55 protein-coding genes (1 of these 55 running past the window's edge) are annotated in these 57,671 nt (G+C 51.2%); 37 read left to right on the top strand and 18 right to left on the bottom strand.

The features are described from left to right. Positions 1-216: 216 nt before the first annotated feature. The gene (locus tag U9S71_RS00005; protein ID WP_326324251.1) at positions 217-819 is read left to right on the top strand and encodes a trimeric intracellular cation channel family protein; all 603 of its coding nucleotides are present in this window, start codon (positions 217-219) and stop codon (positions 817-819) included. A 10-nt stretch (positions 820-829) separates the two neighbouring features. Here the strand turns inward: U9S71_RS00005 and def are convergent, their stop codons facing one another. Next, positions 830-1,399, bottom strand: coding sequence for a peptide deformylase (def, locus tag U9S71_RS00010; RefSeq protein ID WP_326324253.1), 570 nt, complete (start codon positions 1,397-1,399; stop codon positions 830-832). A gap of 129 nt (positions 1,400-1,528) precedes the next feature. Between def and xseA the strand changes: the two genes are divergently transcribed. Then, positions 1,529-2,866, top strand: a complete 1,338-nt coding sequence (gene xseA, locus U9S71_RS00015) for an exodeoxyribonuclease VII large subunit (protein WP_326324255.1) — start codon at positions 1,529-1,531, stop codon at positions 2,864-2,866. Then, positions 2,859-3,086: an exodeoxyribonuclease VII small subunit gene (xseB, locus tag U9S71_RS00020; protein ID WP_326324256.1), complete on the top strand. Its 228-nt coding sequence runs from the start codon at positions 2,859-2,861 to the stop codon at positions 3,084-3,086. Before xseA ends, xseB begins: the two co-directional genes overlap by 8 nt. A gap of 1 nt (position 3,087) precedes the next feature. Here xseB and dctA read toward each other — a convergent pair whose 3' ends face one another. Both dctA and nagA read right to left on the bottom strand, forming a co-directional pair. Then, positions 3,088-4,335 carry a C4-dicarboxylate transporter DctA gene (dctA, locus tag U9S71_RS00025; protein ID WP_326324258.1) on the bottom strand — a complete coding sequence of 416 codons (1,248 nt, stop codon included), beginning with the start codon at positions 4,333-4,335 and terminating at the stop codon, positions 3,088-3,090. Continuing rightward, complete coding sequence (gene nagA, locus U9S71_RS00030) at positions 4,332-5,444, bottom strand: N-acetylglucosamine-6-phosphate deacetylase (RefSeq protein ID WP_326324259.1); 1,113 nt, start codon at positions 5,442-5,444, stop codon at positions 4,332-4,334. The genes dctA and nagA overlap by 4 nt, the downstream gene beginning before the upstream one ends. Positions 5,445-5,546: 102 nt before the next feature. Between nagA and U9S71_RS00035 the strand changes: the two genes are divergently transcribed. The 9 genes from U9S71_RS00035 to U9S71_RS00075 all read left to right on the top strand — a co-directional run bounded on the left by U9S71_RS00035 (position 5,547) and on the right by U9S71_RS00075 (position 12,392). Continuing rightward, positions 5,547-6,290: a DeoR/GlpR family DNA-binding transcription regulator gene (locus U9S71_RS00035; protein WP_326324261.1), complete on the top strand. Its 744-nt coding sequence runs from the start codon at positions 5,547-5,549 to the stop codon at positions 6,288-6,290. A 12-nt stretch (positions 6,291-6,302) separates the two neighbouring features. Continuing rightward, entirely contained in the window at positions 6,303-7,640 is a 1,338-nt protein-coding gene (locus U9S71_RS00040) for a flippase (RefSeq protein WP_326324262.1), read from the top strand. 13 nt (positions 7,641-7,653) lie between these two features. Then, positions 7,654-8,604: a polysaccharide pyruvyl transferase family protein gene (locus U9S71_RS00045; RefSeq protein ID WP_326324263.1), complete on the top strand. Its 951-nt coding sequence runs from the start codon at positions 7,654-7,656 to the stop codon at positions 8,602-8,604. A 9-nt stretch (positions 8,605-8,613) separates the two neighbouring features. Next, a complete protein-coding gene (locus U9S71_RS00050) occupies positions 8,614-9,354 on the top strand; it encodes a class I SAM-dependent methyltransferase (RefSeq protein WP_326324264.1) in 741 nt (246 codons plus the stop codon). A 6-nt stretch (positions 9,355-9,360) separates the two neighbouring features. Continuing rightward, positions 9,361-10,122, top strand: coding sequence for a glycosyltransferase family 2 protein (locus tag U9S71_RS00055; RefSeq protein ID WP_326324266.1), 762 nt, complete (start codon positions 9,361-9,363; stop codon positions 10,120-10,122). 6 nt (positions 10,123-10,128) lie between these two features. After that, positions 10,129-10,353, top strand: a complete 225-nt coding sequence (locus tag U9S71_RS00060) for a DUF3820 family protein (protein ID WP_326324267.1) — start codon at positions 10,129-10,131, stop codon at positions 10,351-10,353. A 13-nt stretch (positions 10,354-10,366) separates the two neighbouring features. Further along, a complete protein-coding gene (locus tag U9S71_RS00065) occupies positions 10,367-10,996 on the top strand; it encodes a hypothetical protein (protein ID WP_326324269.1) in 630 nt (209 codons plus the stop codon). Positions 10,997-11,093: 97 nt separating this feature from the next. Next, the gene (locus tag U9S71_RS00070; protein WP_326324270.1) at positions 11,094-11,504 is read left to right on the top strand and encodes a DUF983 domain-containing protein; all 411 of its coding nucleotides are present in this window, start codon (positions 11,094-11,096) and stop codon (positions 11,502-11,504) included. 21 nt (positions 11,505-11,525) lie between these two features. Then, the gene (locus tag U9S71_RS00075) at positions 11,526-12,392 is read left to right on the top strand and encodes an AraC family transcriptional regulator (protein WP_326324271.1); all 867 of its coding nucleotides are present in this window, start codon (positions 11,526-11,528) and stop codon (positions 12,390-12,392) included. Positions 12,393-12,399: 7 nt separating this feature from the next. Here the strand turns inward: U9S71_RS00075 and U9S71_RS00080 are convergent, their stop codons facing one another. After that, positions 12,400-12,759: a phage holin family protein gene (locus tag U9S71_RS00080; protein ID WP_326324273.1), complete on the bottom strand. Its 360-nt coding sequence runs from the start codon at positions 12,757-12,759 to the stop codon at positions 12,400-12,402. Positions 12,760-13,067: 308 nt separating this feature from the next. Between U9S71_RS00080 and U9S71_RS00085 the strand changes: the two genes are divergently transcribed. From U9S71_RS00085 to U9S71_RS00100, 4 genes are all read left to right on the top strand, one after another. Next, positions 13,068-15,539: a TonB-dependent receptor gene (locus tag U9S71_RS00085; protein WP_326324275.1), complete on the top strand. Its 2,472-nt coding sequence runs from the start codon at positions 13,068-13,070 to the stop codon at positions 15,537-15,539. 118 nt (positions 15,540-15,657) lie between these two features. Then, positions 15,658-16,899, top strand: coding sequence for a PQQ-dependent sugar dehydrogenase (locus tag U9S71_RS00090; protein ID WP_326324277.1), 1,242 nt, complete (start codon positions 15,658-15,660; stop codon positions 16,897-16,899). 5 nt (positions 16,900-16,904) lie between these two features. Continuing rightward, positions 16,905-17,363: a D-aminoacyl-tRNA deacylase gene (gene dtd, locus U9S71_RS00095; RefSeq protein WP_326324279.1), complete on the top strand. Its 459-nt coding sequence runs from the start codon at positions 16,905-16,907 to the stop codon at positions 17,361-17,363. A gap of 7 nt (positions 17,364-17,370) precedes the next feature. Next, positions 17,371-17,697, top strand: a complete 327-nt coding sequence (locus tag U9S71_RS00100; protein WP_326324280.1) for a nucleotide pyrophosphohydrolase — start codon at positions 17,371-17,373, stop codon at positions 17,695-17,697. A gap of 117 nt (positions 17,698-17,814) precedes the next feature. On the opposite strand, the gene groL is transcribed toward U9S71_RS00100, so the two are convergent. The 8 genes from groL to U9S71_RS00140 all read right to left on the bottom strand — a co-directional run bounded on the left by groL (position 17,815) and on the right by U9S71_RS00140 (position 25,837). Beyond that, on the bottom strand, positions 17,815-19,455 hold the full coding sequence (groL, locus tag U9S71_RS00105; protein ID WP_326324282.1) for a chaperonin GroEL: 1,641 nt from the start codon (positions 19,453-19,455) through the stop codon (positions 17,815-17,817). 97 nt (positions 19,456-19,552) lie between these two features. Continuing rightward, on the bottom strand, positions 19,553-19,828 hold the full coding sequence (gene groES / locus U9S71_RS00110) for a co-chaperone GroES (RefSeq protein WP_326324284.1): 276 nt from the start codon (positions 19,826-19,828) through the stop codon (positions 19,553-19,555). Between the two features lie 223 nt (positions 19,829-20,051). After that, complete coding sequence (gene secG / locus U9S71_RS00115) at positions 20,052-20,390, bottom strand: preprotein translocase subunit SecG (RefSeq protein ID WP_326324285.1); 339 nt, start codon at positions 20,388-20,390, stop codon at positions 20,052-20,054. Between the two features lie 13 nt (positions 20,391-20,403). Then, positions 20,404-21,384 (bottom strand): hypothetical protein, encoded by a 981-nt coding sequence (locus tag U9S71_RS00120; protein ID WP_326324287.1) that lies wholly within the window; start codon positions 21,382-21,384, stop codon positions 20,404-20,406. Positions 21,385-21,425: 41 nt separating this feature from the next. Beyond that, positions 21,426-21,947: an LptE family protein gene (locus U9S71_RS00125; protein ID WP_326324289.1), complete on the bottom strand. Its 522-nt coding sequence runs from the start codon at positions 21,945-21,947 to the stop codon at positions 21,426-21,428. 11 nt (positions 21,948-21,958) lie between these two features. Beyond that, positions 21,959-23,212: a sigma 54-interacting transcriptional regulator gene (locus tag U9S71_RS00130; RefSeq protein ID WP_326324291.1), complete on the bottom strand. Its 1,254-nt coding sequence runs from the start codon at positions 23,210-23,212 to the stop codon at positions 21,959-21,961. Between the two features lie 108 nt (positions 23,213-23,320). Further along, positions 23,321-24,757: a tRNA (N6-isopentenyl adenosine(37)-C2)-methylthiotransferase MiaB gene (gene miaB, locus U9S71_RS00135; protein WP_326324293.1), complete on the bottom strand. Its 1,437-nt coding sequence runs from the start codon at positions 24,755-24,757 to the stop codon at positions 23,321-23,323. Positions 24,758-24,832: 75 nt separating this feature from the next. Continuing rightward, entirely contained in the window at positions 24,833-25,837 is a 1,005-nt protein-coding gene (locus U9S71_RS00140) for a glycoside hydrolase family 43 protein (protein ID WP_326324295.1), read from the bottom strand. Between the two features lie 131 nt (positions 25,838-25,968). Here U9S71_RS00140 and U9S71_RS00145 point away from each other — a divergent pair, with 131 nt between their 5' ends. Next, positions 25,969-26,379 (top strand): hypothetical protein, encoded by a 411-nt coding sequence (locus tag U9S71_RS00145; protein ID WP_326324297.1) that lies wholly within the window; start codon positions 25,969-25,971, stop codon positions 26,377-26,379. 51 nt (positions 26,380-26,430) lie between these two features. Here U9S71_RS00145 and U9S71_RS00150 read toward each other — a convergent pair whose 3' ends face one another. The 4 genes from U9S71_RS00150 to gntA all read right to left on the bottom strand — a co-directional run bounded on the left by U9S71_RS00150 (position 26,431) and on the right by gntA (position 30,849). Next, on the bottom strand, positions 26,431-27,750 hold the full coding sequence (locus U9S71_RS00150) for a nucleotide sugar dehydrogenase (RefSeq protein ID WP_326324298.1): 1,320 nt from the start codon (positions 27,748-27,750) through the stop codon (positions 26,431-26,433). A 160-nt stretch (positions 27,751-27,910) separates the two neighbouring features. After that, positions 27,911-29,479, bottom strand: a complete 1,569-nt coding sequence (locus tag U9S71_RS00155) for a CotH kinase family protein (protein ID WP_326324299.1) — start codon at positions 29,477-29,479, stop codon at positions 27,911-27,913. Positions 29,480-29,549: 70 nt separating this feature from the next. Then, positions 29,550-30,131, bottom strand: coding sequence for an urea carboxylase-associated family protein (locus tag U9S71_RS00160; protein WP_326324301.1), 582 nt, complete (start codon positions 30,129-30,131; stop codon positions 29,550-29,552). A gap of 7 nt (positions 30,132-30,138) precedes the next feature. Beyond that, positions 30,139-30,849: a guanitoxin biosynthesis heme-dependent pre-guanitoxin N-hydroxylase GntA gene (gene gntA, locus U9S71_RS00165; protein WP_326324302.1), complete on the bottom strand. Its 711-nt coding sequence runs from the start codon at positions 30,847-30,849 to the stop codon at positions 30,139-30,141. Positions 30,850-31,007: 158 nt separating this feature from the next. Between gntA and U9S71_RS00170 the strand changes: the two genes are divergently transcribed. From U9S71_RS00170 to rfbB, 8 genes are all read left to right on the top strand, one after another. Next, a complete protein-coding gene (locus tag U9S71_RS00170) occupies positions 31,008-31,628 on the top strand; it encodes a YczE/YyaS/YitT family protein (protein WP_326324304.1) in 621 nt (206 codons plus the stop codon). 32 nt (positions 31,629-31,660) lie between these two features. Then, entirely contained in the window at positions 31,661-32,113 is a 453-nt protein-coding gene (locus tag U9S71_RS00175) for a WxcM-like domain-containing protein (RefSeq protein ID WP_326324305.1), read from the top strand. Then, entirely contained in the window at positions 32,106-34,802 is a 2,697-nt protein-coding gene (locus U9S71_RS00180; RefSeq protein ID WP_326324306.1) for a PQQ-dependent sugar dehydrogenase, read from the top strand. Before U9S71_RS00175 ends, U9S71_RS00180 begins: the two co-directional genes overlap by 8 nt. A gap of 7 nt (positions 34,803-34,809) precedes the next feature. Continuing rightward, positions 34,810-35,952 carry a radical SAM family heme chaperone HemW gene (gene hemW, locus U9S71_RS00185; RefSeq protein WP_326324307.1) on the top strand — a complete coding sequence of 381 codons (1,143 nt, stop codon included), beginning with the start codon at positions 34,810-34,812 and terminating at the stop codon, positions 35,950-35,952. A gap of 152 nt (positions 35,953-36,104) precedes the next feature. After that, complete coding sequence (locus tag U9S71_RS00190) at positions 36,105-37,088, top strand: UDP-glucuronic acid decarboxylase family protein (RefSeq protein ID WP_326324309.1); 984 nt, start codon at positions 36,105-36,107, stop codon at positions 37,086-37,088. Beyond that, positions 37,089-38,117 carry a UDP-glucose 4-epimerase GalE gene (gene galE / locus U9S71_RS00195; protein WP_326324310.1) on the top strand — a complete coding sequence of 343 codons (1,029 nt, stop codon included), beginning with the start codon at positions 37,089-37,091 and terminating at the stop codon, positions 38,115-38,117. It abuts the gene before it with no gap. 11 nt (positions 38,118-38,128) lie between these two features. Next, positions 38,129-38,710: a hypothetical protein gene (locus U9S71_RS00200; protein ID WP_326324312.1), complete on the top strand. Its 582-nt coding sequence runs from the start codon at positions 38,129-38,131 to the stop codon at positions 38,708-38,710. Between the two features lie 8 nt (positions 38,711-38,718). Further along, the gene (rfbB, locus tag U9S71_RS00205) at positions 38,719-39,771 is read left to right on the top strand and encodes a dTDP-glucose 4,6-dehydratase (RefSeq protein WP_326325275.1); all 1,053 of its coding nucleotides are present in this window, start codon (positions 38,719-38,721) and stop codon (positions 39,769-39,771) included. On the opposite strand, the gene U9S71_RS00210 is transcribed toward rfbB, so the two are convergent. After that, positions 39,768-40,391, bottom strand: a complete 624-nt coding sequence (locus tag U9S71_RS00210) for an LEA type 2 family protein (RefSeq protein WP_326324314.1) — start codon at positions 40,389-40,391, stop codon at positions 39,768-39,770. The genes rfbB and U9S71_RS00210 overlap by 4 nt on opposite strands. 130 nt (positions 40,392-40,521) lie before the next feature. After that, on the bottom strand, positions 40,522-40,896 hold the full coding sequence (locus U9S71_RS00215; RefSeq protein ID WP_326324315.1) for a hypothetical protein: 375 nt from the start codon (positions 40,894-40,896) through the stop codon (positions 40,522-40,524). 167 nt (positions 40,897-41,063) lie between these two features. On the opposite strand from U9S71_RS00215, the gene U9S71_RS00220 reads away from it, so the two are divergent. The 12 genes from U9S71_RS00220 to efp all read left to right on the top strand — a co-directional run. Beyond that, complete coding sequence (locus tag U9S71_RS00220) at positions 41,064-42,227, top strand: DNA polymerase III subunit (protein WP_326324317.1); 1,164 nt, start codon at positions 41,064-41,066, stop codon at positions 42,225-42,227. Then, on the top strand, positions 42,217-43,554 hold the full coding sequence (locus U9S71_RS00225) for a PSP1 domain-containing protein (RefSeq protein WP_326324319.1): 1,338 nt from the start codon (positions 42,217-42,219) through the stop codon (positions 43,552-43,554). The genes U9S71_RS00220 and U9S71_RS00225 overlap by 11 nt, the downstream gene beginning before the upstream one ends. A gap of 3 nt (positions 43,555-43,557) precedes the next feature. Continuing rightward, positions 43,558-44,034, top strand: a complete 477-nt coding sequence (locus tag U9S71_RS00230) for a gliding motility lipoprotein GldH (RefSeq protein WP_326324321.1) — start codon at positions 43,558-43,560, stop codon at positions 44,032-44,034. Positions 44,035-44,042: 8 nt separating this feature from the next. Beyond that, a complete protein-coding gene (locus tag U9S71_RS00235; protein ID WP_326324323.1) occupies positions 44,043-44,231 on the top strand; it encodes a hypothetical protein in 189 nt (62 codons plus the stop codon). Positions 44,232-44,374: 143 nt separating this feature from the next. Beyond that, on the top strand, positions 44,375-45,793 hold the full coding sequence (locus U9S71_RS00240) for a carboxypeptidase-like regulatory domain-containing protein (RefSeq protein WP_326324325.1): 1,419 nt from the start codon (positions 44,375-44,377) through the stop codon (positions 45,791-45,793). A gap of 33 nt (positions 45,794-45,826) precedes the next feature. Next, positions 45,827-47,383 (top strand): TonB-dependent receptor domain-containing protein, encoded by a 1,557-nt coding sequence (locus U9S71_RS00245; RefSeq protein WP_326324327.1) that lies wholly within the window; start codon positions 45,827-45,829, stop codon positions 47,381-47,383. An 11-nt stretch (positions 47,384-47,394) separates the two neighbouring features. Next, positions 47,395-48,945, top strand: coding sequence for a RagB/SusD family nutrient uptake outer membrane protein (locus tag U9S71_RS00250; protein WP_326324328.1), 1,551 nt, complete (start codon positions 47,395-47,397; stop codon positions 48,943-48,945). Positions 48,946-49,143: 198 nt separating this feature from the next. Continuing rightward, the gene (locus U9S71_RS00255; protein WP_326324329.1) at positions 49,144-49,524 is read left to right on the top strand and encodes a PadR family transcriptional regulator; all 381 of its coding nucleotides are present in this window, start codon (positions 49,144-49,146) and stop codon (positions 49,522-49,524) included. A 34-nt stretch (positions 49,525-49,558) separates the two neighbouring features. Further along, a complete protein-coding gene (locus U9S71_RS00260; RefSeq protein ID WP_326324330.1) occupies positions 49,559-51,193 on the top strand; it encodes a PspC domain-containing protein in 1,635 nt (544 codons plus the stop codon). A gap of 223 nt (positions 51,194-51,416) precedes the next feature. Further along, on the top strand, positions 51,417-53,846 hold the full coding sequence (locus U9S71_RS00265; RefSeq protein WP_326324331.1) for a TonB-dependent receptor domain-containing protein: 2,430 nt from the start codon (positions 51,417-51,419) through the stop codon (positions 53,844-53,846). Positions 53,847-54,162: 316 nt separating this feature from the next. Continuing rightward, complete coding sequence (locus tag U9S71_RS00270) at positions 54,163-57,051, top strand: triple tyrosine motif-containing protein (protein ID WP_326324333.1); 2,889 nt, start codon at positions 54,163-54,165, stop codon at positions 57,049-57,051. A gap of 112 nt (positions 57,052-57,163) precedes the next feature. Beyond that, positions 57,164-57,671, top strand: partial view of an elongation factor P gene (efp, locus tag U9S71_RS00275; protein ID WP_326324335.1) — the 5' portion only. The gene runs 53 nt beyond the window's last position; the window shows 508 of its 561 coding nt (coding positions 1-508); its start codon is at positions 57,164-57,166; its stop codon lies off the right edge, out of view.

Raw genomic sequence — 57,671 nt, forward strand, 5'->3', positions numbered from 1 at the left:
ACCCTCAACGAACAACCGCCTCCTCCGAAGCGGGATGCAAAGGTAAGCCAATATCTGTAAATTGCAACATCACGTATGAGATATTGTTTGTCAATGCTCGTGACATGCTATAAATCAATGAGAAAAAATCAAGAAGTATGCTTAATAGCATATGCCAATGCTGTTAAGTGATCGGGAATTATTGTACTTTTACACCAGGTACGTAAAAGAATAGCGTTGGAAATCATCTATTATATCGATCTTTTGGGAACCATGGTCTTCGCAATATCAGGGGCTATGGCAGCAACCCGGAATAATATTGATTTGTTTGGAGCTGCATTTACTGGTTTCGTTACCGCTATCGGAGGAGGAAGTCTCCGCGATATTTTCCTTAATTTACGACCAGTGTGGGTGGATGACGGAAATTACCTGTTAGCGATATTAGTAGGTGTACTCATCGCCGTCTGGTTGCGCAGCATCTTAGGCAAGTTCGCACGGACGTTATTTTTGTTTGACGCGTTGGGAATCGGTTTTTTCACGGTGGTGGGTGTGCAGAAATCGTTGGCTTACGACAGCAGCGGCATAGCCGCCGTGGTACTGGGTATGTTTTCTGCGGTAATGGGAGGTGTTATCCGCGATACACTGCTGAATGAAACTCCCTTGATTTTTCGCCGGGAGATCTATGCAACGGCATGTCTTCTGGGAGCGGCGTTGTTCTTTACGCTCGACTCCCTGGGGGTGGGTTATGTGATCAACGCCTCCCTAACCGTGGTTACTGTGGTTGTCGTCCGCGTGGTTGCCGTGAAATATCGACTAGCGTTACCCCTAGTGGGCGGTTGAACGGAGGCCGTTACCGTTTCCTTCTCGTTGCCGGGAACTTCATTTTGTAATCTACATCAACCTGGCCTCGCGAAATCGAGTCCAATTTACTCTTGATCATCGCTTTGCGGAGCGGACTCAGCTTATCGGTAAACAGCTTGCCCTCGGTGTGGTCGTATTCATGCTGGATAATCCGCGCGGCCAATCCATCTAGCTCGTCTTCGTGCTCCACCCAGTTTTCATCAACATAGCGAATACGGATAGTAGGGTACCTGCTCACATCTTCTCTGATGTCGGGAATGCTCAGGCACCCTTCGTTGAATACCCACTTGTCTCCCTCTTCGTCCAAGAGCTCCGCATTGATGAAGACTTTCTTGAAATCACCAAGCCCCGGCTCATCTTCTTCGTAAGGACTGGCGTCGATGACGAACAACCGTATAGAGCGTCCAATCTGAGGCGCAGCCAACCCGACACCGTTGGCGGCATACATGGTTTCGAACATATCGGCTATCAACTGTTGTAAGCCTGGATAGTCTTTTTCAATTGCTTCACCTTTTCGCTTCAAGATGGGGTCGCCGTATGATATGATGGGTAGTTTCATTCAATGATAATCTTTCTGTATGGTCTCGTAAAGCCTAAATCTTTCACCTGTCCAAAAAAGGAAGGTGCCTCCCTGGCACGTTCACGCGCACAAAGGTAGTGATTTTATAGAAAAAGCTTACCTTTGGTTATGCCTGAGAAATTTTCGGACAAGACGGTGTTTAGCCTCGTAGAGGTAGCTCGCAGTATTCAGAAAACGATTGCCGAACGCTATAAAAGCGTCTATTGGGTGAAAGCGGAGATGAATAAGCTCAATCACTACTCCCACTCGGGTCATTGTTATCCCGAACTGGTCGAGAAGCGCGAGGGGCGGGTCGTGGCTGAAATGCGATCGGTACTTTGGAAAGGCGACTACCAGCGCATCAATCAGCAGTTTATCGAAACCACTAAAGAACCTTTGAAAAATGGTATCACCATCTTGTTCCAAGCTGCTATATCCTATGATCCCGTTTACGGCTTAACCCTACGTATCTTGGATATCGATCCGGTGCATGCGCTGGGTGAACTGCAACGGGAAAAGTTAGCAAGTATCAATCGCCTTAAAGAAGAGGGGGTCTTTAAGGCGAATAAATCCCTCACCTTTCCGGTTGTGCCCAAGCGACTGGCCATCATATCGGTGGAAACCAGCAAGGGTTATGCCGATTTCCTGAAGATATTACAACATAACCCTTGGGGCTATCGCTTTGAGCAAACGCTTTTTCCCGCGTTGCTTCAAGGAGATAAATCTGTGCAGGACATCATCACCCAACTGGAAGGTATTGCAAAACAGCAGGATTTGTATGATGTGGTTGCCATTATACGTGGTGGCGGCGGTGATGTTGGCTTATCGAGTTATAACCATTATGCATTGGCTGTCGCCATCGCTCGGTTCCCAATTCCGGTCCTTACCGGCATCGGCCATTCCACTAACGAAACGGTTAGCGAAATGGTGGCGTACCGGAATGCAATAACGCCGAGCGAACTCGCTGATTTCCTTATCCAACGGTTTCATCGGTTTGCCGAACCGGTTAACCAAGCCCGAGAGATCATTACGCGGAAGGCCCAACAACAGTTGTCCCGGGAACGCAATACGCTGGATGACTTGATCCGGTACTTCCGGCTGCATAGCATCCACTTGGTTAATGGGCAACAGAAAGCGCTTGAATATGGTGCTGTACGGCTGGGTATGGTCAATATCGCTCGTTTGCGCCATGGTCAACAACAGCTGCAACACGCTACACAAACTCTGAAAACGGCAACCTCATCCCTTCTCAAAGATAAACGGTCTGATTTGCTGACCATTGAAAAGACAGTGTACCTATTGGATCCCCGCCACGTGCTCCGGCGCGGGTATAGCATCACCCGCCTCAACGGGAAGGCGTTGAAAAGCACCGAGCCCGTGCGTGAAGGCGACATTGTAGAGACTGTTTTGGCACAGGGGAGCATGACCAGTAAAATAGATAAATTAAAACCGTTGGATAATGGATAACCAATACACGTATACCGATGCATTCGAGGAGCTGCAGACCATCGTATCGGAAATCGAACAGGGGGAAATCTCGGTCGACGAGCTTTCGGAAAAGGTAAAACGGGCAACCCTGCTCATTCATGCCTGCAAGGCGAAACTCACGGCAACAGAAACCGAAGTGAATAATATATTAGCCGGGTTGTCCGACGATGATGCCGCCCCCACAAATGGGGACGGGTAAGCTAGTCTAGCTCTGATTTCAATTGGTCCATATCCAGTTCGTTTTCCCAACGCGCTACCACAAGCGTTGCCGCGGTGTTGCCAATGATATTGGTCAAGGCCCTGGCTTCGCTCATAAAGCGGTCGATACCGAAAATCAGCGCTACCGATTCAACGGGCATATGGCCCACGACAGGTAGCGTGGCGGCCAGGATGATAAAGCCACTTCCCGTTACGCCCGCAGCACCGTTGGAAGTGATGGTAAGCACAAACAGCAAAAATAGCTGATCCATCAGGTTCATGGGCATATCAAGGGCTTTCGACAGGAAAATGGCGGCCATCGTGAGGTAAATAGCGGTGCCATCCAGGTTGAATGAATAGCCCGTGGGTATCGTAAGGCCGACCACCGGCTTCGAACACCCCATCTTTTCGAGCTTCTGCATAATCGCAGGAAGCACCGATTCTGACGATGATGTGCCGAGCACAACCAGTAGTTCCTCCTTTATATAGCGTAGCACTTTGAATATGCTGATGCCATAATACCTCAAAAACGTGCCTGCGACCAAAAAAACATACAGCAGGCATGTGCCGTAAAAGCACAGCATCAACAGGCCTAAAGAAGAAAGCGAGCTGATACCGTATTTGCCGATGGTAAAGCCTATCGCACCCATAGCGCCAATAGGAGCGACCCTCATGATCATCCTGATCACGGCGAATAAGCCATCGAGAAAAGACTGCATTACGCGGATGGCGGGGTCAGCTTTGGCCCCGATCCTAGACAGCCCGTACCCGAATAGTACGGCGAAGAAAAGAACCTGCAGCAGGTTGCCCGAAGATAACGCCCCGAATACGTTTTCGGGGATGATATCCAGTAGAAAGTCCTTAACGCTGTTCTGGTGTTCGCTTTGGGTGATGTAGGATGATACTTCCGAAGTATCCAGGGTCTGTGGGTCTACGTGCATACCCTCGCCCGGTTTAACGATATTGATCACCATTACGCCGAGCAGCATGGCGGCGATGGTAGAGATCTGAAAGTACAGTAACGCTTTCACACCCACCTTGCCGATTTTCTTCACGTCTTCCATCCCCGCAATGCCTAATACAATGCTACAGAAAATCAACGGTGCTATCACCATCTTAATCAGCTTGATGAACCCGTCGCCGAGCGGCTTCAACTGAATACCTACCGATGGATAGAAATGGCCGATTAAAATGCCAATAATAATGGCGATGACGACCTGGAAATAGAGTAATTTGAATAGGTTTTTCATTGGGGTACCCCCCCGAGGAATACGTTTCTCACCGCATAGTCATCGTCAAAGATAACCAAATTGGCGGTCGCTCCGGCGGTAATTCTACCCAGGTTGTCGGCCCCGATAAGCGACGCCGGATATAAAGTAGCCATCCGTAGCGCCTCCTCCAATGGAATCTTTGCGTAGCGTACGCAATTGGCCACCGCCTGCATCATGGTCAATGCCGATCCGGACAGCGTGCCGTCAGGCAACGTATATCGGTCGCCCGTAAAAACATGCGTGTAGGTGCCGGTATCCACAGCTACCACAGCATCGGTAATCAAAAAGAGCCGGTCGCCCAACAACCGTTTGCTGATCGCCAGCGTTTGGTAATCCACGTGTATACCGTCAGCGATGATGCTTGCTTTCGCGGTGCCGTCCTGGAAAGTTGCTCCTGGCAACCCCGGGTTACGGTGATGGAATGGCGACATGGCATTGAAAAAATGGGTCACCGCTTGTATCCCTTTCCGGAATCCGTGTGTGGCCTCCTCAAACGTGGCATTGCTGTGTCCCGCCGACAAGAGGATGCCGTGGTGCAATAGCATCTCGATCACCTCGTCTTCAAACCGCTCTGGGGCGATGGTCATCATCCGTAAGCTCGTGCCAGCACGGTCCAACAGTGCACTAACCTCCGACTTTTCGGGTTTACGTATATAAGACGCTGGATGCGCGCCCCGTTTTTCAGGGTTAAGGTACGGCCCTTCCAGGTGCAAACCCAGAAGCGCCGCATGCTGGTAGTCCTGCATAACCCGCAGGGCTTCATCCACCAGTTCCATTGTGTTGGTTGCGATCGTAATCATGAAGCTCGTGGTTCCCGATTTCACCAGTGCTGCGGCGATTTCATCCGTTGCCGCCGCTGTAGGGTCGGCGGAAAATAGCCGGCTTCCCCCACCATATATTTGCAGATCCACAAACCCCGGTGCCACATACCCGCCCATGGCATCCACGATTTTGGCTTCCGATGGGGTTTCGGCAGCGGGGATGAGCCCAACCACTTTATTTCCTTCGATCAATACCGTTTTTCCACTGGTTAGTTCATCGCCCGTAAATACGGTTCCGTTGGTGATTGCAAGATATGATTCGGTCATGAATACTGTATACGCTATGGTTGTCTAAATGCTTTGCGGGGGTAATAATACAAATTTCTTTAAAATATTCTATCTTTACCCACTTAATAAACCGCTTATACCATGTTGAAGGAAGAACGGCAGGCTTTTATCATTCACCAGATCAACTTGCACAACAAGGTGCTATCGTCAGACCTCAGTGTGCAGCTCAGTGTCTCTGAAGATACCATCCGGCGCGATTTGAACGAATTGGCCGAAAATGGAAAAGTACTCAAAGTATATGGCGGTGCGTTGTCCAAGTCGTTCCAGTATCCCTTTAAGGAGAATAATGTATACGCCCGTGATTCCAAGAAACAAATTGCCAGCAAGGCGCTCAAACTGGTGCAAAATGGCATGACGGTACTCGCGGGCGGGGGCACAACGATGCTCGAACTGGCACGTATCATCCCCGAAAGTCTTCAATGTACATTTTTTACCATCAGTCCGCTGGTGGCCCTCGAACTGGCCGAGCGGACGAATGCCGATGTTATTCTTATTGGCGGTAAACTTTCGCGCAATACCAATATCAGTATTGGCTCGCAGGTCATCAATCAATTATCGGAAATCCGGGTCGACCTGTGTTTGCTGGGTACGAATAGCCTTTCCGTAGAAGATGGTGTTACCGACTCCGACTGGGAAGTGGTGCAGATCAAGAAAGCCATGATCCGTTGCTCCAGTAAAACCGCCATCCTCAGTATCGCCGAGAAACTAAATTCCGTGCAGAAAATGAAAGTCTGCAGCCTCAACGCCATTTCTTACTTAGTAACCGACCTGGATCCCACGCATGGGAGTTTGGCAGGTTTCGGAAAGGTAGTAGACGTGGTATAGCGAATCAGTTTGATGAACATCCCGTCATTACCCGGTTTCAATCCAGAAGCTTTCAACAAGTATCTTAAGAATGCCGGGTGGTTGATGGTGGCCCGTGTAGGTGCGATTTTCATCAAGATGGTCGTTACGGCCATCGTTATACCCAATTATTTGGGTAGCAGCCTGAATGGTGAGCTGAACTATCCGCTCGTGCTGGTTTCTTTTTTTGCCGCGGCCTGCGCACTGGGCATGGATAGCTTCGTTACGCGCCAGTTGTTGCAGCAACCTGAAAAGGAACACACCATATTGGGTACAGCGTTCCGGTTGCGGCTGGTTGCCTCAATTGTGGCACTTCCCTTGATTTATGCAACCTACTTGGCGATTGCTCATTACACGTCGGAGCCGCAGGCAGCACCTTTCCATTATATCCTGATCGTGTCGTTTGTCTGCCTGTTCCAGTCGGTCAATATCATCGATTGTTTTTTCCAAGCCAAGGTACAGGGCAAATACATCATGTACATCCAAGTAGGGGCCAACCTGCTTTCTGCCGCGGTAAAACTTGCCTTGGTTTTCGGGCAAGCCACGGTAGATTGGTTTGTTTGGGCGCTCCTGTTCGATGCAGTTTTTCTTGCAGTGGGATACTTGTATGGTTACGATCGGCGCGGCAATCGGCTGGTCAACTGGCGGTTCAGTTGGCGTATGGCCAAGCATTTACTCCATTACTCCTGGCCCCTTGCTTTTTCGTCGGTTGCCATCATTTTATATATGAAAATCGACCAATTGATGCTCGATGCCTATTTGGGTAAAGCGGTATTCGGGGTATATGATACGGTAGTGAAGCTCAGTGAAGGCTGGTACTTTGTCCCGATGGCCATTGTCACCGCGCTTTTTCCAGCCATCATGAATGCGCGCCGTGACGACCCCGTCCGCTATCGGCGACGGCTGCAGCACCTGTATGAATTGATGACGATGGTGAGCGTTGCCATTGCGGTGGTTATCACCCTAGCCGCACCGCTTATTTACCGCACGTTCTACTCGGCAGAATATGCCGCCGGCGCCCCCGTGCTCACGGTTCACATTTGGGCAGGGGTATTTATGTTTCTGTACGTCGCCACCGGCCAATACCTGCTTGCTGAAGGCTACACGCGTATTTCGCTGGCCCGGGCAGTGACTGGGGCTGTGATCAATATTGGATTGAATAGCTGGTGGATTCCGGAATATGGCATGATTGGTGCTGCTTATGCCACGTTAGCCACCTATGCCAGCACGGCACTATTTGTTATCTTCGTACCCAAAACGCGGGCGCAGGGATGGCTGATGCTCGAAGCGTTATTTTTCATACCGACCATCCGGCGGTTGGTCAAACGATAAGTGTAGCAAACACATGCCAAAAATTATTTTCGATACCTCAGTAGGTACCACCAATCTCGGCGACCACATCATCATGGACGCGGTCAATCGGATTTCCGATGAATTGTTCATGGACGATTTCGTCATCAACGTGCCGACCCACTTTTCCATCCATCCGAAAGACCTCCACAAGTTCCGAAAATACGATACGGGCATTGTGGGAGGCACCAACCTATTGAAAAATAATACCCTCCGGAAGAGCCAATGGAAGGTCGGCATTAAAGACCTGTTCGCTTTACGGCATAAAGCGGTACTGCTTGGGGTAGGGTGGTGGCAATACCAGGACAGGCCGGTATCCACCTATTCCAGGATGATGTACCGGTCTTTGTTGTCTAAACGATACCTGCACGCTGTTAGAGATAACTACACGTTGCAGAAGCTAGCCGAGATCGGCATCAAAAATGTTATCAATACCGGCTGTCCCACGGTGTGGGGGCTCGACGAACCGCATTGCTCACAGATTAACCCCAAAAAGCGCGATACCGTTATCACCACGATTACCGATTACATGCGCGATACTGACCGTGATCGGCGGATGTTCGAAATCCTGAAAAAGCATTACCAGAAGGTATATGTGTGGGTGCAAGGTTCGAAGGACCGGGCATACATCGAAAGTTTAACGTCCGATATTGGCTATGTGGCACCGAAACTATCCGCATTCGATTCTTTTCTGGAGCGGGAACCCTGCGAATACGTGGGAACACGCCTCCACGCCGGTATACGGGCATTGCAGAAAAAGAGGAAAGCCATTATCATCGGCATCGACAACCGAGCGCTCGAAATGCGAAATGACATCGCCTTGAACGTACTCGAACGCCAACGCATCGATCTGCTCGAAGAGAAAATACACGAAGAAATGAGCGTTAAACTGTATCTCGACAAAGATGCAATACATCGCTGGACAACACAATTCAAGTCAATATAACGATCCACTGTGGTAGCGAAGCTTAAAAAACTGTATAACAAATCCTTATTCCAGCCCACGCTTTTCGGACTGTTTTTCAACCCTTTCTTTATCATCCGCAGGGGGCTGTATAATGGGGTAGCCCAATTCAGCGGGCACCTGCACGGCAAACTGTTGGATTTCGGTTGTGGCAGCAAACCGTACAAAGCGCTGTTCGCCGTGTCCGAATATGTAGGTGCAGACATTGAGGTGAGCGGGCACGATCATCGCAGCGAGGAAATTGATGTCTACTACGATGGCAACACATTGCCTTTTGCCGACGAATCGTTCGACAGTATTTTTTCCAGTGAAGTCTTCGAGCACGTTTTCAACCTCCCCCAAATCCTCGATGAGCTGCATCGCGTACTCAAACCCGGCGGGAAAATGCTGATAACGGTGCCTTTCGTTTGGGATGAACACGAAATCCCATACGACTTCGCTCGTTACACCTCATTCGGACTGAAACACATCCTGCAAGAAAAGGGATTCGTGGTTGTTCAGGAAAAAAAGACGACCAATTACGTAAGCACGACGTGCCAGATGTGGGCCGCCTATGTTTATCAACACATCTTTCCGAAACATAAAGGAACGCGAATAGCGCTTACGCCGTTGTTTATTACGCCGATTACCCTTTGCGGACTGCTGCTGTCTGCTATACTGCCGAAAAACATGAATTTTTTCCACAACAACGTGATGGTTGTGCAAAAGCCGGCAGAGCGTTCCAATAGTTGATGGCCAATGGAAAGTACGTTTTTACCTACGCTCACTGTCATCACCGTTGTTTATAACAATGTGGCCGACATCGAACGGACGCTCCGTTCGGTCATCAACCAAACCTACCCGCATATTGAGTATGTGATTGTCGATGGTGGATCGACCGATGGTACGGTCGACGTCATCGGTAAGTATGCCGATCAGATCGCCCGGTTTATCAGCGAGCCCGATAACGGAATATACGATGCCATGAACAAAGGACTTGCGCTTGCCACGGGCGATTACGTCCTGTTCATGAATTCGGGTGACGAGATTTATACCGTCGACACCGTAGCCACGGTATTCGCTACCGCACCCAACGCCGATATCTACTACGGTGAGACGGAAATGTTCGATGCCCGTTGGCAATCGCTCGGTCTGCGGCGGCACGCTATCCCAGAACGGTTCCATTGGAAAAGCTTCCGTTACGGTATGAACATCAGCCACCAGGCCATTTACATCCGGCGTAGCATCGTCAGCCAATATGATTTACAATATCAGCTGAGTGCCGATATCGACTGGGTCATCCGGGCGGCAAAGGCCGCCCGGAAAATCATAAACACCAAACGTATCGTAGCCAAATACCTCGTAGGGGGGATGTCTAAAAAACGGCACTGGCAGAGCCTGAAGGAGCGTTTCCAGATTTTCAGCAAACATTATGGATGGTTGCCGAATGTATTCAACCACGTTGTTATCGCTATTCGTTTAACAATATACTACGTGAAGTATGGTAAAACTAATGACTGATTATTCATGACGCCCGAAGAAACCATGCAACGATTGGTGACGACCAAAATGCCTTTTGGCAAGTACAAGGACACGCTTATTTGTAACCTGCCTGAAGCCTACTTGGTTTGGTTCCACCAACAAGGATTTCCCAAAGGCGCCATCGGCATGTTGCTGGCAACGATGTACGAAATCAAACTCAATGGACTGGAATACCTGCTCGTCCCGCTTCGAAACAAAAGCAAAAAATAGTCGTTTATAACATATGAAACATCATGCGACTTTATTCCCAAACGGCTTGGCCGCTGCACTGATCGGTCTTACGCTCACCGCATGCGGCGGCCCCAGCGATACCGATCGTACCACACTCACGGATAGTTCGGCTACAGAAGTTTCCCAAGCCGCCACCGCGGAGCGCTTGGCGCTGGTACCCGGAACGTCTGTAGGCCCTTTCAAACTCGGCGACGCCGACAGTTTGGTTCACCAACAACTCGGTCGACCCGACCATAGCAATGCGGCTATGGGAAAGGCAGTGCTGATTTGGTATGCCGATACCGCCAGTGGGTACCCATTGTCCATATTCACCACCCGAGACATGGGCAATGACGAAACCGCCCGGATACAGCAAATCAGGGTGACGTCGCCAACCTTCGAGACCGCTGATTCGATCCATGTGGGCTCCACGCTTACCCAAATCCGCACCGCTTATCCGGTCACGGCCATTGAAACCTATAGTCAGGCCGGCGAGACCTATACGGTTTACGAAGCCGACGATGGCATCGCATTCGAAGTTGGGCCTGATGACCACTGTGTGGCCATCATCATTCATCAAACAGATGCGGGTATGTCCAGCTACCTTCCGCTACGACCCTCAATGACCTCGAACAGTCAGTAAAAAGTACCATAAGATACCCGTATCTTACCAGTGGAGCTTGTTTGATGTCGTTATCTTTGCAGCAAAAAGAACAGGCAGATTAAGCGTGGAGAATATCATGGAAAGAAATCACACCCCATCGGTTCTCAAAGCGGCGCTGCAAGCTAAATGCCCGCGGTGCCGCGAAGGGAATATGTTTACAGGCAAGACCTATGCACTCAAAGCCCAAAAAATGAACGAAACATGCCCCCACTGTGGGTTGCGTTATGAGCGCGAACCGGGCTACTTTTATGTAGCCATGTTTGTGAGCTACGCATTGGCGATGGCCGAGATGATTGTGGCCTGCATGGGCTTCTACCTCTTTACGGGCTATATGGAAGGCCCGTGGCCATATCTTATCGCTACCATCGGTACGGTCATTGTGTTTTCACCGCTCAACTACCGTTATTCGCGGGTCGTCTTACTTTATTGGCTCACGCCGGGCATTAGTTATCAGCCCCAAACCAAAAGCGTGCCCGAAAAGCGGTAAAAAATCAGTATACTTACAGCCATGACTCGTCAGGGCTATCCGGTATATGACATTACGGGGTTTGCGACCTACCAATCGGAATTCTTGGTCGGCCCCTTTGCCCCCTACATTGTGCGGCACCATAAGCTGCATGTGCCGCATGGCCATACCTTTTACCATTTGGTTTATTTTACCAAAGGTGCCGGGTACCATACCATCGACTTCGATCGTTTTGAAGTGCGTCCCTACCAATTGTATGCGATGGTGCCGGGCCAGGTTCACCGTTGGAATTTCGACGGGGAAGTAGATGGCTATGTGCTTAACTTTTCAACCCAGTTTTTCCAGTCTTTTCTGCTGCGCCCCGATTATATCGACGAATTTGCTTTCTTTCAAGGACAGGCTAAACAATCGGTGCTCGATATCCCCACAGATTTACGCCCACGGATTACCGCCCTCTTTGAAGAGATGGTGCCGCTAAGCGCCGCCGTAAGCATGCTTACAATCGATAAGCTGCGAGTGTTGATGCTGAAGTTATTCTTAGACCTAGCCGACCTGCAGAAGCCTGCGCAGCCTTCGCCGCAATCTTACAATGCGGTTTTATTGCGCAACTTCAAGAAACTTGTGGAAAAGCATTATGCCGAACTCCGGTTACCTAAGGATTATGCGGCCATGCTCTACATTACCCCCAACCACCTCAATGCCATTTGTTCAGACCTATTGGGCCAATCAGCGGGAACCGTGATACGCGATCGCGTTGTCTTGGAGGCCAAACGGCTCCTGGTAAACCCCGAGCTATCCATCGCCGCCATCGCCGACGTGCTCAACTTCAAAGACAACTCGTATTTCAGTAAATTTTTCAAGAAATATGCCGATACCACCCCTGAGACCTTCAGGCGGAATATGGGATGACTAGCTTCTAGTCCGCTTCCTTTGAACCAAAAACACTGTTCAATAGCATCTGTATCAGCGCCACGATAATCGCAAACACCGCTGCCCACCAGAAATTCGCCACCTCAAACTTGCTACCCATGAAATAGCTGGTGAGTTGAACCATCAACACGGTGATGATAAACGAAATGAGGCCCAATGTGAGCAGGTTGAGTGGAAAGGTGAATACGCGCAACACCGTGCCTAACGTTGCGTTCACAAAAGCGATGATGAATCCCGCAACAATCGCCCAACCGAACCCCGCGACACTCACCGCCGAGGCGGGGAGAATCAGGGCTGCCAAAAATACAGCCAGGCCGGTTAATAGTACATCAATGATAAACCGCATAACGATATTTTTTGATTTATACTTGCGTAATACGAATATCGGTTAAATTGTTTGGTTTCTTACAAAAAAGTCGTCGGCATTCATTACGCACCGCTTAATCATAATAAATTATGTACCTTTGCACCATCATATAGGGGTGCCTTGTTTTGTACAAGAAAACACAAATAAAGGCTGAGATCATACCCATTGGTGCTGCGGCGCCAAGCACCTGATCCGGATAATGCCGGCGGAGGGAGGTAAGTTAAATAATTACGCTGCTATGAACCCCTTATAGCAGTGGTGTTTAACTAAAATTTACAAGTTACAAAATGATTAAAAAGTCAATCGCAGGGATTGCGTTTTTCACGCACGTCGTCATGGCTGTCGCCGTGGCACAGCACAGCATCACCGTATCCGTAACCGAGGCAAGCAGCGGTAAACCGATGCCGGGCGCTTCCATTCACCTCGGAGGCACCATGTATCAAGGGAAGGCCAATACCGAGGGTTTGGCAACCATTCGCCACATCAAGGGAGGTAGCTACTCTATCGTGGTTAGCCACCTCGGCTACCAAACGGAAAAGCAACGCGTTACGGTAGCTGGAGACCAACGAGTTGATGTCGCGTTGCGACAGGCGGCGCTGTTAACCGATGAAGTGGTGGTCCAGGCTACGCGTGCCACGGAAAATACGGCGACGACCTACAAAAACATCAGCAAAGCGGATATCGCCAAGAATAACGTGGGGCAGGATATCCCTTTCCTTCTCGACCAGACACCCGGCGTGGTCATTTCGTCGGATGCTGGCGCAGGTATCGGATACACCAGCATGCGAATCCGCGGTAGCGATGCGCAGCGGACCAACGTTACGGTCAATGGCATCCCACTCAACGACGCGGAAAGCCTGGGTTCGTTTTTCGTCAATCTGCCCGACTTCGCCTCTTCCGTGGATAACATCCAGATCCAGCGTGGGGTAGGCACATCCACCAATGGGGCCGGTGCTTTTGGCGCCAGTCTCAATATCCAAACCAACACGCTTAATGAAGAAGCGTACGCTGAACTCGATCAGTCCATTGGCTCCTACCGTTCACTGAAAAATACCATCCGGCTCGGCACGGGTCTCATCGACGGCAATTTCAGCTTCGACGGACGCCTTTCACGCATCAGCAGCGACGGTTACATCGATCGGGGCACCTCCAACCTCCAGTCGTTCTTTCTGTCCGGAGCCTGGCACGGCCAGCATAGCCTGTTGCGGGGCAACGTGTTCGGCGGTAAAGAAAAAACCTACCAAGCCTGGTACGGTACGCCTGAATCGCGGCTCACGGGCGATGTGGCTGCCATGGAAGCGTATGCAGCAGATGATGGGCTAACGCCCGAAGAAACCGAGAACTTGCTGAACTCCGACCGGCGGTACAACAAGTACCTATACGACAATGAAACCGATAACTACCAACAAACGCATTACCAATTGCTGTTTTCCTCCACGCTCACGGACGAGCTTACGCTCAACACCGCATTGCATTACACCCGGGGGAAAGGTTACTATGAGCAGTTCCGTAACCAGGATGAATACGCCGATTACGGATTGTCGCCCATCACCGTGAATGATGGTACCATAACCGAAACGGACTTGGTGCGTCAGCGGTGGCTAAACAACCATTTCTATGGTGGCACCTACTCACTTGTGTACGAAAGCGGGAATGGCTTCGAATTCACGTTGGGTGGCGCCTACAATAGCTACGATGGTGGGCATTACGGCGATATCGTGTGGTCACAGTATCCGTTGGCTACTAACGGGGCTTACCCGCTTTCAAAGGACGACGGCTTCAGCACCGCCTATCGCTATTACGATGGTGACGCTACCAAGACAGACTTCAACACCTATTTTAAAGCTTCGTACCAACTGGACGAGCTGTCGTTGTTCGCAGATGCGCAGTACCGTCGTGTCGATTACGCCATTACCGGGATCGATAACGACCTGCGCGACCTAACGCAGGATGCATCGTTCGATTTTTTCAATCCGAAAATTGGGCTTACGTATCAATTGTCCACCGCAAGTAATGTGTATGCTTCTTATGCATTGGCGAATAAAGAGCCGGTGCGGAGCGATTTTACCGACTGGCCCATTGACCAAACGCCCAGACCCGAGCAGCTACACGACATCGAGGCTGGTTATCGCCTCAGGGCCCATCGGTTCAATATCGGCCTGAATGGTTATGCCATGTTGTATAAAAATCAACTGGTGCTAACGGGCCAGCTCAATGACGTGGGCAGCACCCTACGGCGCAATGTAGACGATAGCTACCGCATCGGTTTAGAGTTCGATGGGCGTTGGGCACCCAATACCTGGTTTGCGTGGGCGGCAACACTGGCCTACAGCCAGAATAAAATCAAGAACTTCACGGAAGTGGTGGGCGATGTGGAGAACTTTTACTCCACCACCGATATTTCGTTTTCGCCAAACTGGGTGGCCTCCAGCGAGCTGAGCTTTAAGCCCTGGCAACCGTTTGAAGTGGCGCTGCTCAGCAAGTACGTATCGCGCCAGTACCTGGATAATACCGGCAACGCAAGCCGGAGCATAGATGGCTTTTTCGTAAACCACGTCCGCGCAACTTATCATACGTCGTTCTGGAAGCTGAAGAATATCGGCATCACGTTATTGGTCAACAACGTATTCAATGAGAAATATGCATCAAGCGGATACACCTGGGGTTACTATTTGTCAGAAGCCGATCGGGTAGACTACAACTTCTATTATCCGCAAGCAACGGCCAATTTCCTGTTGGGGTTGAACCTCAAATTCTAGCGGGTATATGAAAAAGGGCAAGCGCCGATGTAAAATAATCGTGCGCTTGCCGTTTTAATGCACCATTGGCATTGATATTGTCGGAAAAATGTCGTTACCTTTAAGCAAAATTATCGTTATGCGACATACATCCAAATCAATTGCGGCTATTGCGGCATTATCGTTCGTGATTTCATCCTGCGATTCGTCCGCTTCCAAGGAAACCGTTGAAGAAACACCGGCCGATTCGACATACGCGCCCGTGGAAACCAAAGAAGCCAATACAGACTATGCGCCTGCTTTCGAAGGGCAAACACGGGTGGCTGGTGTGAAAACCACGACCCCCTTTGAGGCAAAAGTATTGACGGAAGGGCTTGATCGGCCTTGGGGCATTGCCAGTTTGCCCGACGGCAGGCTGTTGATTACTGAAAAGGAGGGGACACTCCGTATCGCCACGCAAACCGGTGAGCTTAGTGAGGCCATCACCGGCCTGCCGGCTGTTAACGCAAAGGGGCAGGGCGGATTGCTGGGCGTCACCATCGACCCCGATTTTGACAGCAACCGCATGGTCTATTGTGTGTTTTCCCAAGATACGCCCAACGGTACATTGACTGCCGTGGCTAAAGGGCGGTTGGCCGATGATGAAAAGACAGTCGAAAATGCACAGGTCATTTACCAAGCCACACCGGCTCATAAAAGCAACCTGCATTATGGCGGGCGCATCTTGTTTGATAAAACCGGGAACCTCTTTGTCAGCACCGGCGAGCGTTCAGATATCGAAACCCGACCGTTGGCCCAAGATTTGAATGCAGCGCTAGGAAAGGTACTACGCATCACGCCAAACGGTGACCCCGCTCCAGGCAACCCTTTTGAAGGGAGAAGCGATGCACGCCCCGAAATTTATTCGTACGGGCACCGCAATGTGCAGGGGCTCGCATTCCATCCCATTACGGGTGACCTTTGGGAGGGCGAATTCGGCCCCCGCGGCGGCGACGAGATAAACCGTGTCCAAGCTGGTAAAAACTACGGTTGGCCCACCATTACTTACGGCCTTGAGTACAACGGCAACAAGATCGGTGATGCCATCCAACAGCAAGAAGGCTTGGAGCAGCCGGTATACTATTGGGACCCCGTACTATCACCGAGTGGAATGACTTTTTTTGCGGGTAATTCCATTCCCGAGTGGGAGAACAATCTATTCATAGGAGGATTAAGCAGTGTACATATTGCCAGGTTGGTTATTAAAGACAACAAGGTTGTCGGCGAAGAGCGGCTGCTGGAAGACGAAGCCCAACGCTTCCGGGATGTGCATCAAGGGAAAGATGGCGCGCTGTATGCCATTACAGATGGTGGTAGACTATACCGCATCGGGAAAAAATAAGAATAGTGCGGGCGGTTATTCAACGGGTCTCCGAAGCCTCCTGCGAGGTTGAAGGACACATCGTGGGCTCAATCGGGCTAGGCTTTGTGGTGCTATTGGGTATTGAAGAAGCAGATGAGGAAGGCGACCTGCAGTGGCTAGCCCAGAAAATCGCCAATCTGCGGGTTTTTGGTGACGGGGAGGGGCTAATGAATAAATCTCTGCACGATATTCAGGGTGATGTCTTGTTGATTTCGCAGTTCACCCTATTTGCGCAGACCAAAAAAGGAAATCGCCCGTCATTTATACGTGCAGCGAAGCCCGATAAGGCCATACCGCTGTATGAAGCCATGATTGCCGAGCTTTTCACAAAGGTAGGTAGGGAGGTAGCTACGGGAGTATTTGGAGCTGACATGAAGGTCTCTCTCGTGAACGATGGGCCGGTCACCATCGTGATGGATACGAAAGACAAAGATAATCACTGATTGGAGTATGACGATAAAAGAAGCCCAGGAAGTAATCGACCAATGGATAAACACCACTGGAATCCGGTATTTCAACGAACTCACCAATACCGCTATTCTGATGGAAGAGGTGGGGGAGGTGGCCCGTATCATGGCGCGGAAATACGGTGAACAATCGTTCAAGAAATCGGACGAAGCGGTGGACCTAGCCGATGAGATGGCCGATGTACTTTTCGTGCTGATTTGCCTAGCCAATCAAACGGGGATCGATCTCACCGAGGCGTTGGCAAAGAACCTCGAAAAAAAGCAAATCCGCGATGGCGATCGGCACCGCAATAACGAAAAGCTCCGGTAAGAAGAACGGAGCGGACGGGCTAACGACAAAAAAGTATAAATACAAAGGCGGCACACCTTTTCGGGGATGTGCCGCCTTCTGCGTTTATGATGGACTCCCGCTAAGCGGGAGCAATGATTACATCATTCCGCCCATGCCGCCGCCCATCGGGGGAGCACCTGCACCTGCAGCTTTTTCATCTTCTGGCTCGTCTGCCAACACCACTTCGGTGGTCAACAGCATGGCCGCGATAGACGCCGCATTTTCCAAAGCGATGCGCGTAACCTTTGTGGGGTCGATAACGCCTGCACCGATCAGGTTTTCGTAAGCACCTGTACGCGCATTGTAGCCAAAGTCGTCCTTGCCTTCGCGCACTTTTTGTACCACAACCGCCCCTTCTACAGCAGCATTGTTGCAGATTTGACGCAAGGGCTCTTCAATGGCACGTTTGATGATTTCGATACCAATGCTTTCGTCTTCGTTGGCACCTTTGAGGTCCTTTAATGATTCGCTCGCACGGATAAATGCAACACCACCACCCGCTACGATACCTTCTTCAACCGCAGCGCGGGTAGCATGAAGCGCATCGTCTACGCGGTCTTTCTTCTCTTTCATTTCCACCTCGGTGGCAGCACCGACGTACAGCACCGCTACACCACCGGCCAATTTAGCCAAACGTTCCTGCAATTTCTCGCGATCGTAGTCTGATGTCGTGGATTCGATTTGTGCCTTGATTTGGCTTACACGACCCTTAATATCGTCCGAGTTGCCCGATCCATTGATAATCGTGGTATTGTCTTTATCGATAACCACTTTTTCAGCCTGACCCAAATATTCGAGCTCGGCATTTTCCAGTTTGAATCCTCTTTCTTCAGAGATGACGGTACCACCGGTAAGGATGGCGATATCTTCCAGCATCGCTTTACGGCGATCGCCAAAACCAGGTGCCTTAACAGCGGCCACTTTGAGCGATCCACGGATCTTGTTGACAACTAAGGTGGCCAATGCTTCGCCGTCGAGGTCTTCCGCGATAATCAGCAAGGGTTTGCCCGTTTGAACTTGTTTTTCCAAAATGGGAAGCAGTTCTTTCATATTGCTGATTTTCTTGTCGTAAATCAGAATATATGGATTTTCCAAGTCGGCTTCCATCTTATCCGTATTGGTTACGAAATAAGGCGACAGGTAGCCACGGTCAAACTGCATACCTTCAACCGTTTTCACTTCGGTTTCTGTACCCTTTGCTTCTTCCACGGTGATCACACCGTCTTTGCCCACCTTTTCCATGGCTTGGGCAATCAGCGCACCGATTACTTCGTCGTTATTCGCCGAAATGCTAGCTACTTGTTTGATTTTGTTGTTGTCTTCACCAACAGTCTTCGACTGGCTTTGGAGGCTTCCTACCACGGCGCTAACTGCTTTGTCAATACCGCGTTTCAGGTCCATCGGGTTGGCGCCAGCAGCAACGCTCTTCAAACCCGGTGCAATGATGGCTTGTGCCAGCACCGTAGCCGTCGTGGTTCCATCACCAGCCTGATCGGCGGTCTTAGAAGCTACTTCCTTCACCATTTGAGCACCCATGTTTTCCAGGGCGTCCTTCAGTTCGATTTCTTTTGCTACGGTAACCCCGTCTTTCGTAATAGACGGCGAACCGAATTTCTTTTCAATGATGACATTACGTCCTCGTGGACCCAATGTCACTTTCACCGCATTTGCCAACGTGTCTACACCTTTTTTGAGGATGTCACGTGCTTCGACATTATACTTAACTTGTTTTGCCATTTTTCAATTGATTTCAGATTCGCTGAACAAATTTTTAATAAACCATTATTAATTAAACATTAACGAGGAAAATATGAATTCCCGATAACCACCAACCCTAGACGATTGCGTAGATATCAGATTCTTTCATAATCAAATACTCTTTTCCTTCGTACGTGATTTCCGTACCGGCATACTTGCCGTACAACACTTGGTCTCCTACCTTCACGGTCAATGGTTCGTCCGTTTTCCCGGTACCCACGGCCACAACCGCTCCACGTTGGGGCTTTTCCTTGGCAGTATCTGGAATATAGATACCTGATGCGGTTTTCTCCTCTGCAGGGGCAGCCTCAACCACCACTCTGTCTCCGATAGGTTTAATACTTAACGCCATAATGATTTTAGTTAATATGTAATTTGTTAATATGTTTTGATTCTTCCTCGCCACTTACGTCATCAACTATGCCAAGTGCTTTTTTAAGAGCCTACCTTGCCATTTTTTCATTTTTAACGTTGGCAGTCGCGGAACGCGTGGGGAAGTTGTGTCAGGATGTCAGTGCGGATGGCAGTGACACAAAAAAAGAAAGGCCACTCGGTTATGAGTGGCCTTGAATATTTTATTGTGCGGTGTCTGCACCTGGAGTTGCCTCGGGCGCCGTGACCGGAGGAATCGGTGCCGTGGTTGGCGTCGTTGGCGTGATCTGATCGGTCAGTCCGCTGCCCCCACTGCTTGCCGAAGGGCTCATTACATTTACGATGAGTGCAAAAACCATAATGGCAATCACCAATCCCCACGTTCCTTTCTCTAAGAGATCGCCCGTACGTTTCACGCCCATCAGGTTAGTGCCACCTGAAAATCCGGAGGCTAACCCACCGCCTTTAGGTTCCTGGATGAGCACCAAGAAAGACAGCAACACGCTGGCCAGTATAATCAATATAATCAATAATGTTTGCATTGTTTTTATTCCACTAGGGTAATTTATCCGTCAATTCCGTAATTCGAGCGGCAAAGTACGTACTTTTTTCGGGATATTTCAAACTTAATTTTTTATAGATGGCTATGGCCTTCGGGTACAGTCCCTGCTCAACGTATATATTCGCCAACGTTTCGGTTACCAATGTCAATTGGTCTTCAGCACTCTTCCTTGCTTTATTTTCCAAGTTAATTTTATCGGCCTGGGGCGGTTTAATCTGCGGTTCCTCCCGTATAAACCGTTCAATGAGCGGATCGGTTTTCTTAGGGACCTGAAATGGGATGGTCTCCGGTGGTTGTGCGGCGCTCAATTTCTCTTCTGGCGACTGCAAGTGGAAAATGTTTTCCCGGATTTGTTGATCGAGTACCCGCTCGTCGTCGGGCGCATCCACCGTGTCGGCAAGGTAAGTAACCGACTCGCCTTGGGGTACATAAGGTCGATAGGTATCGGCATGCTCCATCCGGGTCTTATCGAGCCACCATAAAAAGCTATAGGGTAGGTGATCATCATTATATAGGCTCACCTTCTCATGTGGCGTCGCTGCAGATAAGGGCACCACCTCCTGCGTCACTTTTGCGGCGTTGGCATCCGTCTCAGTGGTTTTTTTCTCATAAGTAAAATAATCCAGCCCTATGGGGTGTTCTATCAGCCCCGAGTCGTCGATGTCAGGGATAACGGTTTCGATGTCGGCCGTTACGGAAATGTGTTCGGCTTGAAATGTGCTGTCGACCGTGGGCATTTCGGTAATGACGTGCCCGTATAACCAGTTGGGCATCCCCGCAACCAGCAGGGCACTTTCCCCGCTTGTTGAACTATTGTCGTGGTAATTTTTACGGGCCCGTGCCACACGCAGTGCTTGCGCATAAGGGAATCGGTCAATCAGCGCTGACAGGGTCTCGCCATCAACAGCTATGGGATTGGCCAATGCATGATGGTATAGTTCCTTATAATTCACGTTCTCCACTCTACTAGTCATTAAATCTTAAAGTCATCAAATTGACACATTGTTATATCACCCTACCAATTCGCAAATGCCCGGTTATAGATATCTTCGGTAAGCATTTGGTTGATATCACGGACGAGCGCCTCTTCCTGTGCCGGTATCGACCCACTCGCAGACGAGAAGTCTTTAAATCGGGTAAACGACTCTTCGAAGTTGTCTTCGGGTTTGATGGTGTTTGTGTATTTTACATTGACCGTAATCGAAAGCCTATTCAATGCAGCGCGGTCCGTACCTGCTTCAATGGCCGCAGGCGCAATGCTATACCCGGTGATGCGCCCCTCAAAGATCGCGTCGCCCTCGTTGGTCACCTGGCTTAGGCTCGATTGGCTGCGTATCCGCTCTTTTAAGGCCTCGGTAAATGTTTGGCTGAGTATAGGATTAACGATCGGCGCCGTATTCTCAAAAAACTCGACCGTGTACGTTTTCATCCCTTCGGGTATCGACCCGCCGGTAAAGCCGTATTTAACACCACAGCCGTTTGCGGCTACAACAACCAATAACCCCCACAAATACCGCCATACCTTTGCCGTCCTCATAGTTATGCGTGTCAATTCAGGTTTAAGTCCTTGATTTTACGATATAACGTCCGTTCGGAAATACCTAATTCCTGCGCCGCCGATTTCCGTTTGCCCTTGTGTTTCTTCAGGGCCTTTTTAATCAGGTCCGATTCGCGCTCAACGAGCGATAACGATTCTTCCTCCACCTCTTCCGCCTCCTGGGTGGAGTATCGGAAATCGTCGTTAGAGTCACTGGCCGATGGCCGGTGGATAGTCAGTGTGGGCTGCGTCGGTAGCTGTTCGGCCGTGGGGCTGTCCAGTTCGCGGTACAGCTTGTTTATGTATGGCGAGTTGTCCTCCACAATGCCAGAATTGACACCGTTCTGGATAATTTCTACCACCAGCTTCTTCAATTCGACCATGTCTTTTTTCATATCGAAAAGCACCTTATACAACAGGTCGCGCTCCGAGAAATCATCCGTGCCTTTCGCTGAGCCTACATGAACGGGCAGATTACTCCTGTTATCATAGGGCAAGTACTGTTGGAGCACTTGCGCATCGAGAAGTCGTTCTTTCTCCAACACCGCAATTTGCTCGGCAATATTTTTCAATTGCCGTACGTTGCCCGGCCAGGGATAATTGGCCAGCAGCTGCTGTGCATCTTCCGTGAGTTGCACGTTTGGGCTCCGGTACTTGTCGGTAAAGTCGGCCACAAATTTCCGGAAGAGCAAATGGATGTCTTCCTTCCGGTCGCGCAATGCCGGGATACGTAATGGCACTGTATTGAGCCGATAATAGAGGTCTTCCCTGAATTTGCCTTTCTGCACCGCTTCGTAGATGTCTACGTTGGTAGCGGCAATGACACGTACATCCGTTTTCTGCACTTTCGACGAGCCTACCCGGATATATTCACCGGTTTCCAATACGCGGAGCAACCGCGCTTGCGTGCCTAGCGGTAGCTCACCTACTTCATCCAGGAAGATGGTTCCGCCACCTACCACTTCAAAGTAACCTTTCCGGGCCTCATGAGCGCCGGTAAACGAGCCTTTCTCGTGTCCGAATAGTTCCGAGTCAATCGTGCCTTCGGGTATAGCCCCGCAGTTGACTGCGATAAATGGACCATGTTTGCGGGCACTGAGCTGGTGGATGATGTGCGAAAACACTTCCTTGCCGCTCCCGCTTTCGCCCGTAATCAATACCGAGATATCGGTGGGTGCCACCTGCCGTGCCACATCAATGGCGCGGTTTAGTAAAGGTGAATTGCCGATAATCCCGAATCTATTCTTTATGTCTTGGATATCCATCTTCTTTTAGTACTTAGTCTTTAATAGCCAGTACCTATGCTTAACCTTTTCCCGGATTAAACGTTTGGTTTTATTTGTAATCCACCAACGACCTTACACCCCGATTAACTAGTCGGCAATCGTTCCAATGAGCGTTGCCGATGTGCACCGATCAGCGAAGACCGTCACATAGTCGCCCACTTTATAGCGGTCGTTTACCGGGAACACCACCATCGTATTTTGGTCATTCCGGCCACAGTAGTCTTCGTCCGAGCGTTTCGACAAGCCTTCGATAAGCACCCTGTGCGTTTTGCCTACGTAAGTTTGCAGGCGTTCAAGGCTGTGCCCACGTTGGCGGTTCACCACTTCGGTAAGGCGTCGTTTCTTCACTTCTTCGGGCACATCATCCGCATACCGCTTGGCAGCGAGTGTCCCCGGCCGCTCCGAATAGGCAAACATATACGCAAAGTCGTACTTCACGTAGTCCATCATCGCCAGTGTATCGCCGTGTTCTTCTTCCGTTTCGCTACAAAATCCGGTGATGACATCGGTGGAAATGCCGCAGTCCGGAATGATTTCGCGGATGGCATTCACCCGTTCCATGTACCACTCGCGGTCGTATGTCCGGTTCATCAACTGTAGCACCCGCGAGTTGCCCGACTGTACGGGCAGGTGGATGTACTTACAGATGTTTTCGTACTTCGCTATGGTATGGAGCACCTCATTGGTGATGTCTTTGGGATGTGATGTGGAAAACCGCACACGCAACAGCGGGTTAACGCGGGCCACCATTTCCAGAAGGAGGGCAAAAGTCACTACAGGCTCCGGCTCTTGGCCGTCCGCAGCGGCCGCCGCATACTTGTACGAGTCTACGTTTTGGCCCAGCAAGGTCACTTCCCGGTAGCCGGCATCAAAGAGTTCCTGAGCTTCGTTTACGATCGACTGCGGATCACGGCTGCGCTCCCGTCCACGGGTGAAGGGCACCACGCAGAAAGAGCACATGTTGTCGCAGCCCCGCATAATGGAGATAAAGGCCGTGACACCATTCGAGTTGAGGCGAACCGGGTTGATGTCTGCATAAGTTTCCTCTCGGGATAGCAGTACGTTGACAGCTCTTGAACCTTCGTCTACCTGTTCAATGAGGTTGGGCAGGTCGCGGTAAGCATCCGGGCCAACGACAACGTCCACCAGCTTTTCCTCTTCGAGGAATTTGGATTTCAGCCGTTCGGCCATGCAACCTAACACGCCTACTACCATGCCGGGGTTCTTGGCTTTGGCCGACTCGAACTCTTTCAACCGGTTGCGCACGCGCTGCTCGGCATTCTCGCGGATGGAACACGTATTGATGAATACCACATCGGCTTCTTTGTAGTCGCGTGTGGTCTCGAAGCCTTTTTCGAGCAGGATGGAAGCCACAATCTCACTATCCGAAAAGTTCATCTGGCAGCCATAACTCTCTATATATAGCTTCCTACTAGCGGCCTTTTCCGGGTCGTTCGCTATAAGCAGGGCCTCACCTTGTCGTGATTCGTCGTGTTCTTTCGTCGTTGTGGGTATCTCAAACATGATCGTCCATTAAAGCCTACAAAGTTAAAAATAATATTTGGAAAGAATGACAGTTTGGCAGAAAGCCGGGATTGGTTAATATAATCGTTTTCCCAAACGTAGCGTGTTCCCTTCGTCGCTCAATGTAAAGATCTGCGCCCTTTCGGCGCCACCTGGGCTATTCGGTCCATGGAAGGTTAGCATCAGGGTGCCATCAAACGATTCGAACAACATGCCGTGGCCGCCATTCTCAGCGAATAGTACGTCTTCCTGCTGCTGCCACGGCCCGGCCACCTGCCCCGTGGTCGACTCGGCGATGCCAATGGCATATTGGCCTTCTTTAAAGCTCGACCAGATCATGAGCAGCTTCCCGGTTTTCGTGCGGTACAAAAAACAGCCATCGGTAACATACGAGACTGTTCCGTCGTCATGTGTTGAACCGGTAGACCAAGGGGCGCTTGACGCGTTAAAAAGTGTCAAAGGTTGGCCTTTTACCGCCGATAGATCGTGCTCGAGTTCAATGAGTTCCATCGTGCCGTCCTCCACCTCCACCCATTCGTGGCAGAAAATCATGTAAGGTTTATCGTCTTCCACCCATAGGGTGCCATCCAGCGCCATCCAATCCATGGGCGTATGGGGTCTTTTGCCGTCAAATGGCAAAAACGGGCCCATGGGCGAGTCTGCATAAAACAGCTGTGTGCCGCGAAACGAATATCGGGGCCAATCTTCTCGTTTCTTCTTCCACTCGATATCAGAATTCAATGTTGCGAAAAGGTAATATTTGCCCTTATATTGGTGCACTTCCGGCGCCCAAATCGCTCCTGTAATCCAATTGTCATCGGGTGTGGTAAATACGGTATATGGGCCTTCCCAGTTTTCGAGATCCTTGCTTTTGAAAACAACGACGCCACTTCTGCGCGTTTCCGCGCTACCCACAGGCGCCGATTTGTACAGAAAATAGGTCTGCGTTTCTTTATCGGCAATGATGTACGGGTCACGAATATGTAAATCGCTAATGTGAATAGTTTCAGTCGCATGTTGCGCAGAAGCGGCCATGCAGCCAAACACGAGGCTGGCAATCGTCAGTACAAAAAAATTCATTGATCGATGATGGTACATTTTCCAAATATATATTTTTTCAGGCAGAGAATGTGCCTTTCTATTTAATTCATTCGTTTGTTTCGTTCTTTAAATTCGCACCACGTGGGCAATATTTCGTAATTTTGCACATCATGGTCAAGCGGTATCGTATGTTGCTCATCGGGTTGGTGATTGCCGTGTTTGGCACATTGCTGGTTCAGGATTTTCTGCAACGTAGGGGGGCGGCAGATTTAAAAGGCGGGTTCGAAGAAATCGCATTTGCCCGCAACGAACAGAACAAGGGCGGTATTGTGCGAATATACGCTTTCAGTGTGGCCGACACCGTTGATGCTGATTACCAGGGATGCGGTGAGTTATTACCCCACAACGACTACGGCAGCGTGACGAAAGCCTACTTTTTTCAGGCTGGCCAAGCTACTCCCCAATCCCTCCGGCTCGAACCGCCGCATTTTGATACCGTGCGTTTCCATCCCGTAGCCGTTTATCTCAAAGGCAAGGATGGTGTCGGGAATGTAGAAGGCCCAGCCCTGGGAATAGAATGAAACGGACAAAAATTCACCAGCCATGCCCCCTGTGCCGAACGGTGCAACGATTTAAAGCCGCCCATCCACCAAACTACGCTCCAAACACGCCTTCGTGTCAAAGATGATTCCGTTATTGCGTTTTACGTGCTCGTAATCAAAGTGCAGGAATTCCCGATGGGCGACAGCTAGGATAATAGCGTCGTAGACCAAATGGGTGTCCACGATATTTAAAATGGTTAACCCATACTCGCGCTTTACTTCCACGGCATCCGCCCAAGGGTCGTGAATGTCTACCGTAAGCCCGAACTGTCTCAACTCGTGGTAAATATCAACAACGCGCGTGTTTCTGATATCGGGGCAGTTTTCCTTAAAAGTGATACCCAAAATGAGCGCTCTGGAGTCTTTGATCTTATGATTCTTTTTAATCATGAGTTTAACCACCTTGTTTGCTACGAAGGCGCCCATCTGGTCGTTGACCCGTCGGCCCGAAAGGATGACTTCTGGAAGGTAGCCTACCGACTGTGCTTTATGGGCAAGGTAATAGGGGTCTACGCCAATGCAATGGCCCCCTACTAAGCCGGGTTTGTATTTCAAGAAGTTCCATTTCGTGGCTGCCGCCTCCAATACATCGCTGGTATCGATACCTATCCGATCAAAAATTAGCGCAAGCTCATTGACAAACGAAATGTTCACGTCGCGCTGGGCGTTTTCGATAGCCTTCGCTGCCTCGGCAACCTTGATGCTGGGAGCCTTGTGTGTGCCTGCTTCGATGACCGAACCGTATAGGGCGTCTATCCGATCGGCAATTTCTGATGTGGAGCCACTGGTTACTTTTTTTATGGCCTTCAGGGTGTGAACCTTGTCGCCGGGGCTGATCCGTTCTGGCGAGTAACCGGCAAAAAAATCCCGATTGAAAACTAGACCGGAAGATCGCTCCAATGCCGGGATACATTCCTCTTCGGTGCAACCCGGGTAGACCGTCGACTCATAAATAACTACATCGCCTAGGGATAAAACTTTACCGATCATCTCCGACGCGCTAATCAATGGCCTTAAATCCGGCGCTTTAAATTCATCAATCGGGGTGGGAACGGTTACGATGTAGGTCTGATAGGCACGCAAATCTTCTACAGCCGTAGCGAAAGATAAACCGGCTGATGTGGTGTGCGGCTGCTTTTGGCGGATAACTTCCTGTAATTCGGAGAGATTTGCTTCGTGGGTACGGTCTATACCTTTCTTCAGCTCGGCTACACGGTCTGCATCGATGTCAAAACCGACAACATCGTATTTTTCAGCGAATGCAATGGCCAACGGCAGCCCTACATAGCCTAACCCGATAATCGCTATTCGGGTATTTGCTAATGGGTTGGATGAAGGGGGGGATGCCATAGGGCAAAGATAATTTTTTTTGTGAAACTGTATGGCTGCGATGTGCAAGCACAGACCCCGAATACTGGTCAGCTACGTGCTGGCCATGCTCAACGGCGGTTTGCAGATCGGCGAAAGTATCGCCGACGGGATCGTTAACCCCGTGCTGAGAACAAGCCCTTCACCACGCGCTAATCTCGGCATCCATCCAGTCCATCCGCGTGTTGAGCCATGTTTTCAGGTAGTTTACCTCTCCCTCATACGAGCCGAACACGTCGTAGTTGGGCCACACCCATGTGTTGAGGATGTCCCACTGCTGGAAGTTGCGCTGCTGCGCTACGCGGAGCGTACCATAGGCCGCTTCGTCTATCTTCTCCATGATTGTGGTGCGAAGTGAGGGCATCACCTCCTGCCATCGGTCCTTCACCGCTTGTTGAAACTTTGGATCCCTGAACAGTGCCTTATACCAGCGGTTACCGGTCTTTATCCACCACCCTTCGGGCGCTTCGTTACCGTTGTAGTTGATGTTGCCCATGGCGATGTCGAAGTCCCACAGTGGCCCCATGGCCAGCTTGCCCCCACGCGGTTTGTGCATATAGATGCTGAGTCCGCCACCGCCCGTGTCGTTGTTGCGCACCAGCTCACTGATGAGGTAGAAATTGACAAATGAAGGCACATCGATGAGTGCTTCATATTCCGCGGAACGTTCGGCGATGTGGGGGTCGGTAATGATGGTCTCTACCGCAGCGATGTAGTTGGTGATGTAGGCAAATTGCGCATCGTTGGGTTCTTCGGGACTCTTAAACGTAAAGGGAAACCGCATCACGTCCGAATGGAACCAACGGTCGGCATCCAGCCGTTCGTCTATTTCTAGGAGGTACCCGCCCGTAATCGTTTCTTCATCCTCTTCATCCACCTCCAGTTCATCGATAGCCACGCGGTCATCCTCCACCCGTATTTGGTCGGTTAGGTGATACACGCCTTCGTACCGGCCGTTGAGGTAGATCTCTACGAAGCGCGAGCGTGGCGTGAATGCTGCCATCAATTGGCGCCCCATCTCGAAGGTTACGTAGTTGCGCAGTAGCGTCTTGTCGGAATAGTTGGCCAGCAACACCCAGTTTTTGGTGGGCGCAAAGCCCAGGAACGGTTCCTTTTTGTGGAACTTCAACCGGTACGGCTTTTTGTCCATACCCCATGTGCTGTTGCCGCGGCCGCGGATTTCGGTATGGATGAGCCGGTTTGCCTGTTCATAGGCGGTCCCCGGATTCACCTTCACTGTGGCGTTGATGTAGTCGTCTTTGGAGACGATGGGCTGGTGCCCTTCGGTTTCAATCCAAAACACCGGAATTCCCGGATCGGGAAAAAGCTGTATGCGGTAGTCGCTTTCGTTACTTTCGGCATCGATGACGGTGCAGTGCAGCGGCGTATTTAAAGCGATGGTAAGGGTATCGGCCACATAGCGGCTACCGCCGACCCATAGCTGGTGGCCATTCGGCACTTTGAAGGTCAGCGTTACGTGGTCCGGCAGATGTTCCGTTGTGGGGATGAGCCCGCTCACAGTTCCGTCGTCGTATTGGTACAGTTGGATGTTATGAACGAGGGCTGAGTTATGGCTTGCATCGAGCACAAATTGCAGCGGCCCATCGTACGGTATTCCGCGTGTCGGCGGGTCGTTCTTACAGGTAATGAGGGTAAGGAGCGTAATAAGGGCAAAGCAACTGGTAAGGAACGGTCGTAAAGGTCTATTCATTTTGATATGTTAGCAAGACCGCAAAGCTAACGAAATAAACAATGTTGTCCCAATTTTGCCAGGAGAAGGATCATCCCATGATTTCGTAATGGATGGGTTTGAACGAATAGTTGTTGGATTGCTCTGCCGAGCAAGCCGTTAGTCCGACAATGAGATCCATTTTAGCTTCGAAAAGTACGTAATCACCCGCTTTGCTTTTCGGTGGGTCTACCGACAACTGCCCGTCGGCTGCAAACTGTACGTTCATGAAGATGTTGAAGGCGGTTGGAATGTCGTCTGGCTGTATGCCGAATAAGGCTAGATTGGTGTGCAGGTTTTCGAAGCAGCTGGGATGGTAGTGTGGGTTGTTGTATAAAATCTCGAAGGTTTCCGGACTACACGGGGCCAACAGAAAATCGTTGCGGCCATTGGTGTCTTCGATTATTGCCATCATTTTGCGGCTGCGGTTGCTCCACAGGTGATGCCCCTCGGTTATCAATAGGGTATTCTCGAAATCCAATGTTTTACCCGAGGAAATCTTTTCGCGGGTATCCGAGGCATTGAATAGCACCATGTCGCTTACCTGCTCGCCTTGCGGGTCAATTACTTTGAGCAGATTTCCCCGCTCTATCCGGAAAGCTACGCCTGATTGTTTCGGTATAGTGTGTATCATATCTATGTTAATGACGATGAAAGGGACATTTCCATTGCTTGCTGACTTTCCGGCCGCTATATTGAGGCGCTTCCGATCCTTGGCCGTGATCGCTGAGCATGGGGTTGATGCTGCCATGGTATGCGATCTCCCGTTCGCGGATCACCGTCTTCATTTTTTCATACGTGCCGGCGGCCCTTAATTGCTCGAACTGACGGTGCAGGTTGAAAGCCATTGCGGGATGGCCGAATTGGCGGGCCTTTCTGCTAGCGTGGGGATGAAGGCCCACGATGAAAAATGCGGAACCGTGGAAGCTAAAGCTGAAGTCTTTGTCTTCGGGATCTTTGCCTACTGCCGGGTCCCAAGGCGCCTCGCCATCTACATCGTGCAATTTTTGAAGTTGCATCCAGAGCTTCTGTTCAAAGGCGATCTCCGAGTTGATTTCGTCGGTGAAGACAGCAACCATGGTCATGTAATGGCTATCGGCCGCCCGTGTTTCCCGGATATATGTTTTCAAATCTTCGGCCAAACACATCGTGGTGGTCGGCGTGCCCATCCTACCATAGCTGCCCAATCGATATTGATGGGTATGCAGCGCGGATTTGGCGCCTACGCACGGGTACGCTTTTGCGTCAATGCGTTGGATAAATTCTTTGTTGATCTTACCGATGCGGGATTCGGGATGTCGGCACGCCTCATCGGGCCTGTAGTAGCTTTGCTTAGGGTTCGCTATTTCCATAGTAAGTTTTTACGCTCGGCATTCGGAGCATGATATGGTCAAAAAGTACAACTTAGCATTGTTATACCTTAACATCGAGGTAGTCGATTTTGTTTGAATTATCCCGAAAAAGCCTACTTTTGGCGAATGCATCGTAATTTAATCGGTTCTTCGCTGGCATGAACCGAATTTGGCTGATTCGTTATGGTTTTTACTTTTCAGGATTGGTATGTTTCGCGCTCGGAGTAGCCATTTCCGTGAAGATGAAGCACCTGGGTTTGCATCCTTGGGATGTGCTGAATATCGCCCTTTTCGAACGTTTCGGCCTCTCGCTGGGAACGTGGACGGTGATCATCGGCCTCATACTGATAGCTGTCTCGCTGGTGGTGAGCCGCAAGTATGTAAACATCGGCACGTTTCTGAACGCCCTGCTCATTGGGCCCATTATGGATTTCTTTCTGTGGCTGGATATATTGCCCGCGCCCAGTTTTACTTGGACGGATTACCTGTGGTTGCTGGTGGGGATCGTTGTGGTGGGCACGGGTGGGGGCTTGTATGTATCGGGTGGGATAGGTGCCGGCCCACGCGATGGGTTTATGCTTTCCGTGGCCGAACGGACCGGACTTTCGGTCAGTAAAGCGCGCATAGCTGTTGAATGTGTGGTGCTACTCGTGGCTTACCTATTGGGCGGGCCGGTGTTTCTGATGACTTTTCTTTACACGTTCATCTTGAGTCCCGTTTTTCAATTCTCATTGAAGTTCTTTACGCGATTGAAGAATGAGCTGTGTGAAATTTTATAAATTGCGGCCGCTTGATATGGACAGCTAATCTAATGGAAGGAATACGTATTACATCCGGCGGGATCGCCGAAGATCACCGCGGCAGCATCCGGTTTGTCAACGATTTTGATGCGACGGCGGTGAAAAGATTTTATATCATCGAAAATAAGGATACGGAAACCATCCGCGGCTGGCGGGCGCACCGTATTGAACAACGTTGGTTCTACGTTTTGAATGGCGCTTTTTCTATGAAAACGGTTAAGATCGACGATTGGGAGAAACCGTCTAGGGAACTACCGGTAGAAGAAACGATGATGCGGAGCGAGCAACAGCGGGTGATACATGTGCCTGTAGGGTACGGTACGGCCTTCCAAGCGCTGGAACCGGGTAGTAGGCTTTTGGTGTTTGCCGATTACAGTATTGAGCACGCCAAGAACGACGATTATACCTATCCGGCAGATTATTTTATTCAAGATCATTCCCAATTACCCGAAACAAATGGATAAACTGACAGAGACATTACCAACCTATCTTACAAAACCTTTTCCATGGAGCGCCTGCGCGCTTGCGGCTATTATTGCCTTTTGTGGCTGTAGCGACAAAACGCGCAATTGTAACCCGGCAACTACTTACCAATACACGGCCATGACCGACTCGCTGGCGGCAGGGCTAAAGTGGCCCGAAAACCTCGACATCCGCGTGTTTGCGGATGCGGCGTTGGTGCCGAGCCCGGCATGCATGGCCGTATCGGCACTGGGCGATGTATATGTGGGTGTCGACAAAATGGGCTCCCTCGGCAAAGACATGGGCTACGGCGCTATCGTTAAACTGATCGATTGCAACGGCGATGGTATCCTCGACACGCATGCTGAATTTGTTAAAGTCGATAACCCACGCGGTATCCTGGCCATGGGCCATAAGGTATTCGTGCTACATACCCGCTTCTCGGCGGAAACGGAGAAAGCGGAAAACATGGACTTGGTGGTATTTGAAGACAATGACAACGACGGAGTGGCCGATGGTGCTGCGCAGCCACTGATTACCGGCCTGAGTAATCCCACCTACCTTGCCGAGCGCGGCACCGATCACGCTACTAACGGCATCCAACTGGGCATCGATGGTTGGATATATATTGCCGTGGGCGATTTCGGCTTCCATAACGCTACCGACCGCGCCGGCACGAGGCTGACCATGCTCGGCGGCGGTATCCTGCGCGTGCGCCCCGATGGCACCGAGATGGAGGTATATACGCACGGCACGCGCAACATCTACGATGTGGCCATCGATCCCTTGATGAACACATTCACACGCGACAACACCAACGACGGAGGGGGCTGGAACATCCGGTTCTCCCATCAGCTGCAATCGGGCGAGTACGGGTACCCTTTGCTGTTCAAACACTATACGGAAGAAATCATCCCGGCGCTGGTGGATGTGGGGGGAGGCTCGGGAACGGGCTCGTTGTACCTGAACGACCACCGTTGGCCCGATGCTTACAACAATACACCGCTCATGGCCGATTGGGGCCGAAGTTACCTGTACCGGCACCCCGTCACGGCCGATGGTCCTACCTTCACCCAGACCGAGGAGCCGTTTATCCAATTGCCCCAAATTACCGACGTGGATATCGACGGGTCGGGCATCATGTACCTCTCGGCTTGGGACGGCGCAGGGTACTCAGGCAGCCCTGATATTGGGTACGTGGTACGTGTGGTGCCCGAAGGATGGGAATACCAGCCGTTTGCCGATGTGACGCAGTTATCGGACCGCAAACTCATTGCCCTGTTGGAGTCGCCCGATGCCAAAGTCCGGCAGACCGCTCAGTTCGAGCTGCTCGGCCGGAACCCGGACGAGCGGGCGGCTTCATCGGTATGGGAGCTGGTCGAAGAGGAATCGTTTGACAAGCCACAGCGGGTAGCGGCACTATACACCTACGCACAGCTGGCAGGCAAGGCGGGCATCGACAAGTTGGTGGAAGCTGCACAGGATACCGCACTACAGGAGTTCGCCCTGCGTGCATTGGCCGACCGCAAAGGGTTGGCCGATGCCGTGCCGGCGGCGCCTTTCTTAACCGCGCTGCAATCGGATAACCCACGCATACGGGCTGCTGCCACCATCGGTGTGGGCCGGCTGGGTATCAAGGAGGCCATAGCCCCATTGCTTAACACCAAGGTGCCGGCCTCATTCCGGGCACCGGCGCTGGGCACCGAAGGGCCGCACGCCACCCCTAACGCGGAAATCATCATCCCCCACCTTACGGTGCGGTCATTAGTCGCGCTTGATGCCGTGACCGAATGTATTGATGCGTTGGGCACCGAACAGACCGACATGGCACTCTGGGCCATGCGCTACTTTCACGACGACCGCGTGGTGGACGCACTGATTGGCGCGTATGACCGCACCGACGACTCCGCTTACCGCGAAAAGATCATCAACACGCTAGCGCGCATTTACCATCGCGAGCCGGCATACGATACCTCCTGGTGGTGGGGCACACGTCCCGATACGCATGGGCCCTACTACAAAACCGAAGAGTGGACCTCAACACCCGCGATTCGCGGTTTCCTCATCGCGCAATGGGAAGCGGCCGATAAGATGAAAAGGGAACCCTTTGCCGCCCTCAATACCATGTACCGCCTCGGCATCGATCAGTTCGGTACGGTCGACTTAGAGAAAGCCCGTGAAGAGGCGGCGTTGGTCGATTTGGAAGCTATTAAGAACAAGAAGGGCCAGGTAGGCGAGTCGTCCATTGAAGACGTGCTGCTGGCGCTACAACGAATTAAGGGCGACCCCCAAGCGGGAGCCGCGCTCTTCGTGAAGCAAGGCTGCGTAGCTTGCCACACCGTGGATGCCAGTGGACCGATGAAGGGGCCATTCATGGGACAAATCGGATCCATCATGAACCGAGAAAAAATCGCCGAATCGATCCTCAAACCGAATGCATCCATCTCGCAGGGATTCGCAACGGTGCAGATTGAACTGAAAAGCGGCGAAATGTATGTAGGCTTTGTCACGGCCGAATCGGCTGAGAAAATCACCATCAATAACATCGCGGGCATCGCCACGGAAATCAAAACGGCAGATATCAAAGACCGCAAGGAGCTGGAGATGTCCATGATGCCCGAGGGCTTAGCGAATGCCCTGAGCTACGAAGAGCTGGCGTCGTTGGTGTCGTATTTGGAAGAACAGAAATAACATCGGCATGGCCGGTATCTATTTCCACATACCTTTTTGCAAGCAGGCGTGTCACTACTGCGATTTCCATTTCAGCACATCGCTGAAGTACCGCGATGACATGGTGGCGGCCTTGTGCCGCGAGGTAGCGCTGCAATCGGATTACCTTTCAGGCCAGGATGCGACCATCGAAACCATCTATTTCGGTGGCGGGACCCCATCGTTGCTGGCGGCTGCGGATATCGCCAAATTGATTGGGGTAGTGGGTAACCATTTTGTAATCGATGGCGGTGCCGAGATCACCATCGAGTCCAATCCCGACGACCTGGACGACACCTATGTGGAAGCCCTGCGCGCCACGGCCATCAACCGGTTCAGTATCGGTATCCAATCATTTTTTGAAGAAGACCTGCGATGGATGAACCGGGCACATAGTGCCATCGAAGCGCAGGAAGCCATCAAACGGGTACAGGACGCGGGCTACGATAACATCACGGCCGATCTGATTTATGGATATCCATTACTCACAGATTCAAAATGGCAGACCAATATCGGTCATTTGGTAGAAGCGGGTATCCCTCATATCTCAGCTTACGGTATGACGGTGGAGCCGCGGACAGCACTTGCGGCATCCATCCGCAAAGGCAGGCAATTACCCATGGAGGAAGAGCAGGCGGCCACGCAGTTTATCCAATTGATGGATGCGTTGGAGACCGCCGGTTTCGTCCACTACGAAATCTCCAACTTTGCGCGGCCGGGGGGCCACGCCCGACACAACAGCAACTACTGGAAAGGGGTGCCCTACGTCGGTGTGGGCCCCTCAGCCCATTCGTTTGACGGCCATGCGCGCCAATGGAACGTGCGCAATAACGCCCGTTATCTTAGCGCGGTCCAAGCGGATAGCATACCCTACGAAAAAGAAGAATTAAGCCCGTCGGATAAGCTCAATGAATATATCATGACCAGCCTACGGACGATCTGGGGCCTCGACATGGATGTGGTGGAACGGCGGTTCGGTCTTCGCTACCGCCAGTCGCTTGATGTCGCGCTGAAACGCTTCACATTGACCGGCGATATCCTGCTCGGGGGGGTGGTGGCTACCCTCACCCGTAAAGGGAAGCTATTTGCGGACCATATCGCCGCCGAATTATTCGTGGAGCATGAAGATTAGCCCCATTTGTCGCTGAAATGTGACAAAATGAAATGAAGCCACCCTAATTTTTCGATTGTGACCGATGGGGATGCCTGCATCTTTGCGAGAATCCTTATATTCGCCTCGAATACATTAAAACCGGTAACTTAGTCGGTTACGTTAAGCGCATTATGTCAAGAAAACGCATACTCATCACCGGTGCAGCGGGCTTTCTGGGGTCACACCTGTGCGACCGCTTCATCAAGGAGGACTACCATGTCATCGGCATGGACAACCTGATCACAGGCGACCTCCGCAACATCGACCACCTGTTCAAACGGGAACACTTCGAATTTTACAACCATGACGTGTCTACGTTTGTGCACGTGCCGGGTAAGCTGGATTACATCCTGCACTTTGCCTCGCCGGCCAGCCCGATCGATTACCTGAAGATCCCGATACAGACACTGAAGGTGGGATCGCTGGGTACGCACCACCTGCTGGGGCTGGCGCGGGCCAAGGGTGCGCGCATCCTGGTGGCTTCCACCTCGGAGGTGTATGGCGACCCCACGGTGAGCCCACAGCCCGAAAGCTACTGGGGCAACGTGAACCCGGTAGGGCCACGTGGCGTGTACGACGAGGCCAAGCGCTTCCAGGAGGCCATCACCATGGCCTATCACACGTTCCACGGACTGGAAACGCGCATTGTGCGCATTTTCAACACCTACGGTCCGCGGATGCGGCTCAACGACGGGCGGGTGCTGCCCGCATTCATCGGCCAGGCACTGCGCGGCGAGGACCTCACCGTCTTCGGCGATGGCTCGCAGACGCGGTCATTCTGCTATGTGGACGACCAGGTGGAAGGCATCTTCCGCCTCCTGCACAGCGACCACCCCCACCCGGTCAACATCGGTAACCCCGATGAGATCACCATCAAACAGTTCGGCGAGGAAATCATCAAGCTCACTGGCACCACCCAGAAGTTGGTGTACCGCGACCTGCCGGTGGACGATCCGAAGCAACGGCGGCCCGACATCACCAAGGCACGCGAGCTATTGGGTTGGGAACCGAAGGTTGGCCGTGCCGAAGGGCTGCGGATTACCTACGACTACTTCCGGTCATTGCCCGACCAGGAGATCAAACACAAGGATTTTACCTACTATAACAAGAAATAAATGAGCAAGATATTGGTAACGGGTGGTACGGGTTACATCGGGTCGCATACGGTGGTTGAACTGCAAAATGCCGGTTATATTCCGGTAATTGTCGACAACCTATCGAACTCCAATGTGGGGGTACTGGACCAGATCGAGAAAATCACGGGCACCAAGCCCGAGTTTCATAACTTCGACCTGTGCGATGAGGGGGCGGTGTGTGCGTTTGTGGCCGGCCAGCCCGAGATCACCGGCGTTATCCACTTTGCCGCGTATAAGGCCGTGGGGGAGTCGGTGCAGCAGCCGCTCAAGTACTACCACAACAACTTTTTCTCGTTGATCAACCTGCTGAACGCGTATCGTGGCAAACCGGTGAACTTCGTGTTTTCATCGAGCTGCACGGTGTACGGCCAGCCCGACGAACTTCCGGTTACCGAGGCAGCCCCGGTGAAGCAGGCGGAATCGCCTTACGGCAATACCAAGCAAATCGCCGAGGAAATCCTGTCGGAAACGGCTGCCGCTGCCGGCAACTACCAAGTGGTGTCGCTGCGGTATTTCAATCCGGTAGGCGCCCACGAATCGGCACTCATCGGCGAACTGCCGCTGGGCGTGCCGCAGAACCTGGTGCCGTTCATTACGCAGAGCGCCATCGGCAAACGGGGACCCATTACGGTTTTTGGCGACGATTACGCCACCCCCGATGGGTCTGCCATCCGCGACTATATCCATGTGGTGGATTTGGCCAAGGCCCACGTAGCGGCGATAAAGCTGCTGGAGCGGGGCAACCCGAACGGCAACTACGATGTGTTCAATATCGGCACCGGCAATGGCAACTCGGTGCTGGAGGTGATCCGTGCATTCGAGGAATCGACCGGCGTGACGCTCAATTACCAGATCGGGCCACGCCGTGGTGGTGATGTGGAACAGGTGTGGGGCGACGTGTCCAAATCAACCGCCGAACTGGGTTGGAAAGCCGAGCTGGGCATTGCAGATATGATGAGGTCAGCCTGGAAATGGGAACAGTACCTGAAAGATCACCCGCTGATATAAACTGGGAAGAGATGAGACTTAATCAACAGCCGGAGCTAAAAAAAGCCATCCTCGACCTTCCGCAGGCGGAGAAGGACAAGCTGTTGGTGCGGTTGATTAATAAAGACGCCATGTTGGTCAAGCAACTGCATTTCCAACTGCTGGAAGATGAGTTCGATTTGGAGGAACGTACAGCGGCACTGCTCGACCAACTACAGCAGCTCATCGACCGAGCAGCGGGATACATCCCCAACACGCTTCGGTCGCGCAACGCGGACGCCCTTATGGGGGAGCTGAAATATGGGAGCGGCCTGATCAATGAGCACGCGGCCGTTACGAAAGATAAAATGAGTGAAGTGCGGTGCCGATTGTGGCTGGTCTCGCAAAGTTTTGCCTACTTTGGCCAGCTGTTTGAGAAGCATTTGTACCAGCTGAACGACAGGCTGGTGCAATACCAGACCTCCAGGATGAAATACATCCTTGGAAAATATGATAAACTGCATGAAGATTTGCAGTTTGAGTTTCGCGACGAATTGAATAATGCATTGGCCTCTGCGCACCAATCGGGTATGCGACCCTATATGGAAACGCTGGGCTTACCTAATGAAGTATGAGTAAAGCAATAAAGAAAATCATCGTTACCGGCGGCGCCGGATTTATCGGATCGCATGTGGTGCGCAGGTTGGTGACCAGCTACCCACAGTATGAAATCGTTAACTTAGATAAGCTTACCTATGCGGGTAACTTGGCTAATCTCACGGATATTGAAACGACTCCCAATTACCGCTTTGTAAAAGGCGACATTACCGATGCGGCATTTATCGATCAGCTGTTTGCCACGGAGCAACCCGATGCCATCATCCACCTGGCGGCTGAATCGCACGTGGACCGATCGATCAGCAGCCCGAATGAGTTTGTGCTCACCAATGTGGTCGGTACCGTGAACCTGTTGAATGCCGCCCGCGGACAGTGGGTGGGAGCATATGATAAACACCGTTTTTACCACGTATCTACCGATGAGGTGTATGGTGCCCTTGGCGATACGGGCATGTTTACGGAAGAGACCAGCTACGACCCCCATTCTCCGTATTCCGCATCCAAGGCATCGTCCGATCATTTTGTGCGCGCCTACCATGATACTTATGGAATGGATGTGGTGATCTCCAACTGTTCCAACAATTACGGATCGCACCATTTCCCCGAAAAGCTGATTCCGCTGGCCATCAACAACATCAAGAATAATAAGCCGGTGCCCGTTTATGGAAAAGGGGAAAATGTGCGCGATTGGCTGTGGGTGGAAGACCACGCACGGGCCATTGACGTTATTTTCCATGGGGCCGCATCGGGGCAGACCTACAACATCGGTGGGCATAACGAATGGACGAACATCGATCTTATTCGACTGCTGTGCAGCATTCTGGACCGTAAATTGGGTCGCGCTGAAGGCGAATCAGCGAAACTGATCACGTTTGTGAAGGACCGCGCGGGGCACGATCTACGTTATGCCATTGATGCAAGCAAATTGGAAAGCGACCTCGGATGGCAGCCGAGCCTGCAGTTTGAGGAGGGTTTGGAGAAGACGGTCGACTGGTATTTAGCTAACGAAGATTGGCTCAACGACGTCACCTCGGGCCATTACCAACAGTATTACGAAGAACAATACACCCAGCGCTAACGGGGAAGAATCCCCGCTTTCAGCAGCATGCTGGCATCCACCTGCTTGTCGATATCGATATAGCCGGGATAGTTAAGCTGCTTATTACCCAGGGCTAGTGTGGGTTTGATGCTGAGCGTGAGGTTCACCTTTTCGTCGGTTGCGCCATCGCGCGCACTTTGGATGAACGCGAGCAACTTCTGGAGCGTCTGCCGATCGGAAAGGAATGGGTACACGTTGGTCTGGAGTTTCACCGGTACGGTAACCGTTTTTCCTGCCGGCACTTCAATGGGAAGGTCTGATGTGCCTTCCAAGACCTCCCGGTCTTCTACAGCAATCTTATAAGCAAATTGTTGAATCCCCGCCAGGGTGTTAGTCGGGTTGGTGATGCGCAGGTTCAAAATGCCCGACAGGGGGATGTCGCGGCTGAGGAAACCCATTGCCACACCGGGTAGCCTGCTGATATCCACACGTCCATTTGCTACTAGTTTGTTCACGTCGGTACCCGCGAGGTACACGCTATCAGCTGAAACAAATGCATATTGACATTTTTCGAGTGCCCGCAAGGCTTTGGCTTGTCGGTCTACACCGCATCCGGCAAACATGATGATTGCCCCCACGAGCTGTAAAATAATTCTCATGATGCTGCACGCACAACATTGGGGCCAAACTCGTTTCCATTGTCCGATTTATTCGACGGATTGTCTCCAATAGTAAACTAAATAGAAAATGGCCGACATGCGGCCATTTTCTACAGGGCGAGTGGGCAGGTTATCGACTGCAGTCCGCCGTCCATGTACCCTCATCGTTAGTTACCCCGATATTGAGTGAACTGGCGGTAATCCGGATACCTGTGAGCCCGTCACCGATACTGACATATACATTGTCGTCCCCTTCTTCGAAACGTACGCCGGTAAGGTCAGGAATGCCACTTCCGAATATAAAGGAGTACGAACTGCCTACTTTGGTTACCGTTACTTTTCCATCGTCGTCGATGATGGTTTCGCCGTCACCATTGAACGATATCGTTCCTTCGTATGTTCCCACAAACAAATCCGTATCCGCAGGGTCGGTGTCTTTGTCGCAGGCCACAATAAATAACATTGATACCAACATCAATGTTCCGATCTTTTTCATTGTTTTCATAATCTTCTCCTTTTTTGTTACACCTTACAATAGGCAATGGTGATGCCAAAATGGCTGCGACAATTTGGACGTAAGCAAATTCCCCACCTTTTACGTACCTTTGGAACATCAGGTCTATGGCATGGATGATGCCGATAGTAAGACGACACAAATACAGTACAGAAGGCATGTTATTCAAGGAAATAGGCGGGCAAGAGACAGTGAAGCAGCACCTGATCAACACGGTGAAGGAAAACCGTGTAAGCCATGCACAGCTCTTTCTAGGCCCGGAGGGCAGCGGAAGCCTACCGTTAGCTGTGGCCTATGCTCAATACCTGAACTGTGAAAACCGGCAACCTACAGATAGTTGCGGTGAATGTGCCTCGTGCCGTAAGTACAATAAACTCATCCATCCCGACCTTCACCTTTCCTACCCCTTTTTTGCGAAACATAAGGAAGATACGGCTGCTACCTTCGCTGACGTATGGCGAAAGGCTTTTCTAACCAATCCGTACATGGGCATGGGGTATTGGCGTGACCAGTTGGAAGCTGAAAACAAGCAGGCCAACATCAATATTGCCGAGGCACACCACATTATCAAGAAACTGAGCCTGAAAGCCTTCGAAGCAAAGTATAAAGTGTTGATCATGTGGCTGCCCGAATACCTCGATACCCAAGGGAATGCGCTGCTAAAGCTCATCGAAGAACCTCCGGAAAACACCTTGTTTATCCTCGTAGCCGAGAATCCTGATAAGATATTGAATACCATCATATCGCGTACGCAGCTGGTGAAGATCAACCGACTGGACAACGATAATGTGAGCCGCTATCTGGTAGATACGCATGGTGTGGATGAGCACCAAGCCAGCGAAATTGCCTTCATCAGCAACGGCAACCTGCAACAGGCCATCAACTTGCTGGGCGAGGACAACAAGGGTTACTTTGACTTGATGGTGCGGTGGCTGCGTTACTGTGTAATGGATGCCGGTGCGGATATCATAAAAAGTTGCGAGGAGGAATTGTCAAAGCTGGGCCGCGAAAATCAAAAAAGTTTCTTACTTTACGCCATTAATATGATGCGGCAGGCCGTGTTGTTTAAGGCAGATATGCCACAAATGATTCACTTGCCCGCTGCCGAATTGGATTTTGTACAGAAGTTTGGCAAGCGTTATCAGTTGGAACAGGTGGAGGAAACGGTCCGCCTACTGGAGGAAGCGCACTACCATATTGAGCGCAATGCGAATCCGAAAATATTGTTTTTAGATTTATCTTTGCAGTTCGTTTTAATTTTTAAGTATCAAACGTTCCGCCGGCAGGCGGACTCTATATATAACGAGAATTATGGGATGTAGCAGTTGCTCATCCGGCGGTGGGTGTGGTACTTCGGGTGCCGCACCGGCAGGTTGCCAGAATCACGGCACCTGCGGAACTAGCGGATGTAATAAATTGAATGTATACGATTGGCTGTCTGATATGGACATGCCGACAAATTATAAACCTTTCGATATTGTGGAGGTCCGGTTCAAAGGGTCTCGCAAAGAGTTTTTCGTAAACCATGAAAACCTCTACCTCGAAATGGGTGAGATGGTAGCCGTGGAACCCAGCACGGGGGGATATGACATTGGCCATGTGTCGATGACCGGCGAATTGGTGCGTCTGCAGTTGAAAAAGAATAAAGTGACTGCCGAAAGCGTAACCAGAAAGATATACCGTAAGGTGACCGACGCTGACATAAAAAAATGGCAGGCGGCGAAAGACCTGGAATGGGAAACCATGCACCGCGCCCGCACCCTGGCGCTGGACTTGGGCTTATCGATGAAAATCAGCGATGTCGATTACCAGGGAGACAAGTCGAAAGCGACGTTTTATTATACGGCCGATGGGCGGGTGGACTTCCGCGAACTCATCAAGCGCATGGCGGAAGCATTCCGTATCCGTATCGAAATGCGCCAGATCGGGATGCGGCAAGAGGCCAGCCGCTTGGGTGGTATCGGCTCTTGCGGGCGTGAGCTCTGCTGCTCCACGTGGCTGACCGACTTTAAAACCGTATCGACCTCCGCGGCGCGGTACCAAAATCTATCGCTCAATACCCTCAAGTTAGCAGGCCAGTGCGGTAAGCTTAAGTGCTGCCTCAACTACGAGCTGGATAGCTATATGGATGCGCTTAAAGATATCCCCAACAACATCGATCGGATAGAAACACTGCATGGAATGGCATACCTGCAGAAAACCGATATTTTCAAAAAATTGATGTGGTTTACCTATCCTGGTGAGGAAAATTGGATTCCGCTGACCACCGACCGCGTAAAGGAAATCCACCAACTGAATAAAGAGGGGGTGAAACCCGAAGAAATCGGTGCGGTGGTGCTAGAGGAAGTTGTGGAGGAGAAACCCGTAAGTTACGACTACGAGAATGTAGTCGGCCAGGATAGCCTGACCCGTTTGGATGACCGCAATAAGAAAAAGCGCCGCAGTGGCAAAAGCAAGCGGAAGCCCGATGGGAAACGACCGGCACCCAAGCCCGAAAACAGGGTCCGCACGGCGGAGCAATCGGCCGAAAAAAAAGGCAGCGCGACCACTGGCGAGGGAAAACCGAAATCCAAGCGACGTTTCCGTGGTAATAACCGCCGCGGCAAGCCGGGAGGATCACAACAGTCGGGCGGAACGCCAAACCAATAACCTATGCTACACGGAACAACAGTATGGCGATTGGTTTTTGTCTTGGGTATGCTGATTGTATCGTGTACAGGCACGGCCGTGCTCGACAAGAACATCGCCATTGCCGACAATACGTGGCATTACGACGACCAACCCCAGCTAACCGCACACATTACTGATACGGTGCAACGGTACGATATCTACCTGAACTTGCGCCACACGCCCGGGTACCGGTATTCGAATATCTTCTTGCTGGTTCATCAATCAGGACCGAGTATGCAAGACACGACCGAGCGGATTGAGTTGCGCCTTGCTGAGTCCGATGGCCGGTGGCTGGGCCGCAGCACCGGCAGTATGTATGCCTACCAACAGCTGATCAAGGAAAATGTCCATTTTCCGGATACCGGGCTATACCACTTCACTATTGAGCAAAACATGCGTGAAAATCCGCTACACGAGGTGACTGATGTGGGCATCCGTGTTGAACCTGTTATGCGATAGGGGGAACCATGGGACGGCTGCAAAACCTGATCAAGCACCCTTACTTTAGCTACTTTTATGTCTTCGTAGTGGTGTTCTGCCTCATTTGCCTGCTCACCTTGCCGCAGGGCCACACATTGACTACATACGCCGTGATAGCGGGCGTGCTGATGTTTGTCCTCCACCGCTACAGAAAGTGGTTGTTGAAACAGCATTAGGAAACAACGCTTCTTAAAAACAAATCATCGTGTTGGTTGTTATGAAATCAGTTTGGTGGACAACCGCTGAACGAGGTTTTGATTTTTTGATCTTGACGAACCCATGGTCAAATAACCACTTATTAACACACTAACACATCAGTATGAAAACAGTTGTATTCTTTTTTCGGCGCGTGGGCGGTTATGTCTGCACGTTATCGGCATTGCTATGGGCCATGCCGGGGTATGCCCAAACGGGAGGCATACAAGGAAAGGTATCGGACGAAGGCCAGCAACCATTGGTTGGTGCGTCCGTACACGTCGTGGAATTGAACCGGCAGGCCGGAACGAATGAGGAGGGAAATTATTCCTTTACCGATGTCCCGGATGGCACGTATACCCTCACGGTATCCTATATCGGCTATGAACAGGCCGAACGTACCATCACAGTATCAGGATCGGTGCAGACGCTCGATTTCAACCTCATCTCGAGCGGCGAAAGCTTGGACGAGGTGGTGGTCATCGGTTACGGAACGGCCCGCAAACGTGACCTCACCGGATCGGTGGCATCTGTGCAGGCGAAAGATTTTAATAAAGGCGTGATCGTGGCACCTGACCAACTCATCCAGGGCCGTACGGCAGGGGTGATGGTCATCAATAATACCGGACAGCCGGGTGGTTCCACGACGGTGCGGATTCGGGGGAACTCGTCTATCCGTGCCGGAAACAACCCGCTGTTCGTGGTGGATGGCGTACCGCTATCGGGTACCTCCGCGCGCCCGGGCGGATCGGGCGGATATGGGTCCGATGGTGGCAACCCACTCAGCTACCTCAATCCGAATGATATTGCCAGCATGGACATTTTGAAGGATGCTTCCGCCACCGCAATCTATGGTTCGCGTGGTGCGAATGGCGTTGTGCTTATCACCACGAAACGTGGCCAAACGGGCGCACCTACGCTGAACGTGATGGCGTCCACGGGCTTTTCTACATTGCTGAAGAAACCCGAGGTGCTGACAGCCGATGAGTTTAGGCAAGCGGTACAGTTCTACACGCCCGATGATACGCAGGCCGACCATGGTGGCGACGTCTATGCCTTTGATGCGATTACCCGGACGGCCATGACCCAAAATTATAATGTGGACGTGTCGGGTGGGAATGACGATGGCCGCTATCGGATTTCCACCGGCTACCTCGACCAAAACGGTATCGTTGAAACCTCGCGGCTGCGGAAATACACGGCCAACCTGAGCAGTAGTTTCCGCTTCCTGGAAAGCAAGAAGCTGGGGTTGGATATCAACCTGCTGGCTACGCAAAACAACGAGAATATTGCGCCGATCGATGTAGGCGTAGGTTTCGAGGGGAACGTCATCTCCCAAGCACTGCAATGGAACCCCACACTACCATTGCGGGATAGTGAGGGCGAGTTGGCTTATCAATCCCCCTCGCTCATCAATCCGTTGACGGCCCTTGGGGCGTACAAAGATATTTCGGTGGTCAATACTGTTTTAGCGAGCTTCGCACCTTCTTATAAAATAACCGATGAGCTGGAGTATAAGTTGTTGTACAGCTACACCCGGTAAACGGGCCGACGCACGGGCCGGTTTATTGCGGGGATGATCAATCCCGACAACGTCAATAATGGCGGTGCGTTTATCGGCAACGATTTCGAAACCAACCACCAGCTGACGCATACGCTGTCGTTCAACAAGGATATTACCCCACTGCTTAACTTGAATGCAGTAGCGGGCTACGAATACCTCAGCTTCGACACACGATGGAATTCGCAAAGCGGAACGGGCTTCTCCGAATTGGGCGATTTGGACTATTACGACTACCTCGATTATGCCATAGCCAGCAACAGGTCCATCAATTCTTATCGGTACCCGACCAACGAATTGCAGTCGTTCTTTGCTCGGGCAGCCTTCAATTATGACGACCGCTACTTGTTCACCGGGACCATCCGTCGCGATGGGTCCACCAAGTTTGGCGAGAATAACAAATATGCGAATTTCCCCTCGCTGGCGTTTGCGTGGAACGTATCCAACGAGGCATTTATGCAAGACAATGAGCACATCAGCAACCTGAAAGTACGGTTGGGCTGGGGGCAGACCGGCAACCAAGAGTTTCCATCAGGGGCGTCGAAAGACCGGTACGTGTTTGGAGCCCAAAGTATTAGACAGGAAAATTTCGGCAATCCGAACCTCCGATGGGAAAGCTCCGAGACCTTTAATGCCGGTATTGACTTCGGCCTGTTTAACCAACGGCTTTCGGGATCGATCGACTACTTTAAAAAGACCACCACCGACGCGTTGTTTGAACAAACGCTTGCCCAACCCGCGCCAAGCGGCCGGATATGGGTAAACCTCGATGGTGAGATCGTAAATGAGGGGGTAGAGCTGGCACTGGCGGGAAGCGTGATTCAGAACGACAGCTGGAATTGGAACGTGGAAGCCAACGCGACCTTCTTGCAGAACAAGGTGAGCGGTTTGCTGGGGTATTATGAAACCGCAGCGCTCCGCGGACAAGGCTTCTCGGGTGTATTGGGGCAGCGTATGGTGAGCAACCAGCCGCTTAACGTGTGGTATTTGGCCCAATTTGAGGGAATAGACCCCACGACGGGCATGAGCATGTACCGTGCCCTTGATGGCGACGTTAGTACGGCGGTAGACCCCGCATTGAATAAGTTTTACATGGGTAGCCCGAACCCGACATCCTTGCTGGGTATATCGACCGATGTGAGCTATAAACGGTTTACCGCCACATTGAACATGCACGGTGCATTTGGCCATTACCTGTTCAACAACACGATGGCGACGGTATTGGGTGTGAATAACCTGTCGAATCGCAATATCGGCAAGTCGTTCTTCGACCAGCAGGCCGGTGAATCCACATCCAACTCGGCTGCGCCCTCAACCCGGTATCTGGAGAAAGGTGATTTCCTGAAATTGTCTAACATGACCTTAAGCTACAATGTCGGTAATCTGGGCGGGATACGGAATGTGAACATTTCGCTCACCGGCCAGAATCTGTTCGTCTTTACGGGTTATACGGGGTTTGATCCGGAGGTAAACACTGACGGTGCGGCAAACGACATTCCATCGCTCGGTATCGAATACCTTCCGTATCCACCGGCGAGGACGTTCCTCCTCGGCCTTAATTTTTCACTGTAACTATTGGAACCATGAAGACATTAAAAATATATCGTGTAATTGTATTAGCTGTTGTAGGTTTCTCTTTTTCCTGTACGGATCTGAACGAACAGCTTAAAAGTGAGTTGGAACAAGGGGTGTCGAACGTGAATACATCCGATCTACTGACCAGCGCGTACACCGCCTTGTATACGCCGTACCACCAGGATCAGCGGTGGGTGCTGGAAGAAATTTCGACCGATGCGGCCATGGCTCCAACCCGTGGTGGCGACTGGGACGATAACGGGGTTTATAGGGCGATCCACCAACATACGTGGAATCAGGACAATTCGTTTATGAACAGTACATTCGTGAGCCTGCTTGGCGCACAGTTCCAAGCATCGAATGTGCTGCGTAGCGACCCCACCGCACAACAGGCGGCTGAGGCCCGGTTCATTCGCGCATTAAGCATGTATGACGTATTGAGCCTGTGGGGTATGGTACCCTATCGCGAAGAGTTGGAAGACTTTAAGGTGCCCCCCATAACCCTGCAGACCCAAGAAGCCATTGATTTTATCGCCAACGAACTCAATGAGATCATGAACGAATTGCCCAGTGGGGGCGAAGCGTATCTGGCCAACAAAAATGCTGCACGGACGCTCCTCATGAAACTGTACCTCAACAAGGGCACGTTCCTCAACCGCGAAAGCCCCACGTTTGATGCAGCCGATATGAACCAGGTGATCACCCTGGCCAATGACATCACCGCGAGCGGTGAATATTCGATTTCGGCCCCGGGAAAATACTTCGATAATTTTGCGCCGAACAACGATGTGGTTTCCACGGAGAATATCTTCACACTGTATAACGAATTCGGTGTGCGGGGCGGAAGCGTGGACCGCCCGTGGAATACCATCGCCCACTATAACATGACGCCGGGTGGGTGGAACGGCTGGTGCACCCTATCGGATTTCTATGACCTATTTGACGAAGGGGATGAACGGCTGGGTATGGCCTACGACTACCCTGCGGATACCATGGACAACCCCGGCAACCGCCGCAACGTGGGTTTTCTCGTTGGTCAGCAGTATGACCTCGAAACCGATGAACCGCTGATGGCAAGGAACCCGTCGTCCCAACCCTTGGTTTTCACGCCCGATGTAACACTCAGGACATCAGGAAGCACATTGGAAACCGCCGGCATCCGGGTGATGAAATATGCGTTTGACTATGGGGTGCCTTCCGGGCAACGGAATAACGACTGGGTGGTATTCCGGTATGCCGATGTGTTACTGATGCAGGCCGAGGCTATCCTAAGGGGCGGTAGCGGTTCAGAGGCCGATGCAATAGCACTGGTGAACGGCATCCGCGAAAACCGGAACGTGGAGCCGCTTGCTGGGCTGACGCTTGACAACCTCCTCGATGAGCGGGGCCGTGAGCTGTACTGGGAGGGCTGGAGACGGCAGGACCTGATCCGGTTCGGCAAGTTTTTGGAACCCTGGCAGGAGAAACCCGCCGATGCCGGGCCACATACGCTGGTATACCCCATACCGAGCCAGCAAATAGCGGTTAACCCGAATTTAACGCAAAACCCGGGTTACTGATAACGTCCGATTGACCGAACAGCAAAGCCACTACGGACAGGGTTCACACCCCGGTTTGTAGTGGCTTTTTGGTGGAAAAGTGAATGATTTCTTGAGTTTTGCAGCTGATTGAATTTTTATATCTGATTATCAGTATGTTGTATTAATACATACTACTATGTATTGCATAGTACAAACTAAAACATATATCTTTGTATTATGATAGTAGATAATACGCAAACCCAAATGAGGAAGGGGATACTCGAATACTGTATCCTTTCGATGATCTCGCAGGGCGAAATATACGCCTCAGACATCATTGGCGAGCTCAAGAAGGCCCGGCTGCTGGTGGTAGAGGGTACCTTATATCCTTTGCTTACCCGGTTGAAAAATAATGGGCTGCTCAGCTATGTTTGGAAAGAATCCACGTCGGGCCCACCGCGTAAATACTACCAGATTACGCCGGCGGGAACCGAGGTGCTCCATAAATTGGATACCACTTGGGGAGAGCTGGTGTTTGCCGTACAGACATCGACGGCCGGGCGTGTTGAACGAGGGGCAGACGACGACGCAGCTCAGACAATAGACGATAAACATTAGACATCAGACAATAGAAAATAAAAACCACAAGAAAATGAACAGGACCATCATCATTAACATAAATGGCATCGTTTTTCACATTGAAGAGGATGCTTATGACGTGTTGCGTTCCTATATGATTGAAGTGAAAAAGCACTTCGGGAACACAGCGGATAGCCATGAGATCGTGGGCGACATTGAAAACCGCATTGCGGAGATGTTTAACGATCGTATTGTGCAGGGCAAAAAGGAGGTCGTAACCATGCAGGATGTCAATGACGTCATCGCCCAAATGGGGCGGGTGAGCGACTTTGAGACTGAAGAGCAGGAAGCGGGCCCGGACTACGCGGCGGACGAAGGATACGATTTCGCGTCGCACAGTGGGGAGCGCAAACTGATGCGCGATCCGGACGACAAGGTGTTCGGAGGGGTTTGTAGCGGACTGGGGCGTTACTTTGCCATCGAGGCGCGGTGGGTCAGACTGATCCTGGTGCTGCTGTTCATCTTTGGGGGAATGGGTTTCTTGCTCTACATCATCCTCTGGATCGTGATGCCGATGGCCCGCACGCGCGCCGACCGGATGGCCATGCGTGGCGAAGCACCCAATCTGCAGAATTTCAAGCGTAGTTTTCAGGAGGAGATGGAGGGCCTCCGCTCAAATTTTACCGGAGCCGAGGCGGGTATTAAGCGCGGACTCAACTCGGCTGGAAACTTCTTGGTACGCGCATTCGTGGTTTTCGTGAAAATTCTCGGCGTGCTCGTGATTATGGGGTTGTGTGGCGGCCTGATCGTGTTGGTAGTTGCCATCGTCGCTAGCTTTGGCTTCTTCGGTGAAGATGCCGATATGGCCATGTTTCCCCTCAATGTGATTGAACCAGACCTTCGTACACCGATGCTGATCAGTGCCTTAGTGGTAGCCGTTATCCCGTTCATTGCCTTAGTGGCGCTCATTGTTCGCATTTTGTTTAACCGGAGTGCCATGGGACAGTACACCGGGTTTGCGCTATTGATCGTATGGCTGATCGCTGTGGGTTTCACCACCGTATATGGCACGCGTACGATCAATGATTTCCGCGAGGAAAGTACCGTGGTAGAAGAACGGCCACTGGAACAACACCCCGCGTATCGGCTCACCAGAAACGATATGACGGTCATCCGTCTCCAGCGAGATTCGCTCGACCGGATATCGAGTATCCGCCAGAGGGCCGTCATCCGCAACCGGAATATCCTTGAAGGCCAAAGCCGGATGTATATGCGCGTTGTAAAGGTAGATTCCCTTCAGGCACCTTCGCTCACCTACGAGTATTCGGCACATGGAGCTACCTATGAACGGGCAGCCGAGCGTGCCGGGAAAATCGATTACGACTTCCAGCAACAGGGCGATACACTCGTATTCGGCAGTCACTTCCGCATCGCTGATGATGACCTGATGCGTGACCAGCAGTTGTACCTGAAGCTGAACATTCCGGTTGGTGCGCGGCTGATTGTCGACAGGGACCTGCAGCGCCATATTTGGGACTTGCCCTTCAATCAATGCGAAGAAAATTACGAGTATTCGGATCGGCCCGATAAAACCGAGTGGGTGATGACGGCATCCGGCTTAAAATGTGCCATTGCACCGCCACCTCCGGAAGAAACACCCGTAATAATCGATACCGTTCGTGTGGACAGCGTGGCGATTTTAAAATAATTTCGGTAACGGTGCAACTTTTCGATACGTCCATGCGTCATACCAACAGTACTTGGGTTCGCAATTAAGAAAACGCGGGGCATGTTAGGCCGCGAAACGAGACACAGCGGCAATACTTGTCTGATAAAGCAAAACAAATAACACATAACACACCAGATTTACAGTAGGTTAGAAAGATGTTGGCTTTTTGACAGGGGTGTAGTATGCCAAAACGGTAATAACGATGAAACAACTTTATATGGGAATAACCGCACTCTTCGTTTGCTTCGGTGCTGGAGCCTATGCCCAGCAAGCGAGCCTTACCGGGCGGGTGGTTGATGAACAATCGCAACCACTCGATCTGGCTACCGTGCATCTGCTGAACGCGAAAGACTCAGCGGTTGTGCGTACCGTTTTCCCCGACAAGCAGGGTGGTTTCACGTTTACGGGTCTTGCACAGGGCGCCTACCGCGTTACCGCCGTGCTCGTGGGCTATGACGACGGGGCAAGCGCACCGATTGCCGTTACATCGGCAACGGGTAGCAAGGATGTCGGCACCCTGGTGCTAAGCCACGGCAACACGGTGCTGGATGAGGTAACCGTAGCCGCCCCCCAGCGGCCATTGGTAGAACGGCGGGCCGATATGCTCGTCGTGAATGTGGAGAACTCCACCCTGGCCGCGGGCAATACAGCCATGGATATCCTCGAGCGCTCGCCTGGCGTAACGGTAGACAAAGATGATAACATCAGCCTCATGGGCAAGCAGGGTGTCACGGTGATGATCGATGGCCGGCAAATCCATCTCTCGGCGGAACAGTTGGCCAACTTCTTACGGAACACGGATGGCAACACGATCAAATCCATCGAGTTGATTACCAACCCCTCTTCCAAATACGATGCTTCAGGGACCGCCGGAATGATCAATATCGTGCTGAAGAAGAATCGCTTGGCGGGCACCAATGGTTCGTTGACACTTGGCGCCGGCTACGGGTTTGGCCACAAGGCCAACTCATCGCTAAACCTGAACCATAAACAAGGCCCCGTGAATGTATACGGCACGTATAGCTACATGAACAACAGGGGAGGAAATGAGTTTGATATTTTCCGCTCGATTTCATTACCGGGCGGAGCAAACACCGATTTCCAGCAATATACCGATTTTATACGGCATAATTCGAGCCACTCCTACCGCGCGGGTGTGGATTACCAAACCTCCGACCGCAACGTGATCGGCCTGTCGCTCAATGGCTATGCCAGTGGCAACGACAACGACAATTCGAGCCATACCCTCATTGGCCGAACCATCCTGTCGCCCGACTCGACGCTCACCACCTCGTCCATTTTCGATGGCAGTTACACCAGCTTGGCGGTGAACGTGAACAACCAGTTCACCATCGATACCAATGGCCGTAAATTGGTCGCCGATGTCGACATCTCCCGTTTTTCGAATCACAACAAAGCCAACTACAACAATACGCTCTTCCTGCCCTCGGGCGATATGAAAGACGAGCCGCTGCTGTCGCGCAGTGACATGCCCACCATTATCGATATCCGCGTGGCCAAGGTGGATTATACCCACCCGTTCGGCAAGGACAATAAGCTGGAGGCGGGCGTGAAGTACAGCAACGTGGCCTCCGACAACGACATGCGCTTTGAGAACCAGGTGGACGGCGTGTGGCAGAATGCAGAGAACCGGACCAACCACTTTGTATACGAAGAGCAGGTGGCCGCCGCATACATCAACTACCATAAGCAAGTGGGTAAATGGGGTTTCCAAGCGGGGGTCCGTAGCGAGTACACCGTTTCGGATGGTAATTCCATTACGCTGGCCAACCGCATCAAACGCGACTATATCGATTTTTTCCCCAGTGTGTTCGTGAATTACAACCTTTCGGACAACCATCAGCTGGGCCTTTCGTACAGCAAACGCATCAACAGGCCGAACTATGGCAATCTTAATCCGTTCGAGTATTTCCTCGACCAGTATACCTTCGAACGGGGTAATCCGTACCTGCGGCCGGAGTATACCCATGCGTTCGACCTATCGTACACCCTATTACAGCGTTTTAACCTAAGTGCCGGCTATAGCCGAACGAATGACGTCATTGCCGAATCGATGAACCAAAATGATGAAACGAAGCAAACGTGGGTATCTCGGGATAACCTCGCTAAGCAAGATATTTGGTATGCCAACGTAAATGCGCCGGTAAAGGTGGCAAAATGGTGGAATACCAACACCAACGTGAACGCCTTTTATATGGCTTTCGATGGGCTGCTTAATGGCCAGCATCTTCACCAAGGGCAGTTTGCATGGCAGTTGCGCAGCAACCATACCTTTACGATATGGCCAACATTCACAGCGGAGGCTTCCGCAAATTACCGTTCATCGCTGATTTACAGCGTGTACCGCATAGGCGCACAATGGTCTGTCGATGCCGGCCTGAATAAATCATTTTACGATAAGAAAGTAAACCTGAAATTTTCGGTCAGCGATATCTTCGATACCCGCATTCAGAATGTGCGGACGCGATTTGGCGGACTGCATGCCATCATCAATCAGAAAAACGAAACAAGGGTTGCGCGGCTTACCCTAACCGTCAACTTTGGGACCCTCAAGAACGGCGCCCGCCGGGAGACCCAGAGTGAGGAGAAAAGCCGTATCAGTATGCCTTAGTGTGTTTGGGCATATAAATTTGTGGTTCACCGTCCCCGATGCGAATCGGGGGCGGTTTTTTACTTTCGTAAAGACCGCACATCAATTGCCTGTCATTTCCTAATGATATTAAAAGGATATCATTAATATATAATTAGGATATTAAAGGAGTTTTCCCCTACGAAACCCCTATAAGAACCCTATTATATACCTATAAAAACCTTTGTATTTAATAAACCGTTAAGGGAAGTTCCTCAGTTGTCGGCCTACGTTCCCCGCTGCTTTTTTGTCAATTTCGAAATCCTTATTTTTGTCAATAAATAAGACGTCGGAAAACATGGTCAGACCGATAATAGCGGCTATTTTTACCCTTGCTTGTATTGCGATGGCTACCATTAGCGATGCACAGGAAATCCAGCGTATCGGTTCTCCCCTGGTGCAGCAGTATACGAAATCGGATTACAAAGCAGGCAACCAGAACTGGGCGGTAGCCGTAGGCAACAATGGGATCATGTATGTGGCAAATGCCGATGGGCTATTGGTATTCGATGGCCAATACTGGACACTGCATCCACTGCCAAATAAAAGCACGGTACGTAGTGTGGCTGTAGATGAAGGGGGCCGCATCTACACCGGTGGTCTGGGTGAGTTCGGTTATTGGGAAGACGAGGGTTACGAACAAATGCGTTATCAATCGATCAGCCAATTGCTCGACAAAGAGCAGCGGGTGGCCGATGAGGTGTGGAAGATTATCGTGGATGGCGATCGCGTGCTCTTCCAGACGTTTTCTACCATTTACATCTATGAAGACAACAGCCTCCATCCGGTACGGGGTGGTGGCCAGCCCTTTCTTTTCCTCCATCAAGTGCGCGACCGCATCTTTGTCGAGTTGATCCCTTCGGGCCTGCACGAGCTGACCGGCGATAAACTGGTGCCGATCAAAGATAAGGAGGTGTTAAAAGATGCGAACGTCCTGACCATGCTGCCGTTTGGAGCGGATGATATATTGATCGGCACGGCTAAATCAGGGCTGTATCGCATGGATAGCACATCTACTATCCATAAATGGGACAATGCGGCAGACGACATGCTGAAAGCCGCCCAACTCAATAATGGGCTGAAGGTGTTGGACCAATATTACGCGTTCGGTACCATCCTGCAGGGCGTGGTCATAATAGATGAGGCCGGCCATATCGTACAGCATCTCCACAAAGGCAACGGCTTGCAAAACAATACGGTTCTCGGTATGCACTTGGACCACCAGCGGAACATCTGGGTGGGTCTCGATAACGGAATAGACCGGATTGAGATCAATGCGCCGTTATATTATTACGCCGACAATACCGGTAGTATCGGTACGGTATATGCGGCGCGCATTTTCGAGGGAAACATCTACCTCGGTACCAACCAAGGCTTATTTTATAGTCCCTGGGCAGACGGTGAAGGGTATCACCCCTTTTCCTTTTCATTGGTAACCGGTTCGCAAGGGCAAGTGTGGGATCTCACTGTGGCAGATGGTGAACTGTTATGCGGTCATAACGACGGCACATTTAAAGTCTCGGGCGATCGACTCGTGAAACTCTCGCCAATTACGGGCGGATGGATGCTCAAGCGGGCTGCAGGGCGACCGAACACACTGCTGCAGGGAACGTATACTGGCTTGGCAGTTTTTGAACGAACCGCACACGGATGGCAGTTTTCGAACCGTGTAAGCGGATATAACGACCCCACCCAGTTTATTGTTCCGGTATCCAACACGGGGATATGGGCAAGTGGCTACAAAGGATTGCGCTACCTCGATCTCGATGCGGCGTTAACGAAGGTTAACGATGTACACGCGTACGATACCACCAGTGGCCTTCCTCCAAGTACGTTTGTGAATGTAATGGCACTATCGGGAAGCCCCATATTTGCTACCGACAGTGGCTTTTTTCGGCATGATGAAATTACCGATAAGTTTTATCCGTACCACCAGCTGAACGGCCAGCTCGGATCGTTTGCTTTTTCCAATCGGGTCATCCATGCTGATGGTGATCGCTATTGGTTTATCAACCGTGCGCGCATTGCGTTGGTCTATTTTGGCCCGAAAGGGGGAATTCGGGTAGATTCCACCAGGTTTGCCACCCTCAATGGGCGGATGATGAAGTTCTATGAAAGCATTAACCGTGTGCGCGACGACCTGTACCTCATTGGTTTAGATGACGGTTTTGCCATTTACCAGGCCGCTGATACCGCAACGACCCCAAAAAAGGGACTACCTTCTCCGCTAATTCGTGCCATGAGTAACATCACCGACAGCCTTTCGGACAGGGGATATACCGTTGGTACCCATCCGGAAATTCCCTACCGCCATAACAATATCCGCATCAGCTATGCTTTGCCGTGGTATAGTGCTGTACCGATGAAATACCAATTTTATCTTGAGGGTTATTCCCGCACCTGGTCGGAATGGAGTGAGGCAGCCCAGAAAGAGTTTACCAACCTGAAACAGGGAGATTATAGGTTTAAGGTGCGCGCTAGGACTGCCGATGGAACGGTATCGGATATCGCCGACCTGCGGTTCTCAATTAACTCGCCATGGTGGCTCTCATGGCCCGCGTGGGTGGTGTATGCGCTGGTTTTAATTACCGTACTGATTGCCGGCCGAGGGTGGTACCGGCGTAAAATACGAAAACACCGGGAGCTTATACAGGCCAATATGGCACAGAAACAGCGTGATCTGCTAGCAAAGGAGGCCGAGGAAAGCGAGCAACGCCTCGTGAAGTTGAAGAATGAACAGTTGGAACGGGAACTGGCCAGCAAGAGCCGTGAGCTGGCCAATACGACAATGAGTATCGTTTACAAGAACGAACTGCTGAACAATGTGCACGACGAGCTCTTGCAGCTGCACGACAGTGAAGGCCGTAAGTTATCGAACGAGCAGCTCCGTAAAATCAATAAGATCATTGAAGACGCACGCAGCGACGAGCGCGACTGGCACGTATTTGAAAAGAGTTTCAATGAGGCCCACGAGAATTTTTTCAAAAAGCTGAAGGCCAACTATCCGGAGTTGGTACCCAATGACATGAAGCTTTGTGCCTACCTGCGCATGAACATGAGCAGTAAAGAAATCGCATCGCTGCTCAATATCACTACCCGTGGCGTAGAGATCAGGCGGTACCGGCTGCGGAAGAAACTGAGCCTGACGCAGGATAAGAACCTAACCGAGTTCCTGATGGAAGTGTAAACTTTTTTTATATTTCCGCTATAATGCTACTTTTTAATGGCAGCGGAGAGAACGATAAAGTTGCGTTTTCAAGCAACTTTATCTAAGTTTGCACCATATTATACGATAGATTATGGCTAAGGCTTCAGATGTAAAAAGTGGTAATATTTTACGCTTCAATGGCGAATTGGTATCCGTGGAGGAATACATCCATCGGACCCCCGGCAACTTGCGGGCGTTCTACCAAGCCAAAATGCGAAATGTTAAAACAGGAAAACTCGTCGAATACCGTTTCCGCACCGATGAGGAAGTGGAGATTGCGCGCGTGGAAACCAGCGACTATCAATACCTATATGAGGACGGCGATACCTTTGTGGTGATGGATAACACCTCGTTCGAACAATTCAATATACCCAAGGAGCTTTTCGGCGATACTGCCCGTTTCCTGAAAGAAGGCATGCAGGTGCTGGTGTCAATGGAGAGTGAGGAACCGATTATGGCGCAGGCACCGACAACGGTAGAGTTGGAAGTGACGTATACCGAGCCGGCGGTAAAAGGGGACACCTCAAACAATGCATTAAAAAGTGCAACCGTAGAAACAGGTGTTGAGATCAAGGTGCCGCTTTTTGTCAACCAAGGGG

Source organism: Parapedobacter flavus (assembly GCF_035818675.1).
GTDB lineage: Bacteria > Bacteroidota > Bacteroidia > Sphingobacteriales > Sphingobacteriaceae > Parapedobacter > Parapedobacter flavus.

Excerpts from the sequence above, each read along its gene's own strand:
- U9S71_RS00080 (WP_326324273.1), bottom strand. The coding sequence starts at position 12,759 with ATGCGGTTTATCATTGATGTACTATTAACCGGCCTGGCTGTATTTTTG.
- galE (WP_326324310.1), top strand. The coding sequence starts at position 37,089 with ATGAGCAAGATATTGGTAACGGGTGGTACGGGTTACATCGGGTCGCAT.
- U9S71_RS00255 (WP_326324329.1), top strand. The coding sequence starts at position 49,144 with ATGATAGTAGATAATACGCAAACCCAAATGAGGAAGGGGATACTCGAA.
- U9S71_RS00245 (WP_326324327.1), top strand. The coding sequence starts at position 45,827 with ATGATCAATCCCGACAACGTCAATAATGGCGGTGCGTTTATCGGCAAC.
- xseA (WP_326324255.1), top strand. The coding sequence starts at position 1,529 with ATGCCTGAGAAATTTTCGGACAAGACGGTGTTTAGCCTCGTAGAGGTA.
- U9S71_RS00235 (WP_326324323.1), top strand. The coding sequence starts at position 44,043 with ATGGGACGGCTGCAAAACCTGATCAAGCACCCTTACTTTAGCTACTTT.
- miaB (WP_326324293.1), bottom strand. The coding sequence starts at position 24,757 with ATGTTTGAGATACCCACAACGACGAAAGAACACGACGAATCACGACAA.
- U9S71_RS00055 (WP_326324266.1), top strand. The coding sequence starts at position 9,361 with ATGGAAAGTACGTTTTTACCTACGCTCACTGTCATCACCGTTGTTTAT.
- U9S71_RS00150 (WP_326324298.1), bottom strand. The coding sequence starts at position 27,750 with ATGGCATCCCCCCCTTCATCCAACCCATTAGCAAATACCCGAATAGCG.
- U9S71_RS00130 (WP_326324291.1), bottom strand. The coding sequence starts at position 23,212 with ATGGATATCCAAGACATAAAGAATAGATTCGGGATTATCGGCAATTCA.
- U9S71_RS00160 (WP_326324301.1), bottom strand. The coding sequence starts at position 30,131 with ATGATACACACTATACCGAAACAATCAGGCGTAGCTTTCCGGATAGAG.
- U9S71_RS00140 (WP_326324295.1), bottom strand. The coding sequence starts at position 25,837 with ATGAATTTTTTTGTACTGACGATTGCCAGCCTCGTGTTTGGCTGCATG.
- U9S71_RS00040 (WP_326324262.1), top strand. The coding sequence starts at position 6,303 with ATGAACATCCCGTCATTACCCGGTTTCAATCCAGAAGCTTTCAACAAG.
- secG (WP_326324285.1), bottom strand. The coding sequence starts at position 20,390 with ATGCAAACATTATTGATTATATTGATTATACTGGCCAGCGTGTTGCTG.
- U9S71_RS00215 (WP_326324315.1), bottom strand. The coding sequence starts at position 40,896 with ATGAAAACAATGAAAAAGATCGGAACATTGATGTTGGTATCAATGTTA.
- U9S71_RS00155 (WP_326324299.1), bottom strand. The coding sequence starts at position 29,479 with ATGAATAGACCTTTACGACCGTTCCTTACCAGTTGCTTTGCCCTTATT.
- U9S71_RS00210 (WP_326324314.1), bottom strand. The coding sequence starts at position 40,391 with ATGAGAATTATTTTACAGCTCGTGGGGGCAATCATCATGTTTGCCGGA.
- U9S71_RS00265 (WP_326324331.1), top strand. The coding sequence starts at position 51,417 with ATGAAACAACTTTATATGGGAATAACCGCACTCTTCGTTTGCTTCGGT.
- U9S71_RS00120 (WP_326324287.1), bottom strand. The coding sequence starts at position 21,384 with ATGACTAGTAGAGTGGAGAACGTGAATTATAAGGAACTATACCATCAT.
- U9S71_RS00260 (WP_326324330.1), top strand. The coding sequence starts at position 49,559 with ATGAACAGGACCATCATCATTAACATAAATGGCATCGTTTTTCACATT.
- U9S71_RS00225 (WP_326324319.1), top strand. The coding sequence starts at position 42,217 with ATGGGATGTAGCAGTTGCTCATCCGGCGGTGGGTGTGGTACTTCGGGT.
- dctA (WP_326324258.1), bottom strand. The coding sequence starts at position 4,335 with ATGAAAAACCTATTCAAATTACTCTATTTCCAGGTCGTCATCGCCATT.
- U9S71_RS00200 (WP_326324312.1), top strand. The coding sequence starts at position 38,129 with ATGAGACTTAATCAACAGCCGGAGCTAAAAAAAGCCATCCTCGACCTT.
- U9S71_RS00240 (WP_326324325.1), top strand. The coding sequence starts at position 44,375 with ATGAAAACAGTTGTATTCTTTTTTCGGCGCGTGGGCGGTTATGTCTGC.
- U9S71_RS00170 (WP_326324304.1), top strand. The coding sequence starts at position 31,008 with ATGAACCGAATTTGGCTGATTCGTTATGGTTTTTACTTTTCAGGATTG.
- U9S71_RS00230 (WP_326324321.1), top strand. The coding sequence starts at position 43,558 with ATGCTACACGGAACAACAGTATGGCGATTGGTTTTTGTCTTGGGTATG.
- nagA (WP_326324259.1), bottom strand. The coding sequence starts at position 5,444 with ATGACCGAATCATATCTTGCAATCACCAACGGAACCGTATTTACGGGC.
- hemW (WP_326324307.1), top strand. The coding sequence starts at position 34,810 with ATGGCCGGTATCTATTTCCACATACCTTTTTGCAAGCAGGCGTGTCAC.
- U9S71_RS00220 (WP_326324317.1), top strand. The coding sequence starts at position 41,064 with ATGTTATTCAAGGAAATAGGCGGGCAAGAGACAGTGAAGCAGCACCTG.
- U9S71_RS00125 (WP_326324289.1), bottom strand. The coding sequence starts at position 21,947 with ATGAGGACGGCAAAGGTATGGCGGTATTTGTGGGGGTTATTGGTTGTT.
- U9S71_RS00070 (WP_326324270.1), top strand. The coding sequence starts at position 11,094 with ATGGAAAGAAATCACACCCCATCGGTTCTCAAAGCGGCGCTGCAAGCT.
- U9S71_RS00145 (WP_326324297.1), top strand. The coding sequence starts at position 25,969 with ATGGTCAAGCGGTATCGTATGTTGCTCATCGGGTTGGTGATTGCCGTG.
- groES (WP_326324284.1), bottom strand. The coding sequence starts at position 19,828 with ATGGCGTTAAGTATTAAACCTATCGGAGACAGAGTGGTGGTTGAGGCT.
- U9S71_RS00085 (WP_326324275.1), top strand. The coding sequence starts at position 13,068 with ATGATTAAAAAGTCAATCGCAGGGATTGCGTTTTTCACGCACGTCGTC.
- U9S71_RS00075 (WP_326324271.1), top strand. The coding sequence starts at position 11,526 with ATGACTCGTCAGGGCTATCCGGTATATGACATTACGGGGTTTGCGACC.
- groL (WP_326324282.1), bottom strand. The coding sequence starts at position 19,455 with ATGGCAAAACAAGTTAAGTATAATGTCGAAGCACGTGACATCCTCAAA.
- U9S71_RS00065 (WP_326324269.1), top strand. The coding sequence starts at position 10,367 with ATGAAACATCATGCGACTTTATTCCCAAACGGCTTGGCCGCTGCACTG.
- U9S71_RS00060 (WP_326324267.1), top strand. The coding sequence starts at position 10,129 with ATGACGCCCGAAGAAACCATGCAACGATTGGTGACGACCAAAATGCCT.
- xseB (WP_326324256.1), top strand. The coding sequence starts at position 2,859 with ATGGATAACCAATACACGTATACCGATGCATTCGAGGAGCTGCAGACC.
- U9S71_RS00180 (WP_326324306.1), top strand. The coding sequence starts at position 32,106 with ATGGATAAACTGACAGAGACATTACCAACCTATCTTACAAAACCTTTT.
- U9S71_RS00035 (WP_326324261.1), top strand. The coding sequence starts at position 5,547 with ATGTTGAAGGAAGAACGGCAGGCTTTTATCATTCACCAGATCAACTTG.
- U9S71_RS00250 (WP_326324328.1), top strand. The coding sequence starts at position 47,395 with ATGAAGACATTAAAAATATATCGTGTAATTGTATTAGCTGTTGTAGGT.
- U9S71_RS00090 (WP_326324277.1), top strand. The coding sequence starts at position 15,658 with ATGCGACATACATCCAAATCAATTGCGGCTATTGCGGCATTATCGTTC.
- gntA (WP_326324302.1), bottom strand. The coding sequence starts at position 30,849 with ATGGAAATAGCGAACCCTAAGCAAAGCTACTACAGGCCCGATGAGGCG.
- U9S71_RS00045 (WP_326324263.1), top strand. The coding sequence starts at position 7,654 with ATGCCAAAAATTATTTTCGATACCTCAGTAGGTACCACCAATCTCGGC.
- U9S71_RS00100 (WP_326324280.1), top strand. The coding sequence starts at position 17,371 with ATGACGATAAAAGAAGCCCAGGAAGTAATCGACCAATGGATAAACACC.
- U9S71_RS00270 (WP_326324333.1), top strand. The coding sequence starts at position 54,163 with ATGGTCAGACCGATAATAGCGGCTATTTTTACCCTTGCTTGTATTGCG.
- U9S71_RS00190 (WP_326324309.1), top strand. The coding sequence starts at position 36,105 with ATGTCAAGAAAACGCATACTCATCACCGGTGCAGCGGGCTTTCTGGGG.
- U9S71_RS00175 (WP_326324305.1), top strand. The coding sequence starts at position 31,661 with ATGGAAGGAATACGTATTACATCCGGCGGGATCGCCGAAGATCACCGC.
- def (WP_326324253.1), bottom strand. The coding sequence starts at position 1,399 with ATGAAACTACCCATCATATCATACGGCGACCCCATCTTGAAGCGAAAA.